General features: G+C 70.2%; 50 protein-coding genes, 1 tRNA gene and 2 pseudogenes (1 of these 53 running past the window's edge). 22 read left to right on the forward strand and 31 right to left on the reverse strand.

The window, feature by feature from the left end; translation table 11 throughout:
• Positions 1–210, reverse strand: a pseudogene (locus tag MFF06_RS02470) (polysaccharide biosynthesis/export family protein); the annotation flags it as partial.
• Between the two features lie 353 nt (positions 211–563).
• Here MFF06_RS02470 and MFF06_RS02475 point away from each other — a divergent pair.
• Complete coding sequence (locus MFF06_RS02475) at positions 564–1,955, forward strand: capsule polysaccharide biogenesis protein (RefSeq protein ID WP_238201428.1); 1,392 nt, start codon at positions 564–566, stop codon at positions 1,953–1,955.
• 110 nt (positions 1,956–2,065) lie between these two features.
• On the opposite strand, the gene MFF06_RS02480 is transcribed toward MFF06_RS02475, so the two are convergent.
• A complete protein-coding gene (locus MFF06_RS02480) occupies positions 2,066–4,051 on the reverse strand; it encodes a capsule polysaccharide biogenesis protein (RefSeq protein ID WP_238201429.1) in 1,986 nt (661 codons plus the stop codon).
• Positions 4,052–4,297: 246 nt separating this feature from the next.
• Between MFF06_RS02480 and MFF06_RS02485 the strand changes: the two genes are divergently transcribed.
• Positions 4,298–5,056: an SDR family NAD(P)-dependent oxidoreductase gene (locus tag MFF06_RS02485; protein WP_238201430.1), complete on the forward strand. Its 759-nt coding sequence runs from the start codon at positions 4,298–4,300 to the stop codon at positions 5,054–5,056.
• Positions 5,053–5,907, forward strand: coding sequence for a formyltransferase family protein (locus tag MFF06_RS02490; protein ID WP_238201431.1), 855 nt, complete (start codon positions 5,053–5,055; stop codon positions 5,905–5,907). Before MFF06_RS02485 ends, MFF06_RS02490 begins: the two co-directional genes overlap by 4 nt.
• A gap of 9 nt (positions 5,908–5,916) precedes the next feature.
• Here MFF06_RS02490 and MFF06_RS02495 read toward each other — a convergent pair whose 3' ends face one another.
• Entirely contained in the window at positions 5,917–6,321 is a 405-nt protein-coding gene (locus MFF06_RS02495) for a flagellar biosynthesis repressor FlbT (RefSeq protein ID WP_238201432.1), read from the reverse strand.
• Positions 6,322–6,554: 233 nt separating this feature from the next.
• Here MFF06_RS02495 and MFF06_RS02500 point away from each other — a divergent pair, with 233 nt between their 5' ends.
• Positions 6,555–7,727, forward strand: a complete 1,173-nt coding sequence (locus MFF06_RS02500; RefSeq protein WP_238201433.1) for a flagellin N-terminal helical domain-containing protein — start codon at positions 6,555–6,557, stop codon at positions 7,725–7,727.
• A gap of 141 nt (positions 7,728–7,868) precedes the next feature.
• Here MFF06_RS02500 and MFF06_RS02505 read toward each other — a convergent pair whose 3' ends face one another.
• The gene (locus MFF06_RS02505; RefSeq protein ID WP_238201434.1) at positions 7,869–9,248 is read right to left on the reverse strand and encodes an amino acid permease; all 1,380 of its coding nucleotides are present in this window, start codon (positions 9,246–9,248) and stop codon (positions 7,869–7,871) included.
• Between the two features lie 312 nt (positions 9,249–9,560).
• On the opposite strand from MFF06_RS02505, the gene rpsO reads away from it, so the two are divergent.
• The 3 genes from rpsO (at position 9,561) to MFF06_RS02520 (ending at position 12,744) form a co-directional block, all read left to right on the forward strand.
• Entirely contained in the window at positions 9,561–9,830 is a 270-nt protein-coding gene (gene rpsO, locus MFF06_RS02510) for a 30S ribosomal protein S15 (protein WP_238201435.1), read from the forward strand.
• 224 nt (positions 9,831–10,054) lie between these two features.
• The gene (gene pnp, locus MFF06_RS02515; protein ID WP_238201436.1) at positions 10,055–12,283 is read left to right on the forward strand and encodes a polyribonucleotide nucleotidyltransferase; all 2,229 of its coding nucleotides are present in this window, start codon (positions 10,055–10,057) and stop codon (positions 12,281–12,283) included.
• Positions 12,284–12,522: 239 nt separating this feature from the next.
• On the forward strand, positions 12,523–12,744 hold the full coding sequence (locus MFF06_RS02520) for a YgaP-like transmembrane domain (RefSeq protein WP_238201437.1): 222 nt from the start codon (positions 12,523–12,525) through the stop codon (positions 12,742–12,744).
• Positions 12,745–12,908: 164 nt separating this feature from the next.
• Here the strand turns inward: MFF06_RS02520 and MFF06_RS02525 are convergent, their stop codons facing one another.
• Complete coding sequence (locus MFF06_RS02525) at positions 12,909–13,172, reverse strand: GlsB/YeaQ/YmgE family stress response membrane protein (protein ID WP_238201438.1); 264 nt, start codon at positions 13,170–13,172, stop codon at positions 12,909–12,911.
• A gap of 229 nt (positions 13,173–13,401) precedes the next feature.
• On the opposite strand from MFF06_RS02525, the gene MFF06_RS02530 reads away from it, so the two are divergent.
• Together MFF06_RS02530 and MFF06_RS02535 are read left to right on the forward strand one after the other, a co-directional pair.
• A complete protein-coding gene (locus MFF06_RS02530; RefSeq protein WP_238201439.1) occupies positions 13,402–13,758 on the forward strand; it encodes a RidA family protein in 357 nt (118 codons plus the stop codon).
• Between the two features lie 2 nt (positions 13,759–13,760).
• Complete coding sequence (locus tag MFF06_RS02535) at positions 13,761–14,888, forward strand: polyamine ABC transporter substrate-binding protein (protein ID WP_238201440.1); 1,128 nt, start codon at positions 13,761–13,763, stop codon at positions 14,886–14,888.
• A gap of 234 nt (positions 14,889–15,122) precedes the next feature.
• On the opposite strand, the gene MFF06_RS02540 is transcribed toward MFF06_RS02535, so the two are convergent.
• Positions 15,123–15,530 (reverse strand): DUF3597 domain-containing protein, encoded by a 408-nt coding sequence (locus MFF06_RS02540; RefSeq protein WP_238201441.1) that lies wholly within the window; start codon positions 15,528–15,530, stop codon positions 15,123–15,125.
• 81 nt (positions 15,531–15,611) lie between these two features.
• Positions 15,612–15,746 carry a hypothetical protein gene (locus MFF06_RS22630; RefSeq protein WP_283207237.1) on the reverse strand — a complete coding sequence of 45 codons (135 nt, stop codon included), beginning with the start codon at positions 15,744–15,746 and terminating at the stop codon, positions 15,612–15,614.
• 536 nt (positions 15,747–16,282) lie between these two features.
• Here MFF06_RS22630 and MFF06_RS02545 point away from each other — a divergent pair.
• Positions 16,283–16,366 (forward strand) — tRNA-Tyr (locus tag MFF06_RS02545).
• Between the two features lie 72 nt (positions 16,367–16,438).
• Here MFF06_RS02545 and ruvC read toward each other — a convergent pair.
• A complete protein-coding gene (gene ruvC, locus MFF06_RS02550; protein ID WP_238201442.1) occupies positions 16,439–17,074 on the reverse strand; it encodes a crossover junction endodeoxyribonuclease RuvC in 636 nt (211 codons plus the stop codon).
• Between the two features lie 100 nt (positions 17,075–17,174).
• A complete protein-coding gene (locus MFF06_RS02555; RefSeq protein ID WP_238201443.1) occupies positions 17,175–17,495 on the reverse strand; it encodes a YnfA family protein in 321 nt (106 codons plus the stop codon).
• 175 nt (positions 17,496–17,670) lie between these two features.
• Between MFF06_RS02555 and MFF06_RS02560 the strand changes: the two genes are divergently transcribed.
• Positions 17,671–18,609, forward strand: coding sequence for a tyrosine recombinase XerC (locus tag MFF06_RS02560; protein WP_238201688.1), 939 nt, complete (start codon positions 17,671–17,673; stop codon positions 18,607–18,609).
• A gap of 123 nt (positions 18,610–18,732) precedes the next feature.
• Here the strand turns inward: MFF06_RS02560 and lpdA are convergent, their stop codons facing one another.
• From lpdA to gloB, 9 genes are all read right to left on the reverse strand, one after another.
• Positions 18,733–20,133, reverse strand: coding sequence for a dihydrolipoyl dehydrogenase (gene lpdA / locus MFF06_RS02565; RefSeq protein WP_238201444.1), 1,401 nt, complete (start codon positions 20,131–20,133; stop codon positions 18,733–18,735).
• Between the two features lie 64 nt (positions 20,134–20,197).
• A complete protein-coding gene (locus MFF06_RS02570; RefSeq protein ID WP_238201445.1) occupies positions 20,198–20,953 on the reverse strand; it encodes an SDR family oxidoreductase in 756 nt (251 codons plus the stop codon).
• A gap of 156 nt (positions 20,954–21,109) precedes the next feature.
• Positions 21,110–22,411: a 2-oxoglutarate dehydrogenase complex dihydrolipoyllysine-residue succinyltransferase gene (odhB, locus tag MFF06_RS02575; RefSeq protein ID WP_238201446.1), complete on the reverse strand. Its 1,302-nt coding sequence runs from the start codon at positions 22,409–22,411 to the stop codon at positions 21,110–21,112.
• Positions 22,412–22,500: 89 nt separating this feature from the next.
• The gene (locus MFF06_RS02580; protein ID WP_238201447.1) at positions 22,501–25,503 is read right to left on the reverse strand and encodes a 2-oxoglutarate dehydrogenase E1 component; all 3,003 of its coding nucleotides are present in this window, start codon (positions 25,501–25,503) and stop codon (positions 22,501–22,503) included.
• 148 nt (positions 25,504–25,651) lie between these two features.
• Positions 25,652–26,536, reverse strand: a complete 885-nt coding sequence (gene sucD / locus MFF06_RS02585) for a succinate--CoA ligase subunit alpha (protein WP_238201448.1) — start codon at positions 26,534–26,536, stop codon at positions 25,652–25,654.
• Between the two features lie 386 nt (positions 26,537–26,922).
• On the reverse strand, positions 26,923–28,116 hold the full coding sequence (gene sucC / locus MFF06_RS02590; protein WP_238201449.1) for an ADP-forming succinate--CoA ligase subunit beta: 1,194 nt from the start codon (positions 28,114–28,116) through the stop codon (positions 26,923–26,925).
• Positions 28,117–28,235: 119 nt separating this feature from the next.
• Positions 28,236–29,198, reverse strand: a complete 963-nt coding sequence (mdh, locus tag MFF06_RS02595; RefSeq protein ID WP_238201450.1) for a malate dehydrogenase — start codon at positions 29,196–29,198, stop codon at positions 28,236–28,238.
• Between the two features lie 475 nt (positions 29,199–29,673).
• Entirely contained in the window at positions 29,674–30,249 is a 576-nt protein-coding gene (locus MFF06_RS02600; RefSeq protein ID WP_306421644.1) for a TetR family transcriptional regulator, read from the reverse strand.
• A gap of 337 nt (positions 30,250–30,586) precedes the next feature.
• Positions 30,587–31,363, reverse strand: a complete 777-nt coding sequence (gloB, locus tag MFF06_RS02605) for a hydroxyacylglutathione hydrolase (protein ID WP_238201452.1) — start codon at positions 31,361–31,363, stop codon at positions 30,587–30,589.
• Between the two features lie 185 nt (positions 31,364–31,548).
• Between gloB and MFF06_RS02610 the strand changes: the two genes are divergently transcribed.
• Together MFF06_RS02610 and MFF06_RS02615 are read left to right on the forward strand one after the other, a co-directional pair.
• Positions 31,549–32,283, forward strand: a complete 735-nt coding sequence (locus MFF06_RS02610) for a class I SAM-dependent methyltransferase (protein WP_238201453.1) — start codon at positions 31,549–31,551, stop codon at positions 32,281–32,283.
• Between the two features lie 122 nt (positions 32,284–32,405).
• A complete protein-coding gene (locus MFF06_RS02615) occupies positions 32,406–33,107 on the forward strand; it encodes a MarC family protein (RefSeq protein WP_238201454.1) in 702 nt (233 codons plus the stop codon).
• Positions 33,108–33,149: 42 nt separating this feature from the next.
• On the opposite strand, the gene MFF06_RS02620 is transcribed toward MFF06_RS02615, so the two are convergent.
• The 4 genes from MFF06_RS02620 to MFF06_RS02635 form a co-directional block, all read right to left on the reverse strand.
• Positions 33,150–34,202, reverse strand: a complete 1,053-nt coding sequence (locus MFF06_RS02620) for a hypothetical protein (protein WP_238201455.1) — start codon at positions 34,200–34,202, stop codon at positions 33,150–33,152.
• A gap of 676 nt (positions 34,203–34,878) precedes the next feature.
• Positions 34,879–35,931 carry a cytochrome-c peroxidase gene (locus MFF06_RS02625; protein ID WP_238201456.1) on the reverse strand — a complete coding sequence of 351 codons (1,053 nt, stop codon included), beginning with the start codon at positions 35,929–35,931 and terminating at the stop codon, positions 34,879–34,881.
• Between the two features lie 161 nt (positions 35,932–36,092).
• Positions 36,093–39,518 (reverse strand): acyl-[ACP]--phospholipid O-acyltransferase, encoded by a 3,426-nt coding sequence (locus MFF06_RS02630; protein ID WP_238201457.1) that lies wholly within the window; start codon positions 39,516–39,518, stop codon positions 36,093–36,095.
• Positions 39,519–39,625: 107 nt separating this feature from the next.
• Entirely contained in the window at positions 39,626–39,841 is a 216-nt protein-coding gene (locus tag MFF06_RS02635; RefSeq protein ID WP_238201458.1) for a hypothetical protein, read from the reverse strand.
• A 231-nt stretch (positions 39,842–40,072) separates the two neighbouring features.
• Between MFF06_RS02635 and MFF06_RS02640 the strand changes: the two genes are divergently transcribed.
• Positions 40,073–40,939, forward strand: a complete 867-nt coding sequence (locus MFF06_RS02640) for an MBL fold metallo-hydrolase (RefSeq protein ID WP_238201459.1) — start codon at positions 40,073–40,075, stop codon at positions 40,937–40,939.
• Between the two features lie 98 nt (positions 40,940–41,037).
• On the opposite strand, the gene MFF06_RS02645 is transcribed toward MFF06_RS02640, so the two are convergent.
• From MFF06_RS02645 to nthA, 3 genes are read right to left on the reverse strand one after another with little or no spacing between them, the layout of a single operon-like run.
• Positions 41,038–41,379, reverse strand: coding sequence for a nitrile hydratase accessory protein (locus tag MFF06_RS02645; RefSeq protein WP_238201460.1), 342 nt, complete (start codon positions 41,377–41,379; stop codon positions 41,038–41,040).
• The gene (nthB, locus tag MFF06_RS02650) at positions 41,376–42,035 is read right to left on the reverse strand and encodes a nitrile hydratase subunit beta (protein WP_238201461.1); all 660 of its coding nucleotides are present in this window, start codon (positions 42,033–42,035) and stop codon (positions 41,376–41,378) included. Before nthB ends, MFF06_RS02645 begins: the two co-directional genes overlap by 4 nt.
• Positions 42,032–42,676 (reverse strand): nitrile hydratase subunit alpha, encoded by a 645-nt coding sequence (gene nthA, locus MFF06_RS02655; protein WP_238201462.1) that lies wholly within the window; start codon positions 42,674–42,676, stop codon positions 42,032–42,034. The genes nthB and nthA overlap by 4 nt, the downstream gene beginning before the upstream one ends.
• A gap of 213 nt (positions 42,677–42,889) precedes the next feature.
• On the opposite strand from nthA, the gene MFF06_RS02660 reads away from it, so the two are divergent.
• The 3 genes from MFF06_RS02660 to MFF06_RS02670 all read left to right on the forward strand — a co-directional run bounded on the left by MFF06_RS02660 (position 42,890) and on the right by MFF06_RS02670 (position 45,879).
• The gene (locus MFF06_RS02660; protein WP_238201463.1) at positions 42,890–43,630 is read left to right on the forward strand and encodes a sigma-70 family RNA polymerase sigma factor; all 741 of its coding nucleotides are present in this window, start codon (positions 42,890–42,892) and stop codon (positions 43,628–43,630) included.
• A gap of 154 nt (positions 43,631–43,784) precedes the next feature.
• Complete coding sequence (locus MFF06_RS02665; RefSeq protein ID WP_238201689.1) at positions 43,785–45,329, forward strand: acetolactate synthase large subunit; 1,545 nt, start codon at positions 43,785–43,787, stop codon at positions 45,327–45,329.
• Positions 45,330–45,732: 403 nt separating this feature from the next.
• Complete coding sequence (locus tag MFF06_RS02670; RefSeq protein ID WP_238201464.1) at positions 45,733–45,879, forward strand: hypothetical protein; 147 nt, start codon at positions 45,733–45,735, stop codon at positions 45,877–45,879.
• Between the two features lie 41 nt (positions 45,880–45,920).
• On the opposite strand, the gene MFF06_RS02675 is transcribed toward MFF06_RS02670, so the two are convergent.
• Together MFF06_RS02675 and MFF06_RS02680 are read right to left on the reverse strand one after the other, a co-directional pair.
• Positions 45,921–46,832, reverse strand: a complete 912-nt coding sequence (locus MFF06_RS02675) for a metallophosphoesterase family protein (protein ID WP_238201465.1) — start codon at positions 46,830–46,832, stop codon at positions 45,921–45,923.
• A 53-nt stretch (positions 46,833–46,885) separates the two neighbouring features.
• Positions 46,886–47,380 (reverse strand): annotated as a pseudogene (locus MFF06_RS02680) (VIT1/CCC1 transporter family protein); the annotation flags it as partial.
• Between the two features lie 388 nt (positions 47,381–47,768).
• On the opposite strand from MFF06_RS02680, the gene MFF06_RS02685 reads away from it, so the two are divergent.
• The 3 genes from MFF06_RS02685 to lpxK are packed head-to-tail and all read left to right on the forward strand — an operon-like array spanning position 47,769 to position 50,844.
• Complete coding sequence (locus MFF06_RS02685; protein ID WP_238201466.1) at positions 47,769–48,563, forward strand: lysophospholipid acyltransferase family protein; 795 nt, start codon at positions 47,769–47,771, stop codon at positions 48,561–48,563.
• Positions 48,560–49,879 carry a 3-deoxy-D-manno-octulosonic acid transferase gene (locus tag MFF06_RS02690; protein ID WP_238201467.1) on the forward strand — a complete coding sequence of 440 codons (1,320 nt, stop codon included), beginning with the start codon at positions 48,560–48,562 and terminating at the stop codon, positions 49,877–49,879. The genes MFF06_RS02685 and MFF06_RS02690 overlap by 4 nt, the downstream gene beginning before the upstream one ends.
• Positions 49,879–50,844 (forward strand): tetraacyldisaccharide 4'-kinase, encoded by a 966-nt coding sequence (gene lpxK / locus MFF06_RS02695; RefSeq protein WP_238201468.1) that lies wholly within the window; start codon positions 49,879–49,881, stop codon positions 50,842–50,844. Before MFF06_RS02690 ends, lpxK begins: the two co-directional genes overlap by 1 nt.
• Positions 50,845–51,182: 338 nt before the next feature.
• Here the strand turns inward: lpxK and gshB are convergent, their stop codons facing one another.
• Entirely contained in the window at positions 51,183–52,139 is a 957-nt protein-coding gene (gene gshB / locus MFF06_RS02700) for a glutathione synthase (RefSeq protein WP_238201469.1), read from the reverse strand.
• 31 nt (positions 52,140–52,170) lie between these two features.
• Positions 52,171–52,455 carry a hypothetical protein gene (locus tag MFF06_RS02705; RefSeq protein WP_306421645.1) on the reverse strand — a complete coding sequence of 95 codons (285 nt, stop codon included), beginning with the start codon at positions 52,453–52,455 and terminating at the stop codon, positions 52,171–52,173.
• 385 nt (positions 52,456–52,840) lie between these two features.
• Here MFF06_RS02705 and MFF06_RS02710 point away from each other — a divergent pair, with 385 nt between their 5' ends.
• Both MFF06_RS02710 and MFF06_RS02715 read left to right on the forward strand, forming a co-directional pair.
• Positions 52,841–53,035 (forward strand): hypothetical protein, encoded by a 195-nt coding sequence (locus MFF06_RS02710; protein ID WP_238201471.1) that lies wholly within the window; start codon positions 52,841–52,843, stop codon positions 53,033–53,035.
• A gap of 110 nt (positions 53,036–53,145) precedes the next feature.
• A complete protein-coding gene (locus tag MFF06_RS02715; protein WP_238201472.1) occupies positions 53,146–53,967 on the forward strand; it encodes a hypothetical protein in 822 nt (273 codons plus the stop codon).
• Between the two features lie 178 nt (positions 53,968–54,145).
• Here the strand turns inward: MFF06_RS02715 and MFF06_RS02720 are convergent, their stop codons facing one another.
• Both MFF06_RS02720 and MFF06_RS02725 read right to left on the reverse strand, forming a co-directional pair.
• Positions 54,146–54,745 (reverse strand): DUF1254 domain-containing protein, encoded by a 600-nt coding sequence (locus tag MFF06_RS02720; RefSeq protein ID WP_238201690.1) that lies wholly within the window; start codon positions 54,743–54,745, stop codon positions 54,146–54,148.
• On the reverse strand, positions 54,733–55,286 hold the 3' portion of the coding sequence (locus MFF06_RS02725) for a DUF1214 domain-containing protein (protein WP_370876581.1). Its footprint extends 142 nt past the window's final position; the window shows 554 of its 696 coding nt (coding positions 143–696); its start codon lies beyond the right edge, outside the window — the gene reads right to left on this strand; its stop codon occupies positions 54,733–54,735. Before MFF06_RS02725 ends, MFF06_RS02720 begins: the two co-directional genes overlap by 13 nt.

Consider the following 55,286-nt stretch of genomic DNA (forward strand, 5'->3'; position numbering starts at 1 on the left):
CAGCGGGCGGCCGCGCAGGGCTTCCACGATCGCCGGGGTGACGTCGATGATCTCGTAGCGGGCCAGCAGCGCCCCGTCGGCCTGCGGCACGGTCGAGCCCGCCTCGATCGCCGAGGCCGTCGGTCCCGCCGCAGGCAGAGCCGTGCAGCCCGACAGCGCCGCAGCGGCGATGCAGGCCGCGGAGGCGGCGAAGGAGCCCAAACGCATCATCACGTGTTCCGATGTACCAAGTCCGGCCGGGGACCCGGGACCCCCATAAACAGTCTCGATAACTGCCATCAGCTTAACGGTGAAATGAGGGCGGTTCGAGGATTTGATCCGCGCGACCCCGCCGTCCCGGTTCGGCCGATCCTGCGACATGATGCTGCCGCGTTTGCGGAGCCAGAAAGCCTGGCATGAAACGCGGCGAGCACCGGCCCGCCGGTACGTCGGCCGCATTCCGGCCTGCGCGATCGGAAAGTGTTGCTTGAATGTCCTTGATCCCGCCCGACGGCCCTGTAGCCTCCGAGTTCGCCCGTGATGCCATCGGCGGCAGGCGGGGGACGAGGCTCACCGGCGGACCCATGACCGGATTTTCGACCGGACCCAGCACCAAATCCACGGGCATCGTAGACCACGCGGCCCCGGCCAAGGCGGGCAAGCCCGCCCACCGGCAACCCGGCCGGCAGGTCTTCCTGTTCCTGCAGGGGCCCATCACGCCCTACTTCGCCCAGACCGCCGACGCCCTGGAGGCGCGGGGCCACCGCTGCCTGCGGGTGAACCTGTGCTTCGGCGACTGGCTGTTCTGGCGCCGGCCCGGCGCGGTGAACTTCCGTGGCCGCCAGCAGGATTGGCCCGCCTTCATCACCGACCTGATCGACCGCGAGGGCGTGACGGACCTGATGCTGCTCGGCGAGCAGCGCTTCTACCACAAGGTGGCGATCGCGGCGGCCAAGGCCCGCGGCCTGAACGTGACCGTGACCGATTTCGGGTATCTCCGGCCGGACTGGATCACCCTGGAGCGGGACGGCATGTCGGGCGACAGCTGCTTCCCCCGCGACCCCGAGGCGGTGATGGCGCTGGCCGCCGACCTGCCCGAGCCGGACCTGACCCCGAAATACACCGACAGCTTCAAGCAGCAGGTCGTCTGGGACGTCGCCTACCACCTGATCAGCAACTGGCTGTGGTTCCTGTACCCGTTCTACCGGTCGCACCAGCTCTACCACACGGCGCTCGTCTATCTCGGCACCGGCCTGCACATCCTGAAGGCGAAGTTCACGACGCCGGGCGTGGATCGCCGCGTCGCCGAGCTGAAGGCCGAGGGCGCGCATTACTACGTCCTGCCCCTGCAGATGGAGAACGACTTCCAGCTCAGGGCCTATTCGCCGTTCTTCGACTTCAAGGCGCCGATCCACACCGTGGTCGCCTCCTTCGCCAAGTACGCGCCGGCGGAGTCGCGCCTGCTGATCAAGGCCCATCCCCTGGATCCGGGCATGCGCAATTGGGCGCGCATCGTCCGCCGCTCGGCGGCCAAGCACGGCGTGTCGGGCCGGGTCGAGTTCGTGGACGGCGGCAACCTCGCCGTGATGCTCGAAGCCTCGAAGGGCTGCATCACCGTCAACAGCACCGTGGGCTTGTGGTCGATGCGCGTGGCGGTGCCCACCATCACCCTCGGGACGGCGGTCTACGACATCGAGGGCCTGACCTTCCAGGGCAAGCTCGACCGGTTCTGGACCGAGGCGAAGCCGCCCCGGCAGGAGCTGTGGCACGCCTTCGTGCGGGCCATCGTCGCCCACATCCAGATCCGCGGTGTCTACTACGCCAAGGAGGGCCTCGCGGCGGCCGTGCAGGCCACCGCCTCCCGCCTCGATCTCACCGAGGGCGCGTGGCTGGAGATGCGCTCCCGCGCCGCCCGCCGGGGCACGCCGCTCCCGGCCGAGATGCCGGAGCACGGCCTGGGCTTCCAGAACGTCTGAATCGGGGTGTCCGGAGGGTGAGCCCTCTGGCGGGTGCGAGGCAGCGCTCCGCGAAGACCCAGGGGCTTTGCCCCTGGACCCCACCAAAGGACTTGTCCTTTGAGATCCCCCTACTTGCGCTGGAACAGGTAGCGGGAGGCGAGCGACCAGATCTGCTTCAGGGCCGCCTCGGCCGTCGGCTCGCGCCGCGCCAGGGAGGCGTCGCCCTCGGACAGGCGGAGCGTGATCACCTCCGGCGGGCAGGGCAAGCCGGAGCGCGGATCGACATAGTGCGGGTAGACGATGAGCGCGGCGGCGGCCAACTCGTCGAGGCTCACGCGGCGGGTGCGGCGCGGGCAGGACGGGCTCTCGGTGAGGCCCCAGCCCGCGTAGAAGGGCAGCCCATGGGTCGTCACGGTCTTGCCCCGCAGCAGGGCCTCGAACCCGATCAGCGACGAGATCGTCTCCACATGGTCGGCGGCGGCCAGCGCGTCGGCGGCGGCGACGTCCCGCAGGACCACGTCGGCCAGCCGCGACAGGACCTCGGGCGGCACCCGGCCCGGCCTCAGGCCCGCCTCCACGTCGGGATGCGGCTTGAAGGCGATCACCGCGTCGGGATGGCGTTCGCGGGCCTTGCGCAGTAGCCCCTCGTTCCCCGCCACCGTGGCGCCGCAGAGCCGGATGGACGCGTCGTTCTCCACTTGGCCCGCCACCAGCACCACCCGGCCCGGACGGGGCATCGGCGGCATCGGCGCAGCGCCGACATTGTACTTGCTCAGGCCCGCCTCGACGATGGCATTGCGCAGGCGCCGGGCCCGCTCCAGCACGTCCTCCGAGAAGCCCCCGGCCTCCAGCATCGTCTCGAGGTCGCTCGGCCCGCTGGCGTCGTAGTAGATGCCCGTGGCGTCCACGACGTGGGAAGCGCCCGGCCGCAGGGCGACGCCCAGCCCGATGGAGCGGATGAACCCGTCCTCCATGCGCAACAGCGGAACGCCCGCCGCGCGGCAGGCCCCGGCGAGGGAGGCCGGCGCCCGGCTCGCCCAGGCGACCACGCGGTCGTAGCGGGCGATCTCGGCGGGCGTCGGCGCGTGCTGCGGCTTGGCGATCACGGGGGCGAGGCCGGGGACCGAGAGGGCCTGGGTCAGCCAACGCCGCTTCCAGGACGAGAACCCGACGCAGAGGGTCTTCAGGGCGTTGGCCCGCTGCTCCTCCACGATCAGCCGGAGGATGGTCGCGGCCTCCTCGAAGCGGCAGGGCTCGTTGCCGTAGGGCTCGCAGTAGCGCGAGCAGATGAGGTAGACCGCCGCGAAGACGTCCGCCGGCGTGCGGGTGCGGGTCCGCCGGATGGGCGTGAGGCGGTCGTCGGTGAAGCCCCAGCCCGCGTAGAAGGGCACGCCGAAGCAGGTGACAGGGCGCCCGGCCAGCGCCGCCTCGAAGCCGAGATGACTCGTCACGGCGAAGACGTGGTCCGCCGCCTCGACCGCCGACCATGCCTCCACCGGCCGGGTCACGGCCTGGGCGCCCGCGGCGCGGATCGCGGCCTCGTCGAGATGGCCCCGCGCCCCCGCCTTCGCCGCCGGATCGAGGATGACGACGCGCTCGGCCTCCGGGTGTTCGGCGGCGGCGACGGCGAGCATGTCGGTGAAGGCCTTGGCGCTGGCGAGGCCGAAGGCGATCGTTGGATCCTTGGGCTCCTGGTCGACGATGACGACGAGGGGGCGCCGCCCCGGGGCGCGCCCGCCCCGTCCGAGAATCTGGCCCAGATCGGCTCGCCGGGGGTCGTTGTCGAGGCTGAGTCGCGCGTCGCGCAGCAGGCGGATGCCGGCGTCGGCACGCGCCAGGATCTCCCCGCTTTCCCAGCCGCCTTCCTGGAGCATCGTCTCCAGTTCGCTGGCGGCGGTGGCGTCGTAGTAGATGCCGAGGCCGTCGACGATCGAGCTCAGGGGGCGCTTGGTGCGCGCTCCGGACAGGCGCAGGAAACCCTCGTCCCACCGGTCGGCATGGCCGACCCGCCTGGACACGGGCTCGCTCGCAAGCCGGCGCGCCGAGCGTCCATCGGGCATCTCGATCTCCGAGAGTGTCCGTGGCCACAGGCGCTTGAGCTTGCCACCGTCCATCCGAGTGTCATCCATCTCCGAAGCTGTTAGAGCGCTTCCGGCCGCCGCGGGAAGCGGCTCCGGGGGACGGCGTGCGAAAAAACGAAAGCTTTTCGCGGCGCGCCGGTTTGCGTCGCGGCCCGGCAACACATTACGAGGCCGGTGAAACCTCTGAGGTGATGCAAACCTCGAAGGCGGGCCCTTTCATATCGCCGGGACAGCGTCAAGCGCGGCGCCGACGAGGGAGCGGCCCGCCGCGGAGACACGATGACGACGATCCTCATCACCGGCGCGTCGAGCGGTATCGGCGCCGCCCTCGCCCGGCACTCTGCCGCCCCAGGCACCCGGCTGCTGCTGCTGGCCCGGAACGCGGAACGCCTGGAGGCGGTCGCGCAGGCGTGCCGGACGAAGGGCGCGGAGGTCGAGAGCATCCAGGCGGATACCCGCGACCGGGCGGCGATCCGCGCGCTGCTGCACGACGCCGACGCCCGAGCGCCCCTGGACCTCGTGGTGGTCAACGCCGCCGTCAACGGCGGCGGCCGGGAAGGCCGGGTGGAGACGCAGGAGACCGCCTTCGAGACCGCCGACATCAACTACACCGGTTCCCTCAACGTGCTGCTGCCCGTGCTCGACCTGATGCTCGCGCGCGGGCGCGGGCAGATCGCGCTGATGTCCTCCCTCGCCGCCTACGCGCCGCTCGCCGACGCGCCGGCCTATAGCGGCGCCAAGGCGGCGCTGGTGGCCCACGGCCTCGCCCTCCGGCAGAAGGTCCATCCCCTCGGCGTGCGGATCAGCGTGGTGACGCCGGGCTACGTGCGCACGCCCATGGGCGGCGAACTGAAGGGCTGGCGCCCCCTGGAGATGAGCGCCGACCGCGCGGCGGCGATCATCGCCCGCGGCCTCGCCCGGGACCGGGACGTTGTGGCCTTCCCCTGGGCGCTGGCCGCCCTCGCCCGCGGCGTGCTGCTGCTGCCCGAATGGGTGCGGCGGCTCAGCCTCTCCGCCTTCAAGTTCAACCAGCGGTGAGCGCCTTGCGGATCGCCCTCCTCGTCCTCGAAGCCTTGCCCAATGCCCGGACCGTGCGGCGGCTCGTGGCCGACCGGGCGGACGAGATCGTCCTCGTCGGCCTCTCCAACGCCGAGCGGCCCGCGACGGGCGGGCTGACGGGGCAGCTGCGCCGCCACCTCGCCCGCTCGGGCACCGGGATCCTGCCCTACCTCGCGGTGAATTTCGGCCTGCCGGACCTGCTGCGCCCGCTGGCCCCGCTCGTGCAGTCGGCCGCCGGCAGTGCCGACGTGCCGGAGGCGACGCCGCTGAAGACCCTGTGCGGGCGCCTCGGCATCCCGGCGGTGTCCATCGACGACGTGAACGGCCCAGATTTTGCCGGGACCCTGCGCGAGGCGGCGCCGGACCTGATCCTCACCTACCATTTCGACCAAATCCTGCGCCCCGAGACCATCGCGCTGGCCCGGCTCGGCGGGGTCAACGGTCATCCCGGCCTGCTGCCCCGGCACCGGGGGCCGGTGCCGACGATCCATGCGCTCGCGGACGGGCCCGGCGCCTTCGGCATGACCCTCCACCGCCTCGCGGCGGCGATCGATGCCGGCAACATCCTCGATCAGGAGGCGGTGCCCCTCCCCGCCGACGTCACCGCGACCCGGGCCGCGATCCACCTCCACCGGCACGGGCGGACGATGCTCGACCGGCTCCTCGATACGGTGGCCGAGACCGGGGCGCTCCCCGAGGGCCGCCCGGCGGCGCCCCTGCCCTACTGCCCCTTCCCCGACCGGACGATGCTCGCCGATCTCAAGCGCCGGGGCCTGCGGCTCACCGATGCGGCGGATCTGAAGGCGGCGGCGCGGCTCTCGCTGAGGTAGGCCGAGACCTCAGGCGGCTCCGGCCTGGACAGGCGCCTGCTCCGCCAGCTCGCGCTCGTGCTGCACCAGCCGCTTGACCTCCTTGAGCGCCTTGTGGGTGTGCGACTCGTCCAATGCGGCAAGGATCGCCGCCACGTAGGGGGCCGCGCTCGGCATCATGGCCGCGATCTCGGCGATCTGTGACAGGAGCAACGCCTGCGTTTCCGCCGACGGCTCGGACAGGTGGATGAGCTGGAGGGTCATCCAGACCTGCTTGCAGGGCGTATCGACCTCGTCCTCGCGAATGATCTCGGTCTCCCGCAACATACGGCACTGGGTTTCGATGGTCAGCTTCGCGGCCTTCCCCCCGTTGCGGATCAGCGTGCCGTTGATGACGAAGAGTTCGCCCGGCTTGAGGGTGATGCTGAGGCTCATGGTCCGTGGCTCCGGCGCGGGGCGTTGGATGCTGCGCGGATGGCCACGCGAGCGTGAGGTGAGACGCTTGCGCAGTATTTGTTAACCACCGGTCAACAAGCTGCGCTCGACTTTGAACTTCCGTCGGATGCAGTTCAATTCCGCAGATCGATTTCACTGTTTAGCAAGGTGAGGTGTGATTTCTGGAGAAACCGCACAAGCGGTGTCCCTCTCCAAAAAATGGATTGTCTACAATGTCCGGCGTCAACCTCACCGCAGCGACCCGTCAGAACCTGCTCTCGCTGCAGGACACGGCTTCGCTCACCGCCACGACGCAGAACCGGCTGTCGACCGGCCTCAAGGTCTCCTCGGCCCTCGACAACCCCATCAACTTCTTCACCTCGCAGTCCCTGAACCAGCGGTCGGGCGACCTCTCCAGCCTGCTCGACGGCATCTCCAACGGCGTCCAGGCCATCCAGGCCGCCAACCAGGGCATCACGTCGATCCAGAAGCTGGTCGATTCCGCGAAGTCGGTCGCCAACCAAGCGCTGTCGACGCAGATCACCACGACTGGCACGGCGACAAACGAGTACGTTCCCGCGTCAGCCGGCGCGGTTGATCTCTATGTCAACGGAACGGCCAAAAACGTCCCGATCGCCGCGAACGACACGATTGATGTCGCCATCGGCAAGCTCAATACGGCTGTCGGTGCCGGTAGCTTCTCCAAGAGCACGGACGGCAAGAAAATCGTAATGAACGCCGCGGCCGACATCGAGTTCAAAACCGCCGGTGATCAGACAAAGCTGGGCTTTGCCGCAGGTACTGGCACTGGCCCGGACTACGGAACTGCCAATACCACTGTCGGGCAGAGTGGCGATCTCGCCGTTAACGGCGTGTCGGCCCGCAAGTCTCTCGCAGACCAATACAATAGCTTGCTCACGCAGATCGATCAGCTGGCCCAGGATGCGAGCTTCAACGGCACGAACCTGATCGCCGGCGCCGGCGACAACAACAACCTGAAGATCAACTTCAACCCGAATGGTAACTCGAACCTGACGGTGACGGCGACCGACACGACGTCGAGCGGCCTCAAGCTCAATGCGATCACCGCCGGCACCACCGGCACGGGCAACTTCCTGCTCAATGCCGATATCAACACCACCCTGAACAGCATCTCGAAGGCGTCCAGCACCCTCCGCTCGGCGGCTTCGACCTTCGGTTCGAACCTCTCGGTGGTGCAGAACCGTCAAGACTTCAGCAAGAACCTGATCAACATCCTCGACACGGGTTCGTCGAACCTGACCTCCGCGGACCTGAACGCCGAGGCGGCCAACTCCCAGGCCCTCTCGACCCGCCAGTCCCTCGGCATCTCCGCCCTCTCGCTGGCCAACCAGGCCCAGCAGGGCATCCTGCAGCTGCTGCGCTAAGCCTCAGCTCCAGCATCGTGAGACGAACGGCCGGGGTGCGAACCCCGGCCGTTCGCGTTTGAGAGCTCCTCACAAAACTCCCGATCACCGGGAGTTCTCCCTCTGGCCTCGGCGGCGCAGCGGGAGTTTTGTGAGAGGCTCTTAGGGGTTTGCCCGCGCGCGCGCGCGACCGTAGCCGGCATAGATCGCCAGCCCCAAGCCCAGCCAGAGGGCGAGGCGGATCCAGGTCTCCGGCGGCAGGGAGGCCATCAGCACGGCGCAGGCCGCCAGCCCGAGGCCGGCGACCACATCCGCCGCCGGCACCCGGAAGGGGCGGGGCAGGTCGGGGCGGCGGCGGCGCAGGATCGGCACGCTGGCGCAGACGAGGCCGAAGGCCAGCAGGGTGCCGATGCTCACCAGTTCGCCCAGCACGTCGATGGGCACCAGCCCCGCCACGGCGGCGGTGCAGAGGCCGATCATCCACTGGCTCGCGGCGGGGACGCGGGTGCGGCGGTCCACCCGCGCGAAGGCCCCCGGCAGCAGCCGGTCGCGGGCCATCGCGTAGAAGATCCGGCCCTGGCCGTAGAGGGCGGTGAGGGTCGAGGTGGTGAGTCCGAGGAGGGCGCCGAGCTTCACGAACAGGGACAGGCCGGGATAGCCGATGACGTCGACCGCCTTGGCGATGGGGTCGGGCACGTCGAGGTCGCGGTAGGCGACAAGCCCCGTCAGGACGGCGGCCACCGCCACGTAGAGCAGGGTGCTGAGGAGGAGGGAGCCGATCAGGCCGGTGGGCGCGTCCGCCTGCGGGTCCCGGCACTCCCCCGCCGCCGTGGAGACGGTCTCGAACCCGATATAGGCGAAGAACACCACCGCCGCGCCGCGCAGGACCCCGCTCGTGCCGAAATGTCCGAACTCGCCCGTGTTCGGCGGCACGAAGGGCTGCCACAGGGCCGGGGAGACGAAGGCCGCGCCGAGGCCGACGAAGGCGAGGATGATCGCGACCTTCAGGGCCACCAGGGCGCCGTTGATCCACGACGCCTCGCGCACCCCGCGCGTGAGCAGCGCGGTGAGCACCAGCACGATGCCGACGGCGGGCAGATCCACCACCCCGCCCTCCCCCGGCCCGGCGCAGAGCGCGGGCGGCAGGTGCAGGCCGACATCCGCCATGAGCGAGCGCGCGTAGCCCGACCAGCCCACGGCCACCGTCGCGGCGGCCAGCGCGAATTCGAGCACGAGATCCCAGCCGATCAGCCATGCGGGCAGGAGGCCGAGGCTGACGCGGGTGTAGGCGTAGGTGGAGCCGGCCTGCGGGATCATCGCCGCCAGCTCCGCGTAGCACAGGCCGACCAGCCCGCTGACGAGGCCGCCGATCACGAAGGACAGGACGAGGGCCGGCCCGGCGTAATGCGCCGCGGCGGTCCCGGTGAGCACGAAGATGCCCGCGCCGATCGTGGCCCCGAGCCCGATGCAGACGAGCCCCGGCGCGGTGAGCGCCCGGGCGAGGGCGGGATCGGGCGCGGCGGGGGAGTCGGTGCTCGGCATGATGCCTCACTGTGCGCGGGGTGGGCGACGGGCAAGTTGCGGGCCGCTTCGGGTCGGGCGATCCCCGCATACCATGGGGGTCGACGCCCCGGCCCGACTGGTGCGGCGAGGCCCCCGTGTCTCCGAAACCCGCCGGGGCTGGCATCCTCCCCCGATTCGTGTATGGATCCCCCCGCCTCGACCCGGTTGCCGGGCGGGGCTTGAACCGCTTGCGGCAGACCGTGCTGGACGACATCCCGGCACAGGCCGTTCCGTGAGCATCGGCGCCCGTCACGGACGCCCCATCGTACTCGAAGACCCGAAAGGCACGCGATGTCGATCACGGCAGAGCGCAAGACCGCGCTCATCAAGACCCACCGCAAGGACCCGAAGGACACCGGCTCCCCCGAGGTGCAGGTGGCCATCCTCTCCGAGCGGATCGCCAACCTGACCGGCCACTTCAAGACCCACAGCAAGGACAACCATTCCCGCCGTGGCCTCCTGAAGCTGGTCTCCCAGCGCCGTTCGCTTCTGGATTACCTGAAGCGCAAGGACGAGGCCCGCTACCGGGCGCTCATCGAGAAGCTCGGCATCCGCCGCTGATCTCAGGCGACGTCACGCGGTTCCGGGCTCCGGGGCCGCGTTCGACTTTCGCCACTCCGACTTTGGCTCGTCCGGGCATGGGGCCCGGGCAGGCCGCAACGGGCCGCCTCGAGGCGTGAGATCGGGGCAGGATCGCCGGGCGCTTTCCCATCGGAAGCACCCCGCCGTCTTGCCCCCGCCGCGCCGGGCTTGAGGCCCGCCGTATGATGGCAAGGATAGACAAGATGTTCGACGTGCAACGCGAAGAGCTGATGTGGGGCGACCGCAAGCTCGTCCTGGAGACGGGCAAGGTGGCCCGGCAGGCGGACGGCGCGGTGGTCGCGACCTACGGCGAGACCTCGGTCCTCGCCTGCGTCGTGGGTGCCAAGGAGCCGAAGGCCGGCATCGACTTCCTCCCCCTCACCGTGAACTACCAAGAGCGCGCCTACGCCGCCGGCCGCATCCCCGGCGGCTACTTCAAGCGCGAGGGCCGCCCCTCCGAGAAGGAGACCCTGGTCTCCCGCCTCATCGACCGGCCGATCCGCCCCCTCTTCGTCGAGGGCTGGCGCAACGACACCCAGGTCACGGTCACCGTGCTGACCCACGACCTCGAGAACGATCCGGACATCGTCGCCATGGTCGCGGCCTCGGCCGCCCTCACCCTCTCCGGCGTGCCCTTCATGGGCCCGATCGGCGCGGCCCGCGTCGGCTACATCAACGGCGGCTACAAGCTGAACCCGCTCGTCACCGAGACCAAGGAAGAGTCCTCCCTCGACCTCGTCGTCGCCGGCACCCAGGACGCCGTGCTGATGGTCGAGTCCGAGGCCAAGGAGCTCTCGGAAGACGTGATGCTCGGCGCCGTGATGTTCGGCCACAAGCACTTCCAGCCGGTGATCGAGGCCATCATCCGCCTCGCCGAGAAGGCCGCCAAGGAGCCGCGCGACTTCCAGGCCCCCGAGAACGCCGACGTCGAGAAGGCGGTCCTGGATGTCTGCGAGGCGGAACTCCGCGCCGCTTACACCAAGACCGTGAAGCAGGAGCGCTACGCTGCCGTCGACGAGGTGAAGGCCAAGGTCATGGCCGCCCTCTGCGCCGAGGGTGCGGAGAAGTTCCCGGCCGAGAAGGTCAAGGCCGCCTTCAAGGAGGCCCAGTCGAAGGTGGTCCGCTGGAACATCCTCGACACCGGCTCGCGCATCGACGGCCGCGACGTGAAGACCGTGCGCCCGATCCTCTCCGAGGTCGGCGTGCTGCCCCGCGCCCACGGCTCCTCGCTATTCACCCGCGGCGAGACCCAGGCCCTCGTGGTCGCGACGCTCGGCACCGGCGAGGACGAGCAGTTCATCGACGCGCTGGAAGGCACCTACAAGGAGCGCTTCCTGCTGCACTACAACTTCCCTCCCTATTCAGTGGGTGAGACGGGCCGCATGGGCTCCCCGGGCCGCCGCGAGATCGGCCACGGCAAGCTGGCGTGGCGGGCGATCCGTCCGGTGCTGCCGCCGGCCCACGAGTTCCCGTACACGATCCGCGTCGTGTCCGAGATCACGGAGTCCAACGGTTCGTCTTCGATGGCCTCGGTCTGCGGCGGCTCGCTGTCGCTGATGGATGCCGGCGTGCCGCTGCGCCGTCCGGTGGCGGGCATCGCCATGGGCCTCATCCTCGAGGGTGAGCGCTTTGCGGTCCTCTCCGACATCCTCGGCGACGAGGACCACCTCGGCGACATGGACTTCAAGGTGGCCGGCACGGACGAGGGCGTGACCTCGCTCCAGATGGACATCAAGATCGCCGGCATCACCGAGGAGATCATGCGGGTCGCCCTCGACCAGGCGCGGGACGGGCGTGCCCACATCCTCGGCGAGATGGCCAAGGCCCTCACCGACGCCCGCCCCGAGCTCGGCGAGTACGCGCCGCGCATCGAGACCATGCAGATCCCGACGGACAAGATCCGCGACGTGATCGGCACCGGCGGCAAGGTGATCCGCGAGATCGTCGAGAAGACCGGCGCCAAGATCAACATCGACGACTCGGGCACGGTGAAGATCGCCTCGGCCGACGGCAAGGCAATCAAGGCCGCCTACAACTGGATCCGCTCCATCGTGGCGGAGCCGGAGGTCGGCGTGATCTACGACGGCACGATCGTGAAGTGCATGGAGTTCGGCGCCTTCGTGAACTTCTTCGGCGCCAAGGACGGTCTCGTCCACATCTCCGAACTCGCCGCGAACCGCGTCGCCAAGGTCACTGACGTGGTGAAGGAAGGCGACAAGGTGAAGGTGAAATTCCTCGGCCAGGACGACCGGGGCAAGATCCGCCTGTCGATGAAGGTCGTCGATCAGCAGACCGGCGAGGACATCTCCGACAAGATCAAGGCGCAGCGCGACGCCGAGCGGGCCGAGCGGGGCGACGAGCCCCGTGAGCCGCGCGAGGGCCGCGAGGGTGGCCGCCACCGCGGCGAGCGCCGCCGCGAGGCGGGCGAGTAATCGCCCTCCCCTCCACGCTTTGACGTGACGCGAGAAGCGCGGTCCCCCCGGGGCCGCGCTTCTTTTTTGTCTTCGTCATTGCGAGCAAAGCGAAGCAATCGAGGGCAGCGGGACGTTTCAGGACGCGGTGACTCCCTGGCTTGCTTCGGCTCGCGCTCGCAATGGTGCGAAGGGCGTGATCGCGGGAACGCCCCCTCGCCCCCGGCGTTCGCCGTGCGATCGGATTTCAAGGAGCCCTCATGGCCAACGACATGATCCACGACATTTTCAGCGGCGAGCCGAACCTGACGACGACGGAGCGGGCGGTCTCGGTGGCGCTGGGGCTCGGCATCGCCGCGGCGGCGGCGCAGCCCCGGCCGAACAAGTGGCTGAGCCTCGCGGCGCTGGTGGTGGGCGTCGGCCTCGCCATGCGCGGCGCCACGGGCCACTGCATGGTCAAGTCGGCCGCCAACTCGCTCTAGGTCCGGGTGTCCGGAGGGCGAGCCCTCTGGCGGGTGCAGGGCGGAGCCCTGCTTTGCCAGGGGCCTTGCCCTTGGACCCCACCAAAGGACTCGGTCCTTTGGGATCCTGGTGTCGCAAAGAAAAAGGGGCGCCGGAGCGCCCCTTTTCCGTCACCTTACGCGACTCAGTAAGTGGTGGTACGGCGGCTGGCGACGAAGCCGTAGATGAAGAGCACGATCACGGCGCCGACGATGGCCCCGATGAACCCTGCTCCCTGATTCGGCCCATACCAGCCGATGGCCTGACCGACGAAGGTGGCCACGAAGGCGCCGACGATGCCGAGGATCGTCGTCAGAATGAAGCCCGCAGGCTCGTTCGGGCCGGGCATAATGAACTTGGCGATGACGCCCGCCAGGAATCCGATGATGATCGTCCAGAGAATGCCCATGTCTCTCCCCGCATGAGGCCGCTGACGCCCTCTGAACGTTTGGGTTTTCGAACGGGTTGCTCCGGCACGACGATCCGGCGCCAATTTTTTTGCCGGTTCCGGTCTGCGACACTGGTGCCGTCCGGCGATCTTTACGGCAAAGGGTGAGGGGCGGCAGATACGCCGCCCGGCGGGCTCGCGCAGGCGAGGCACCCCCGCCGGATCGGACAGGATGAGGCGGAGACGACGAATGGCGATCAAGCGGATCGAGCCGGGGGCGCGGATGTCCCAGGCCGTGGTGAACGGCGACATGGTCTACCTCGCGGGCCAGGTGGCGGAGGCGCCGGTGGGCGCGGGTGTCACCGCCCAGACGCAGAACATCCTCGATCAGATCGACCGGCTGCTGGCCGCCGCCGGCAGCGACAAGGAGCATCTCCTCACCACGACGATCTACCTCGCCGACATCGCCCAGTTCGCCGAGATGAACGCCGCCTGGGACGCCTGGGTCTCGAAGGAGAACCCGCCGACCCGCGCCACCGTCGAGGCCAAGCTCGCGGCGCCGGAATATCTCGTCGAGATCGTCGTGACCGCCGTCAAGGCCGCCTGAGCATGGCGCGCCGTCTCCCGGGTTTCGGGCGGTTCGCCGTCGCCGCGTGCCTCGCCGCCGCGTTCGGCATCGCCCTCTTCGCCGGGCCAGCCCGCACGGCGAACGAGAAGGTCGTGAACATCTACAACTGGTCGGACTATATCGACCCGCAGGTGCTCGATGCCTTCACCCGGGAGACGGGCATCAAGGTCGTCTACGACACCTACGACAACAACGAGATCCTGGAGACGCGCCTGCTCGCCGGGCGCTCGGGCTACGACATCGTCGTGCCCTCCGGTCCCTATCTCCAGCGCCTCATCCGGGCCGGGGCCTTCCGGCCCCTGGACAAGGCGAAGCTGAAGAACCTTCCCAACCTCTGGCCGGACATCATGAACCGGCTCGCCGGTTACGATCCCGGCAACCTCTACGCCATCGACTACATGTGGGGCACCACCGGCATCGGCTACAACGTCGCGCAGGTGAAGGAGAAGCTCGGCCCCAACGCGGTGATCAACTCCTGGGGCACCGTCCTCAACCCCTCCTCGGCGGCCAAGCTGAAGGAGTGCGGGATCATGATGCTCGACAGCCCCGAGGACCTGATCCCGAGCATGCTGCCGTTCTTCGGCGCGAAGGCGGATTCGAAGCGCTGGGACGACATGACCCTCGTCACCGACGCGCTCTACAAGGTCCGCGGCAATGTGCGGAAGTTCCACTCGTCGGAATACATCCAGGCACTCGCCAACGGCGACATCTGCCTCGCCGTGGGCTACTCGGGCGACGTGCTCCAGGCGAAGAAGCGCGCCGACGAGGCGGGCAACCGGGTCGAGATCGCCTACGTCGTGCCCCGTGAGGGCGCGCTGATGTGGTTCGATTCCTTCGCCATTCCGAAGGATGCCCCGCACCCCGAAGAGGCCCTGGCCTTCCTCGACTACATGATGCGGCCGGACGTGGCGGCGGCCAACTCGAACTTCGTGTCGTATGCCAGCGGCAACCTCGCCGCGAAGGCCCTCGTGAAGCCGGAGATCCTCAACAATCCCGGCATCTACCCCGACGAGGCGACGATGCAGCGCCTCTCGGTCAACACGGCCTGGGACGACCGCACCCAACGCTTCGTCACGAGGCTGTGGACCCGGGTACGGACGGGGCGATAGCGTCCCCGCTCCTCCCCGTCATCGCGAGCGTCGGCGAAGCAATCCAGGGTAGCGGGACGCTTGAGCGCGTGGCGCTGCTGGATTGCTCCGCGTTGCTCGCAACGACGGCGAGGGTCTTCCGGCGCCCTGCTCGTGCAGTGACGCACTCACTTCGTTCATGCGTGACTGCACTCGCTCATTGTTTTTGCATCGATTTTTCCAGTCTCGGCTGACGCCTCCGACTGGATCGATGCACTAGTTCTTCAGGTCGTCCGGCACCTTGCCGCCGTTCTCGGCGAGCTTCTGCATCACCTGCTTGTGCAGCCAGATGTTCATGGAGGCCGAATCCTCCTTGTCGCCGGTGTAGTGCAACTCGTCGGCGAGCTGCTTGCGCGCGGTGAGGCTGGAGTCGAGGTCGAGAAGCTTCATCAGATCGACGATGGAGTGCCGCCAGTCGAGCTTCTGCGGGTTCTTCTCCGCCATGCCGGTGAGAACCGCCGCCACATCGACAGGTTCGCCGCCGGAACCGCCCGCGCTGCCGGTGGGGGCCGGCGCGCTCGATCCGCCTCCCGACGTGGTGGAGGGCGAGGAGGGAGCCGCTTCCGCACCGCCTCCGCCGAAGGGGTGAAGGATCTTGCTGACGATGTTGCCGAGAAGGCTCATGGGTCTGCTCCGTGCCGCGTTGCGCCCGAATGAGCGGGCGCGCCTCGACAACATGCCGCAGTGCGCGCCTGTTCCCCTGCGTCAGCGGGCGCCGCGCAGCGCGACCCCAAGCATGCACAGGCCGATCATCAGGCAGACGCCGCTCCAGCGCTCGAACAGGGCGGCGCGGGCCGGGTCGCGCAGCGACAGCACGGCCAGGGCCACTCCACTGAGCAAGCATCCAAGGCAGACGAGGAGGGGCAGAACGAAGGACCCTGTTCTTGAAAGAGACGCTGTATTGATAGACCTGTCCAAGCGGATGGCGAAGTGGCCGTTCGTCGAAGTACCCGCGTTTTACCACTTAATCTCGGAAAAGCGCGTTTTGTGTCATACAAGACGGAGGGCGTCGACATGCCTCGACCGATAAGGCTCGAACAGACCGGAGAGATATGTTTGAAATCAAATATCGGCTCTCATTTGATTTGATGCAATATAAGTCGAAGCGGTTGAGCACAATGAATGCAGATTTCCGCCGGAGTTTCTATTTTTCCTTTGTCGTTTTCTCTCGGATCTGTGCCCGTTTTTTGCATCGATGGCGGCGATGCTTCGATCCGGCGTGGCATGGCGGCCGGGGGCACGGCGGCCCCGGTTCGAGCAGTTTTTTGTGTCCCCCTCGCCTTCCCCGGCGGCGGAGCCGTCCGGCGGCGTTGACAGGAGCGAACCCCCCCACCATAAGGGCGGCGCGGAACGCCCGGCGCGGCGTTTTCAGCCTTGGGGGAATGTCCCGAGCGGCAAAGGGGGCGGACTGTAAATCCGCTGCGTAAGCTTCGTAGGTTCGAGTCCTACTTCCCCCACCAAGTGCTTCCCACACCTCGACGACAGGGCCACCGTGGATCCCCTTCGGGTCCACAGGACGCGGGCCTGCGGCCTCAGCGCCCCTTCGGCGGCGCCTTGGCGAGGGCCGCCTCGATCCGCGCGGCGGCGGCGGCCGAGTAGCCCTGCCCTTCGAGCCCCTGCCCGGCCAGGGCGACGCCCACGAGGCTGCGGCGTTCCCTGCCCGGCTGAAGGGTCGCCTTCAGGGCGTGGGCGCCCCGGTGGCTCGCATGGGTCACCGCGATGGCCAGCGCGTCGGCGGCGTCGGCCACGCGGAACTCCGCCTTCGGCAGCAGGAAGCGCACCATGGCCTGGATCTGCGCCTTCTCCGCATGACCCGACCCCGCCACGGTCTTCTTGATGAGGTTGGCCGCGTATTCGAACACCGGCACCTCCGCGAGCGCCGGCACGAGCAGGGCCACGGCGCGGGCATGGCCGAGCTTCAGCGTCGCCTGGGCGTCCTTGTTGACGAAGGTCTCCTCCACGGCGACCTCGTCCGGCTTCAGCGCCTCGCAGATGCGGCCGAGGCCGTCGAACAGCTCCCGCAGCCTCAGGGCCAGGGGCAGGTCGCCGTTCGAGGTGACGATGCCGCAATCGTGGTAGGTCAGGGCGGTGCCCCGCGCGGTGATGAGCCCCCAGCCGGTGCGGCGGAGGCCGGGATCGATGCCGAGGATGCGGACGGGCTCGCTCACGAAATCCCTTCGACGGGGTGGGAGGGGGGCGTCCGACGGAAGGCCCCGCGCCGCCCCGGTCTAGCGCGGTCCGTCGCCCCCACCAAACCCGCCGCGCTCCCTATCGTCCCCGCCCCGCGAGGATGATGGCGGCGCCGACGAGGCAGATCGCCCCGCCGAGCCAGTCCCGCCCGTCCGGGCGCTGGCCCTCCACCAGCCACAGCCACACGAGCGAGGCGCCGATATAGACGCCGCCATAGGCCGCGTAGGCGCGCCCGGCGGCCGGGCTGTCGATCAGCGTGAGAAGGGTGGCGAAGACCGCGAGGGAGGCGAGGCTGGGCAGGGCCCACCAGGGCGACCAGCCGAGGCGCAGCCAGCCCCACACCGCGAAGCACCCGGCGATTTCCGCCAGCGCCGCCGCCGGATAGATCAGGATCGCCATCGGTCGGTTCCCTCCGTCCCCGTGTCCGGAATCAATCGCTCCCCGCCATAAGCGGAGCTTTAAGCCGATCCGGGTCTGATGGCCTCACCCGTTCGGTCGCCGCGGCCCGACGCGCCGTCAGGAGAGTGCCATGACGTCCTCAGCCGATTCCGGCGGCGAGGCCACCGCCCTCGCGATGCCCGCCGACCACGCCCTCCGGGCGGTGATCGCGGATTGGCTGCGCGCCCTGGCGCAGGAACGGCGCATGGCCGCCAACACGGTGGAGGCGTATTCCCGGGATTTGCGCCAGTTCCTCGTCCACCTCGCCGGGCGCCGGGGGACGCCCACGCTGCCCATGCTCACCGGCCTCTCCGTGCGGGACCTCCGGGCCTTCATGGCGAGCCGCCGGGCGGAGGAGGTCTCCGGCCGCTCGCTCATGCGGATGCTCGCGGGCCTGCGCTCCTTCGGGCGCCATCTGGAGCGGGAGGGGCACGGCACGGTCTCGGCCCTCTCCGCCGTGCGCTCGCCGAAGGTGCCCCGCCGCCTGCCTCGCCCGCTGCCGGTGACGGCCGCCGTCGCCCTAACCGACGCCGACACCCGGGCGGGCGAGGAGCGCGATCCGTGGATCCTCGCCCGCGACGCCGCCGTGCTCGCCCTCCTCTACGGGGCGGGCCTGCGCATCTCCGAGGCGCTCGGCCTGAAGCGGATCGACGCGCCGGTGCCGGGGATCGATCAGGTCACGGTGCTCGGCAAGGGAGGCAAGGAGCGCATGGTGCCGATCCTGCCCGTCGTCGCGGAGGCCGTGGCCGCCTATCTCGCCGCCTGCCCCCTCCCCCTGCCGCCGGAGGGGCCGCTCTTCGTCGGCGCCCGGGGCGGGCCGCTCTCGCCGCGGATCATCCAGTACGCCGTGGCGCGGCTGCGCGGCTCGCTCGGCCTGCCCGACACGGCGACGCCCCACGCGCTCCGCCACTCCTTCGCGACGCATCTCCTCGCCCGCCAGGGGGAGCTGCGCGCGATCCAGGAACTGCTCGGCCACGCCTCGCTGTCCACGACGCAGATCTACACGCAGATCGATGCGGCCCGGCTGATGAGCGCCTACCAGGCGGCGCATCCACGGGCGGGGATCAGGGCATAGGCCGATTCCCCTCCCCCCTTGCGGGGAGGGGTTAGGGGCGGGGGTGGTTCAGGAGACACCGCCGCGCCTCGTCCGGCAGCACCTCCTCCCCACGAGGGGGAGGAGAGCAGGTCGCGTTTCCGCTCACACGTGGATGGCGCGCTTGCTCACCGCGAGCGCGGCTTCCTTCACCGCCTCGGTGAGGGTCGGGTGGGCGTGGCAGGTGCGGGCGATGTCCTCGGAGGAGGCGCCGAACTCCATCGCCACCGCCACCTCGGCGATCAGGTTGCCGGCGTCCGCGCCGACGATGTGGACGCCGAGCACCCGGTCGGTCTGCGCGTCGGCCAGCACCTTCACGAAGCCGTCCGTGGTGCCGTTCGCCTTGGCGCGGCCGTTCGCCGTGAAGGGGAACTTGCCCGCGTTGTAGGCGATGCCGGCCTTCGTCAGCTCCTCCTCCGTGCGGCCCACCGAGGCCACCTCGGGGAAGGTGTAGACGACGTTCGGGATGACCTCGTAGTTCACGTGGCCCGATTGCCCGGCCAGGATCTCGGCCACCGCGACGCCCTCGTCCTCGGCCTTGTGGGCGAGCATCGGCCCGGCGATCACGTCGCCGATGGCGTAGATGCCGGTGACGTTCGTGGCGAAGTGCGAATCGACCAGGATGCGGCCCTTGTCGTCCTTCTGGACGCCGGCGTTCTCAAGGCCCAGCCCCTCCGTGTAGGGCACGCGGCCGATGCAGACGAGCACGACGTCGGCCTGCAACGCCTGCGCCTCGCCGCCGGCGGCCGGCTCCACGGTGACGCTCGCGCCCTTCTTGCCGACCTCGACGCCGGTGACCTTCGTGGAGAGCTTGAACTCCATCCCCTGCTTGCCGAGGATGCGCTGGAACTGCTTGCCGACCTCGCCGTCCATGCCCGGCAGGATCCGGTCGAGATACTCGACCACCGTCACCTCGGCGCCGAGGCGGCGCCAGACGGAGCCCAACTCCAGGCCGATCACGCCCGCGCCGATGACGAGGAGCTTCTTCGGCACCCGGTCGAGCTCCAGCGCCCCGGTGGAGGAGACGACGACCTTCTCGTCCACCGTGATGCCCGGCAGGTTCGCCACGTCCGAGCCGGTGGCGATGACGATGGCCTTCGTCTCCAGCATGTGGTTGCCGCCGTCCTCCGACAGCACCTCGACCCGGCCCGCCCCGGCGATCCGGCCGGTGCCGTGGAAGGTCTCGACCTTGTTCTTCTTCAGCAGGAACTCGACGCCCTTGGTGTTGCCCGCCACGCCCTCGGACTTGAAGCTCATCATCTTCTTCAGGTCGAGCTTCGGCGTGCCGACGTCGATGCCGAGGTCGGCGAAGTGCTTGTTCGCCTCCTCGAAGGCCTCGGAGGCGTGCAGCAGGGCCTTCGAGGGGATGCAGCCGACGTTGAGGCAGGTGCCGCCATGGGTCGCCCGCTTCTCGACCACGGCGGTGCGCAGGCCGAGCTGCGCCGCGCGGATCGCGCAGACATAGCCGCCGGGGCCGGTGCCGATGACGACGAGATCGTAGGACATGTCGGTTCGTTTCCTTCGGTCCGGCCGCGCGGCCGGTGCTGTGTGCGCGAACGGGTGGCGGCGGTCAGCGACCGCCGGAGACGAGGAGGTTGGCCCCCGTCATGTAGGCGGCCTCGTCGGAGAGCAGCCACACGATCGGCGCGGCCACCTCCTCGGCCGTGCCGGCCCGGCCCATGGGCTGATCCGGCCCGAGGCGCGCGACCCGGTCCGGCTGCCCGCCGCTGGCGTGGATCTCCGTATCGATGATCCCCGGTGACACGGCGTTGACACGGATGCCCTCGGCTGCGACCTCGCGGGCGAGGCCGGTGGTGAAGGTGTCGATGGCGCCCTTGGAGGCGGCGTAGTCCACGTACTGGCCGGGGCCGCCGAGGCGGGCCGCGACGGAGGACAGGTTGACGATGCCGCCGCCCTGCCCGCCGTGCTTGGTGGACATCCGCCGCACCGCCTCGCGGGCGCAGAGGAAGCTGCCGACGACGTTCGTCGTCATCATCCGCGTGAGCCGTTCGGCGCTCATGTCGGAGACGCGGGCGGCGACATCGACCACGCCGGCGTTGTTGATCAGCGCCGTGACGGGCCCGAGCCGGTCGGCGGCCTCGAACAGGGCGAGCACGTCGGCCTCGACGCCGACGTCGCCCTTCACGGCCACGGCTTTTCCGCCCTTGGCGATGATGGCCTCCACCACCGCCTGCGCCGCCGCCGCATCGGCAACGTAGCTCAGGCAGACGGCGTAGCCGCGCTCCGCCAGCAGCAGGCAGACCGCCCGGCCGATGCCGCGGCCGCCGCCGGTGACGACGGCGACGGGGGTGGTTGTTCCGCTCACGTCTCCGCTCCTTGGTTGCCGGGTCGCTCCGCGTTTCGCCCTGCCTCCGTCATTGCGGGCGGACGCGAAGCCGTCCTGCAGCGCCCCATTCGGCACGGCCCCGCGCCCCTGGATTGCTTCGCGATGCTCGCAATGACGGGGAGGTCTTCAAACGCCTTACAGATCCAGAACGAGCCGCGCCGGATCCTCCAGCGCCTCCTTCACCCGCACGAGGAAGGTCACCGCCTCCTTCCCGTCCACGATCCGGTGATCGTAGGACAGGGCGAGGTACATCATCGGCCGCGCCTCGATCTTGCCGTTGCGGACCACCGGGCGCTCCTCGATCCGGTGCATCCCGAGGATGCCGGACTGGGGCGCGTTGAGGATCGGCGTCGACATCAGCGAGCCGTAGATGCCGCCGTTGGTGATGGTGAAGGTGCCGCCCTGCATCTCCTCGATGGAGAGCTTGCCGTCGCGGGCTTTCTTGCCGAACCCGGCGATCTTCTTCTCGATCCCGGCGATGGACAGGTCGTCGGCGTCGCGGACCACCGGCACGACGAGGCCCTTGTCGGTCCCGACGGCGATGCCGATGTGGTAGTAGTTCTTGTAGACGAGGTCCTGCCCGTCGATCTCGGCGTTCACCGCCGGCACGTCCTTGAGGGCGCCGATCACCGCCTTGGTGAAGAAGCCCATGAAGCCGAGCTTCGTGCCGTGCTTCTTCTCGAAGATGTCCTTGTACTGGCTGCGCATCGCCATCACGGCGGACATATCGACGTCGTTGAACGTCGTCAGCATCGCCGCCGTGTCCTGCGCGTCCTTGAGGCGGCGCGCGATGGTCTGGCGGAGCTTCGTCATGCGGACGCGCTCCTCGCGGGAGGCGTCGTCGGGCGCCGAGGGCGCGCGCGGCAGGGTCGGACGGGCTTCCTTCGCCGGGGCCGACGAGGGGCCCTTGGCGATGGCGCCGAGCATGTCGCCCTTGGTGACGCGGCCGTCCTTGCCGGAGCCGTTCACGCCCGACGGATCGACGCCGGATTCGCGGGCGAGCTTGGCCACCGCCGGGCCGTTATCGCCCACCGGACGGGTCTGGGCCGGAGCGCCCTCCCCGTGGTTGCCGTAGCCGGCGTTGCCCTCGGGCGCCTTGCCGGCGGCCGCCTTCGGAGCCTCGCTGCGGCTCTCGGCCTTGGTCTCGGCGGCCTGCTTCGGCGCCTCCTTTGCGGCGGGCTTCTTGGCGCCCGCGCCCGAACCCTCGACGATCGAGCCGAGGATGGCGCCGGGCTCCACGGTCTCGCCGTCCTTGACGAGGATCTCGCCGAGTTCGCCCGCCGCCGGGGCGTTGACCTCCAGCGTGACCTTGTCGGTCTCGAGTTCCACCAAGGGCTCGTCGGCGGCCACCGTGTCGCCGGGCTTCTTGAACCAGCGGCCGATCGTGGCCTCGCTCACGGATTCCCCGAGCGTCGGGACGAGGATGTCGGTTGCCATGGTCTCGCTCTGTCAGGTCGGCGGGTCCACGGGGGACCCAGGAACGATGCGGCGACCGCGAGGGGCGGTCGCCGGAGATACGGAAGAGGTCAGACCGCCAAGGCCTCGTTGAGGAACGCCTGGAGCTGCGCCTGGTGCTTCGACATCAGGCCCACGGCCGTCGAGGCCGAGGCCGGGCGGCCCACGTAGCGGGCGCGGGACACCGAGGCGTTGGCCTGGCCCAGCACCCATTCGAGGTAAGGCTCCACGAAGGACCACGCGCCCATGTTCTTGGGCTCCTCCTGGCACCACACCACGTCGGCGTTGCGGAAGCGGGCCATCTCGGTGGCGAGCGCCTTGAGCGGGAACGGGTAGAGCTGCTCCACGCGCATCAGGTAGATGTCGGTGATGCCGCGCTTCTCGCGCTCCTCCAAGAGGTCGTAGTAGACCTTGCCCGAGCACAGGACGACCCGGCGGATCTTGTCGTCGCGGACCAGCTTGTACTCGCTGCCCTCGCTCTCGGCCTCGTCCCAGAGCACGCGGTGGAAGGTCGAGCCCTCGGCGAGTTCGCCGAGCGTCGAGACCGCCCGCTTGTGGCGCAGCAGGGACTTCGGCGTCATCAGGATCAGCGGCTTGCGGAAGTCACGCTTCAGCTGGCGGCGCAGGATGTGGAAGTAGTTCGCCGGCGTCGTGCAGTTGGCGACCTGGATGTTGTCCTCGGCGCAGGCCTGGAGATAGCGCTCCAGGCGGGCGGAGGAGTGCTCCGGCCCCTGGCCCTCGTAGCCGTGCGGCAGCAGCAGCACGAGGCCGGACATGCGCAGCCACTTGCGCTCGCCGCTCGCGATGAACTGGTCGAACACCACCTGCGCGCCGTTGGCGAAGTCGCCGAACTGCGCCTCCCACAGCACCAGGGCGTTGGGCTCGGCCAGGGAGTAGCCGTACTCGAAGCCCAGCACCGCCTCCTCCGAGAGCATCGAGTTGATGATCTCGATCGAGGCCTGCCCGTCGCGGATGGCGTTGAGCGGCGTGAAGCGCTGCTCGTTCTCCTGATCGATCACCACCGCGTGGCGCTGGGAGAAGGTGCCGCGCTCCACGTCCTGGCCCGAGAGGCGGACCCGGTTGCCGTCGAGCAGGGTCGCACCGAAGGCCAGCGCCTCGGCGGTCGCCCAATCGATGCCGGCGCCGGTCTCCACCGCCTTGGCGCGGTTGTCCATGAAGCGCTGGATCGTGCGGTGCAGGTGGAAGCCGGGGGGCGCCTGGGTGATCTTGCGGGCGATCTCCTGCAACTGGTCGGCGGGCACGGCGGTGCGGCCCCGGCGCGGGTCGTCCACGTCCTCGTGGACCGCCTTCACGCCGGACCAGCGGCCGTCGAGCCAGTCGGCCTTGTTGGCCTTGTAGTTGGTCGCGATCTCGAACTCGCTGTCGAGCATCCCGCGGAACTCGGCCTTGCGGGCGTCGAGCGTCTCCTGGGAGAGCGTGCCGTTGTCCACGAGCTTGCGGCCGTAGGTCTCCAGCACGGTCGGATGCTTGCGGATCCGCTGGTACATCTTCGGCTGGGTGAAGGCCGGCTCGTCGCCCTCGTTATGGCCGAAGCGGCGGTAGCACAGCATGTCGATGACGACGGGCTTGCCGAACTTCTGCCGGTACTCCACCGCGATCTTGGCGGCGAAGGTCACGGCCTCGGGATCGTCGCCGTTGCAGTGGAAGATCGGCGCCTCGACCATCTTCGCCACGTCGGACGGGTAGGGCGAGGAGCGCGAGAAGCGCGGATCGGTGGTGAAGCCGATCTGGTTGTTGATGATGAAGTGCACGGAGCCACCGGTGCGGTGGCCCTTCAGGCCCGAGAGGCCGAAACACTCGGCCACCACGCCCTGGCCGGCGAAGGCGGCGTCGCCGTGGATCAGCAGCGGAAGGACCGTGCGGCGCTCGACGTTCGGCTTGGCCCACTGGTCCTGCTTGGCGCGGACCTTCCCCAGCACCACCGGATCGACAATCTCGAGGTGGGACGGGTTGGCCGTGAGCGAGAGGTGGACGTTGTTGCCGTCGAAGGCGCGGTCGGAGGAGGCGCCGAGGTGGTACTTCACGTCGCCCGAGCCCTCGACCTCCGCCGGGGAGGCCGAACCGCCCTTGAACTCGTGGAACACCGCCCGGAAGGGCTTGGCCATCACCGTGGTGAGGGTGTTCAGGCGGCCACGGTGGGCCATGCCGAACACGATCTCGCGCACGCCGAGCGCGCCGCCGCGCTTGATGATCTGCTCGAGGGCCGGGATCATCGCCTCGCTGCCGTCGAGGCCGAAGCGCTTGGTGCCCGTGTACTTGAGATCGAGGAACTTCTCGAACCCTTCCGCCTCGATCAGCTTGTTGAGGATCGCCCGGCGGCCCTCGGGGGTGAAGGAAATCTCCTTGTCCTTGCCCTCGATGCGCTCCTGGATCCACGCCTTCTCGGCCGGATCGGAGATGTGCATGAACTCGACGCCGAGCGTCTGGCAGTAGGTCCGCTCCAGGATGTCCACGATCTCGCGGATGGTCCCGAATTGCAGGCCGAGCACGTTGTCGAGGAAGATCGGACGGTCGTAATCGGCTTCGGTGAAGCCGTAATGCTGCGGGTGCAGCTCCTCGTGGTCGCCGCGCGGGGCGAGACCCAGCGGGTCGAGCTTGGCGTGGAGGTGGCCGCGCATCCGGTAGGAGCGGATCAGCATGATCGCCCGCACGGAATCCTTCGTCGCCTGCTCCACGGAGACGCCCGTGGTGGCCAGCACGCCGCCGGGGACGGCATCGACCGGCTTGCCCGGCAGGGCCTCGCCCTTCTTCTCCTTGGCGACGATCTTGTCGCCGATGGCCTTCTCCAGGGCGGACCAGTTGCCGTCCATGGCCGAGACCAGTTCGCCGTTCAGCGGCACCGGCCAGTGCGGCTTCTCCCAGGAGGCGCCGGCGGCGTTCTTCTCGACGAGGGTCTCGTCTTCGCCCAGCGCCTTGAAGAAGCTCTGCCACTCGGCGTCGACGGAGTGGGGATTGCGCGCGTAGGCGGCCTGTAATTCCTCGATGTAGGCGGCGTTCGCGCCGTAGAGGAACGAGGTTTCGAGGAGCGCTTCGTTCACGTCCTGGCGTGCCATGGTGCGTCCATCCTGTCGCTCGCGGCGGGGCCCGGGGCCACCCGCCCTGCGGCACCGGTCGGGACCGGTGTCAGAAAGCGGCGAGGGGCGCGCTCGCGCCCCTCGCCCGGTTCGTCGTTCCGGGCGGCCCAGTCGCCGCCGGGGCCGGTCAGCCCTTCAGCACCTCGACCAGGGTCGAGCCGAGGCGGGCCGGCGACGGGGAGACGCGGATGCCCGCCGCCTCCATCGCCGCGATCTTGTCCTCGGCGCCGCCCTTGCCGCCCGAGATGATGGCGCCGGCATGGCCCATGCGGCGGCCGGGGGGCGCCGTGCGGCCGGCGATGAAGCCGACCATCGGCTTCTTGCGGCCGCGCTTGGCCTCGTCCTTGAGGAACTGCGCCGCCTCTTCCTCGGCGGAGCCGCCGATTTCGCCGATCATGACGATCGACTCGGTCTTGTCGTCGGCCAGGAACAGCTCCAGCACGTCGATGAACTCGGTGCCCTTCACCGGGTCGCCGCCGATGCCCACCGCCGTCGTCTGGCCGAGGCCCGCCGAGGAGGTCTGGAACACCGCCTCGTAGGTCAACGTGCCGGAGCGCGAGACGATGCCGACCGAACCGCGCCGGAAGATGTTGGCCGGCATGATGCCGATCTTCGACTCGCCCGCGGTCACGATGCCGGGGCAGTTCGGGCCGACGAGGCGGGACTTGGAGCCCTCCAGGGCGCGCTTGACGCGCACCATGTCGAGGACCGGGATGCCCTCCGTGATGCAGACGATCAGCGGGATCTCGGCTGCGATGGCCTCGCAGATCGCGTCCGCCGCGCCGGGCGGCGGCACGTAGACGACGGAGGCGTCGGCGCCCGTCGCCTCGCGCGCCTCCAGCACGGTGTCGAACACCGGCAGGCCGAGATGCGTGGAACCGCCCTTCCCGGGCGAGGTGCCGCCGACCATCTTGGTCCCGTAGGCGATGGCCTGCTCGGAGTGGAAGGTCCCGTTCTTGCCGGTGAAGCCCTGGCAGATGACCTTGGTGTTGGCGTCGATCATGATGGACATTTAGGCCTGCGCTCCAGAGTTGGCGCCGTTCACGCCATTCAAGCGACGTATGATTTTTGTGCCGACTATTTGAACTATAATTGTGCTAACAATAGCGGATGGGATTACCGCCATATTTCCGAAGAACAGAGGTCTAATGTTTGCATCATTATCGTATATTGTATCGCCCACAATGACCGGTTCCACGTTCATCGCGATTGTGCATTCGATGCCAATCGAGACGGGAAGCAGAGCAATAAGTGCCTTTGCCACGCGTCCCGTGATCATGCCCGCACTGGGACCGAAAAACCGATCTGTACCCCATATGGCCAGAAGCGACGGGATGGTCAGAATGACTGTACAGATCAGTATAGGTAGTGCGAACATCGAAAACACCGCAATGATCCTCAACCCTTCACAGCGGCGACAATCTTCTGCGCGGCGTCATCCAGGTCGTCGGCCGGGATCACGTTGAGGCCGGAGGCGCGGATGATCTCCTTGCCCTGCTCGACGTTGGTGCCTTCGAGGCGCACCACCAGCGGAACCTGCAGGCCCACTGCCTTCACCGCCGCGATCACGCCGTTGGCGATCACGTCGCACTTCATGATCCCGCCGAAGATGTTGACGAGGATACCCTTCACCTGCGGATCGGCGGTGATGATCTTGAACGCCGCCGTCACCTTCTCCTCGGAGGCGCCGCCGCCCACGTCGAGGAAGTTCGCCGGGCTCTCGCCGTAGAGCTTGATGATGTCGAGGGTGGCCATCGCCAGACCCGCGCCGTTGACCATGCAGCCGATCGTGCCGTCGAGCGCGATGTAGGCGAGGTCGTACTTCGACGCCTCGATCTCCTTGGCGTCCTCCTCGGTCTCGTCGCGCAGGGCGACGATGTCCGGGTGGCGGTAGAGGGCGTTCGAATCGAAGGAAATCTTGGCGTCGAGGCACTTGAGGTGGCCGTCGCCCGTCAGCACCAGCGGGTTGATCTCCAGCATGCTCATGTCCTTCGAGACGAAGGCCTTGTAGAGCTTCTCGGTGAGATCGGCGGCCTCCTTGGCCTGGGCGCCGGAGAGGCCGAGCGCCTTGGCCACCGCGCGGCCGTGGTGGGGCATCACGCCGGTGGCCGGATCGACGGCGATGGTGTGGATCTTCTCGGGCGTGTCATGGGCGACCGCCTCGATGTCCATGCCGCCCTCGGTGGAGACCACGAAGGCGACGCCGCCGGTCTCGCGGTCCACCAGCATCGACAGGTAGAACTCGGCCGCAATCTGCGCGCCTTCCTCGATGTAGAGGCGGTTCACCTGCTTGCCGGCCGGGCCGGTCTGGATGGTGACGAGGGTCTGGCCGAGCATCTCGCCCGCGTACTGCTTCACCTCGTCGATCGACTTGGTGACCCGCACGCCGCCCTTGGCGCCTTCGGGGGCGCCGACGAAGGTGCCCTTGCCGCGACCGCCCGCATGGATCTGGCTCTTCACGACCCAGACCGGGCCGCCGAGTTCCTTGGCCGCGGCCTCGGCCTCGGAGGCGTTGAAGATCGCGACGCCGCGGGAGACGGGCAGGCCGAACTCCCGCAGGACCGCCTTGGCCTGGTATTCGTGAATGTTCATCGGGGACCTCTTTCGGAGGGGCGAATTAGGAATGGCGAATGACAAACAGTTTTCGGGCAGAGCGAGGGAGGCGGTGCGCCCCCTCTTCGCGACACCCTATTCGCTGTTCGCCCGGCGGCTCACGCCAGTGAGGCGTCGACGCCCTTGCACGCCTCGATGAGGCCCTTCACCGAGTTGACGGACTTCTCGAACATCGCCTTCTCGTCGCCGTTGAACTCGACCTCGAGGACCTTCTCGACACCGTTCGCGCCGATCACCACCGGCACGCCGATGAACAGGCCGTCGATGCCGTACTGGCCGTCGAGGTGGGCGGCGCAGGGCAGCACGCGGCGCTTGTCGCGCAGGTAGCTCTCGGCCATGGCGATAGCGGAGGAGGCCGGCGCGTAGAAGGCCGAGCCGGTCTTGAGCAGGTTGACGATCTCGCCGCCGCCCTTGCGGGTGCGCTCGACCATGGCGTCGAGCTTCTCCTGGGTCGACCAGCCGAGCTTGATCATGTCGGGGAGCGGCACGCCCGCGATGGTGGAGTAGCGCACCAGCGGCACCATGTCGTCGCCGTGGCCGCCGAGCACGAAGGCGGTGACGTCCTCCACCGAGACCTTGAACTCCTCGGCCAGGAAGTGGCGGAAGCGGGCCGAGTCGAGCACGCCGGCCATGCCGACGATCTTGTTCTTCGGCAGGCCGGAGAACTTCTGCAGCGCCCACACCATGGCGTCGAGGGGGTTGGTGATGCAGATCACGAAGGCGTCCGGCGCGTGCGCCTTGATGCCCTCGCCCACCGACTGCATGACCTTGAGGTTGATGCCGATGAGGTCGTCGCGGCTCATGCCGGGCTTGCGCGGCACGCCGGCGGTGACGATCACCACGTCGGCCCCGGCAATGGCGGAGTAGTCGCTGGCGCCGGCGAGCTTGGCGTCGAAGCCCTCCACCGGGGCGGCCTCGGCGATGTCCAGCGCCTTGCCCTGCGGCACGCCGTCGACGATGTCGAACAGCACGATGTCGCCCAGTTCCTTGAGACCCGCCAGGAGGGCCAGGGTTCCGCCGATCTGACCGGCGCCGATAAGGGCGATCTTGCTGCGTGCCATGTCGCGTCTGCTCCTCAGGTGACTGGGCCGGACCCGGCGGGAGCGCGACCGCCGGGACGATCCGGGCCGCCGTTCCACCATCCGAAAATCTGCGCGGCTGTGTGGCGGAAAAGCACCGCCGCTTCAACCCGAAGGGAATTGGCCAAAGGTGCCGTTTCCCCGCCGTGGCGCGGGGATTGCACTGGGTGCCCGCGGCGAAAGTGCTGTGCAGCTAAGGTTTTAGGTGCGGTGCAATGTGGGCCGTGGCCCGGAATGACAGATCCGTGAAGCTGTCATTTTTCTCCGCGAGTGGGCGCCGGGACTCGTGAAGCGTCTTGCCGAGGCGGCGAATCCCGTCCCGTCATACGGACGCGGCGAAGCGATCCGGGACAGGCGCCTCGGGGCGAGGCGCTCAACCGGATTCGCTTCGCCGCGTGCGACGACGGTGTGGGGTGGCTCGCGCATCCCCGGCGAAGGGGCGCCGAGCCCCTTCCGTTCAGAGCACGCCGGAGCGCAGCACCCGCTGGATGGCGTGGATGACCGCGCCGAACCGGGCCTCGATCAGGTCGTGGGGCACGTCGGCATCGTGCTGGATCGCGAGCGGATGCGTGAAGCGATAGCTCGCATCGAAGATGTAAGCGATCGCCCGCTCCCGGTCCCGGGCCGAGAAGATGCCGGAGGTGATTCCCTCCTCCACCACGCGCTCCACGAGGCTGCGCAGCCGCACCCGGTGGCGCCGGGCGATGGGGCGGGCGGCGACGGTGGCGTCGAGGTGGACGGAGAAGAGGTTGGGCTCGTTGGTCAGCGCGTCGCGCTGCAGGGCGGCGAGCGCCACAAGCAGGCGCTCGATCTTGTCGTCGGCCGGATCGGGGGCGTCGGCGATGCCCGCAAGACGGGTCTCCACGTCCCGCAGCCAGCGACCCGCCACCGCGTCCAGCAGGGCGTCCTTCGAGGGGAAATAGCGGTAGACGTTGGCGTGGGTCATGCCGGCTTCCGCGGCCACGGCCACGACGGTCACGCGCTTCGGCCCGAGCCGGGCGAGGTGCTCCGTGGCGATGCCGAGGAGGCGGATGTCGGCGGAGACCGGTGCGCGGGATTTGCCCGTGGCACCCGCCTCGGCGCCGTCGCGCGCGGACGCGCCGTCGAGTCCGGTCACGGTGGCCTTGAGATCGCCCTCGTCGTCCTTGGACGAGTCGACCCCCGGCCTGAGGAAAGGCAGCGGCAGGCGGGAAGAGGACAGGTGGTAGGGCGAGGCGGACCCCCATCGTTCCATTTGAAGCGTCCCGTCGCTTCAGGTTGACGTCTTGGCTTCCCCCGGGAGCCGGCGCGGGAACGGCTTCGTGGCCGCTTTATGGTCGTATGTTCAGTTTGATTTGAGAACGCAACAAAATTCTCTCACCAACACCCCCTCAAAAGCGATCCTTCCACGCCCTTAATGAAATGAACACCTGCTCGGGCGAGGCGCCGGGCGATAGGTCGACCGACTGCGCCAATACTGGGTCGTGACTACGCAGGAAGGGATTCGTCGCTCTCTCCCGGTCAAGGGTCGAAGGAATAAGGAAGCGTCCCTGTTGCCGGGCTCCTTCTGCTTCCGCGACACGGTCACGCAGCGCCGCGTTGTCGGGATCGGCGGCGAGGGCGAAGCGGCCGTTGGAGAGGACGTAGTCGTGGCCGCTGAATACCTGCGTCCCGCCGGGCAGGGCGGCGAAGCGTTCGAGGGAGCGCCACAGCACCTCCGGCGGGCCTTCGAGCACCCGGCCGCAGCCCAGGGTGAAGAGCGTGTCGCCGGCGCAGACGATCCCGGCCGCCTCGAACCAATACGTGACGTGGTCGTCGCAATGGCCCGGCGTCTCCCAGACGGCGGCGGAGAGGTTGCCCACGGTCACGGTGTCCCCCTCGCCCACCGCGACATCGACCTGCGGGACGGCCCCGCCGGCCTTGCGCGGCGCCGTGACCTTCGCGCCCGTGGCGGCCTTCACCTCGGGAATGCCGTCGATGTGGTCGCCGTGGCGGTGGGTGACGAGGATGTCCGTGAGGCGCCAGCCGGTCCGCTCCAGCGCCCGCAGCACGGGCGCGGCCTCGGGCACGTCGATCGCGGCGCAGGCGCCCGTCGACGGATCGCGCAGGAGGACGCCGATGTTGTCCTTCCGGCAGAGGAAGGTTTCGACCTGTACGTCCACCGTCATCGCGCTCCGCCCATCCCGTCGCGTCCGGCCCGGGAGCCGGGACGCGCGCTCTCTACCATGGCCGTTCCTTGAACAGGGATCGGGACGGCCGGGTTCCGGCGCGCCTTGCCCTCGACGGGCGACGACACCATTGATGACGGGCCGGCCGTGCGCCCGGCCGTTCCGATCCACCGCGTTTCCCGCCCATGCGCCTCGACGTCAACGGCCTGCGGGCCTTCTACGCTTCGCCCCTCGGCGCCACCACGCGTCGCGTCGTGGGCCGGTCGGTCCACGGGTTCCTCGGCTCGGTCTCGGGCCTGCGCGTTCTCGGGATCGGCTACGCCACCCCCTACCTCGCCCCCGTCCACTGCATCGCGGAGCGGACCCTCGCCTTCATGCCCGCCTCCCAGGGCGTCGTGAACTGGCCGGGGACCGGACGCTCCTGCACGGCGCTGACCGACCCGACGATGATGCCCCTGCCGGAGGCGGCCATCGACCGGGTGATCCTCGTCCACGCCCTCGAATCGGTGGAGAGCCCGACGGAGCTGCTGCAGGAGGTCTGGCGCACCCTCACGCCCGGCGGCCGGATGGTGCTCGTGGTGCCCAACCGCCGGGGCATCTGGGCCCGGCGCGAGGCGACGCCCTTCGGCCACGGCCAGCCCTACAGCCGCTCCCAGCTCGGGCGATTGATGCGGGACACCTTGTTCTCGCCGGAGGGCTGGGCCGAGACCCTCTACATGCCGCCGACGCGCTCGCGCCTGATGCTGCGCACCGGACCGATCTGGGAGACCTTCGGCACGGGCCTCGCCATGCCCTTCGCCGGCCTGCACGTCATCGACGCCACCAAGCAGCTCTACCGGCCGATCCCCGTCGCGCAGGTGCGCCGGGCCAAGCGCCTCGCCCCGGCGAGGGTCCTCGTCCCGGCCCCCGTGCCGGGGTAAGGGATTTCCAAAGGACGGGTCCTTCGGCGGGGTCCAGGGACAAAGCCCCCGGTTGACGCAGGGCTCCGCCCTGCACCCGCCGGAGGGCTTGCCCGCCGGACACAGACGACCAGGGCTACGCCGTGAATATCGAGCCGACCGTCCAGCAATTCCTGCTGGCGTTCTCCGGGCTGATCGCCATCGTCAACCCGATCGGCGGATCGCTGATCTTCGCGCAGGTGGCGTCGGCCTACAGCCATGCCGAGCGGGTGGAATTGTCCCGCCGGATCGGCGTCTACGCGGCGTTCATCATGCTCGGCGCCCTCTGGGCCGGGACGCCGATCCTCAACTTCTTCGGCGTCAGCCTCGGCTCGCTGCGGATCGCGGGCGGCCTCGTCGTGATGTCCTCGGCCTGGACGCAGCTCAACCGGCCGGAGGCGCGGGAGGCGCGCAAGCAGGCGGAGGCCTCGGGATCCTCGGGCGGCCGGCCGGTGGAGCGGCGGGCCGACCCGATCCAGGGCACCCTCTCGGAGGTCGCCTTCTTCCCCCTCACCCTGCCCTTCACCACGGGGCCCGGCACCATCGCCGTGGCGATCACCCTCGGCGCCAACCGGCCCGAGCCCTTCGCCGACCGGCTCGGCTTCTACGCGGGTGTCTCGGTGGCCGCCCTCTGCGTCGCGGCGACCGTGGCCGTGGTCTACGCCTCGGCGGACCGGGTCGTCGCCCTGATCGGTCCCGCCCGGGCCCGGGTGCTCGGGCGCCTCTTCGCCTTCCTCCTCCTCTGCGTCGGGACGCAGATCCTTGTCACGGGCCTGCGGGACACCTTCCCGTCGATCGCCCGCTGATTGCCTCCCCCGGCCCTTTGGAGGCCGGAGGGGGGCGAGCCCTCAGATCACCGGGATCGTGCCGCCGCCGCCGAACAGGGCCGCGTGGCCGAGGTAGTAGAGGGCCAGGAAGGCCGCCAGCGAGGCCGCGTACCACGCCGGGGCGAGGACCACGTCCCGGGTGCGCACGGCGGCCCGGGCATCGTCGGCGGCGATCCCGAGGAGGACCACGATGATGCCGGAATGGCCGATCGCGTCGATCTTGCCGAACTCGAACACCGCCGAGACGAAGATGGCGGCCAGGATGATGGCGGACATCCGCCGGACCAGGGGCGTCCAGAGCAGGGCGAAGGCCAGGGTGAACTCGATGACGCCCGCCGCCTGCATGAAGAGCTCGGGGCTCGCGCCCATCGTCATCTGCGGCTTGGCGGCGATCAGCGGATCGGTCCACTGCGGATAGGCCCACTTCTCGATGGACGCCCACATCAGCGTGATGGCGGCGGTCCAGCGGACGAGGTCGAGGGGGCGGATGTTGAAGGGCTGAACGTCGAGGCCCCGCAGGATCAGGTAAGTGGCCACGCCGAGGAACACCGGATAGTCCGCGAGGTGGAACAGGCCGTACTGCGCCGTGGCGTAGGAGAACAGGAAGACGATCCCCAGCCCCGTCAGGGGCATGGTGCGGCGCCAGATCAGGCAGGCCGCGAGACCGAGCTGGAGCCACGGGATCCACGCCACGTCGGTCTTCAGTTCCGGCGTCAGGATGATGCCGCCGAGGCCCCACAGCGACACGAAGAAGAAGCCCACCGTCGCCCGCACCAGGAGTTCGGTGTCGGTGCGAATCCGCGAGGTCACGCGGTCGAGCGAATTGAGCAGCGCCTGCCCGAGGGGCGTCCCTTCCGCGAGGCAGCCGAACATCAGGCAGCCGAGCGCCAGGGCCACGAGCCACTCGAAGTCGAAGCAAAGAATGGTTTCAAGTCCCCTCGGCTGGCCCGCCACGTCGTAGGCGCAGAACCATTTGACGTGCGCGTTCGCCTCGGCCGTCAAGGCTAGGCTGATTGGAGTCGCGAGCGCGAGCGCCGGAAGAAACCTGCCATCCTTCTTCCCAAGAAGTCTCATGAAACCCTCGCCCCGGCGTCGGCGCTTCGATAAAAATCAATTTAGAGCAAATCCGCCCCCTTGCGATAAGCTTTTGTTAACAGGTCCAGACAAATGGTTAACGCTGTGGATTTCTGTTGTGGAACGCTTCGTTAGCGACACCGGGGGGAATGGGCCGCGCGGGGGGGCGGCGCCGGGAATCGGAACGGTCCGGGAAGCTTGCGGTTAAGGTCCGCGGGGTAGAATTCTCCGTGGGCCGGCAATCGGTGCCCGTCCGGACTGGAGGTCAGCGATGGTATGTGTGGCGAGCGCCGTAAGTCTCTGCCTCGGCGTCTGTCTCGCAGGCCGCGCACCCTCGGCGGGCTTGCGGTCCCAGGCCTTCGAAACCTCGGGCGGTGTCTTCTTCGTATCGGGCCTGGTCCTGCTCGGTTCCGGCCTGCCGCTGTTTCACTAGGGTAGTATTTGCGGCCGGTGTTTCGGCGCCAAAACGACATTGCCCGGCCTGGGCTGTGGACAAGTGTCAAGCCCCATCGATCTGGAATGACTGGATACCTGTTAGGGCCGCGTCTGGCGGCATCCTGAGTGGGGTGGCCCGGCGGGCGGAGATGTCGTCAGCCCGTCCCCTTGCGACAGGCGCCGTCGCCGTCTTCCTCCGCTCGCGGGCGACGTCCCCCGTCTCGACCGTCCCCACGCCCTCTCAGGGCTTGGGTGCATCCACGGGAAGAGGCGCCGTCAGCGCGTTCGATTCGCCCTCCCCCGTCAGCGTCGCGAGGAAGGCCAGCAAGTCGGACTTCTCCTCGGCGGCGAGGTGCAGGACCTTGATCTCCCGCGCACGGCTCGGGCGGTCGATGCCGCCCCGGTCGTAGAGGTTTATGACCGCCGCGAGGTCCGGAAGGGCGCCGTCGTGCATGTACGGTCCGCGCAGCTCCACGTCCCGCAGCGTCGGCGTCTTGAAGGCGTAGCGCAACGCGACCGACTTCGGCATCAGGCGGCCGCGCCCGATGTCGTTGCCCTCGGCGGTGCCGATGTCGTGGAACGAGTTGTCGGTGAAGGACCAGCCGGAATGGCACTGCGCGCAGCCGGCCTTCCCGTTGAACAGGTCGAAGCCGCGCTTGGCGGTTTCGGGGATGGCGGCTTCGTCGCCCGCGATCCAGCGGTCGAAGGGCGCCCGCTTGGCGACGATCGTGCGCTGGAAGGTGGCGAGCGCCTGGTCCAACCGCTCGGCGCTGACCGCCGGGTCGCCGAAGGCCGCCGCGAAGGCCGCGCTGTAGCTCTCGTCCGCCTTCAGGCGCGCCACCGCATCCACGAGCTTGAGATTCATGTTCCCCGCCGCTGCGATCGGCGTGCGCGCCACCGTCTCGAGGTCGCGGAACTTGCCGTCCCAGCCGAGGGGGCCGTCCTGCCACGCGACGTTGAGGATCGTCGGCGTGCGCAGATCCATGTTGCTGCCCGCCAGGGTGGCGGCGCGGGCGCGGCCGTCGGCCCAGCCGAGGCCGGGCTGGTGGCAGGTCAGGCAGGCCCGGTCCCTGGCGCCCGACAGGATGGGATCGACGAATAGCCGCCGTCCGAGTTCGGCCTTGGCCTGCGAGTAGGGGTTGGTCTCGGGGAAGGGGATCGCGTCGGGCACCCGATAACCCGCCCGCCACTCGGCGCGCCGAGGATCGGCCACCGTTCCGGCCGGACCGGACACGGTGATCACAGTGATGAGCGCCGTCGCTGCGGCGCCGATATTCCGCATGATCGACAACATCGCTGCCCTCACTAGCGCAAGGTCAGTTGAAAATTGGTGAATCTGGTCGACCAGCAGCCAAACAACCTCAGAGATGCAACGTTGATCGTCTGACGGCCAAGTTCACCTTCGCCTTCGAACAGACTTGTGCCCGGCGGCCGCGGCGGCCGACCGGGGGCGGGTCAGGCGGCCTCGGTGGAGGTTGCGCGCTCCCGGGCGAGCTTGGACACCGCCATGAGGTCGATCTTGCCCGCGCCGAGCAGGGGAAGCGCCTCCATCACCACCACCTCGGCGGGGATCGCCACGTCCGAGGCTCCCTTACCCTTGGCAAAGGTCTGGTAGGCGGCGCGGGTCGCCTCCTTGGCCTCGGTGAACAGCACGAGGCGCTCGCCCTTGCGGGGATCGGGCACGGCGGCCACCGCGCTCGGCCGGTCCGGCCACAGCTCCGTGGCCAGGGCCTCCACCGAGGCCAGGGAAACCATCTCCCCCGCGATCTTGGCGAAGCGCTTGGCCCGCCCCTTGATCGTCACGAAGCCCGCGCCGTCGATGGCGACGATGTCGCCCGTGTCGTGCCAGCCCTCCGGCGGCGGCTCGATCTGCCCCGGCTTGTCGGCCCGGATGTAGCCGAGCATCACGTTCGGGCCGCGCACCGAGAGGCGCCCGCCCTCCTCGATTCCGGGCACGGGGTCGAGCCGGGTCTCGATGCCGGGCAGGATCCGCCCGACCGTGCCGAAGCGGTTGAACATCGGCGTGTTGAGGGCCACCACCGGCCCGCACTCGGTGACGCCGTAGCCCTCCAGGATGCGCAGGCCGAACTTCTCCAGCCACGTCCGGCGGGTCGCCTCCTTCACCGCCTCGGCCCCGGCCACCACGTAGCGCAGCGAGCGCAGGTCGTAGGCGTGGGCCGCCCGCGCATAGCCGGCCAGGAACGTGTCCGTGCCGAACAGGACGGTGCTGTTGGTGCCGTACACGAGTTCCGGGACGATCCGGTAATGCAGCGGGGACGGGTAGAGGTAGACCGGCACACCCGAGACCAGGGGCAGCACCAGGGCGGCGGTGAGCCCGAAGGCGTGGAACACCGGCAGGACGTTGAACACCTTGTCCATCGGCCCGAAATCGATCCGCGCCGCCACCTGCGCCACGTTGGCGAGCATGCAGCGGTTGGCGAGCACCACGCCCTTCGGCGTGCCCTCGCTGCCCGAGGTGAACAGCACCGCCGCCGGGTCCTCGCCCCGCCGGGGGACCAGGGGCTTGCGGCCGTGGAGGAGGCCGCGGACCTTGTCCCCGAGCCCGATCTCGGCCCGCACGTCCTCCAGGTAGACGAGGCGCACCTTGGCGCTCATCGCCTCGGCCAGGGCACCGAGCCGCCCCTTCTCGATGAAGGCGCGGGAGGTCAGCACGGTGGTCACCTCCGCCGTGGCGCAGGCCGACAGGACGTTGGCCGCCCCGGCCGAGAAGTTGATCATCGCCGGCACGCGCCCCGCCGAGGCGAGGGCGAAGACGGTCACGGCGGTGCCGTTGGCGTTCGGCAGCATCACGCCGATATGCCCGCCCACGGGGGCGAGGGGCATCAGCTTCCGCCCGAGGACGTTGGCCGCCGTCACGAGGCGCCCGTAGGTGAGGCGGCCTGTGACGGGGTCCTCCAGCGCGTTGCGGCGCCAGCCGTGGCGGTCCCCCGCCTCGATCAGCGCGGCCATGATCCCGCGGTCGATGTCGGCGGTGCGGAACAGCAGTTCGGACATCGCGTCGTAGAGCTCCGCGCCCGCCGCCTGGCGCCTCGCCTTGCCCCTGAGCGCGGGGTCCACGTTAAGCCGGAGCGGTGGCATGACGGTGACGGTCACCTTCGGCCACCAGCGCCGCCGGACCTGCCGCCGGGAGAGGCGGGAGAAGGTCGTCTGCTCCAGCCCGTCGATCTTCACGGGTACCACCATCACACCGGACTTGTCGGCGATCAGCCCGGCCCCGTCATAGACCTTCATCAGGCTGCCGGTGACGGTGAGCCGACCCTCGGGGAAGATGATCAGCGTCTCGCCGGAGCGCACGGCGTTGATGAGGGAGCGGGTGGCGAGCGGCCGGGTCGGGTCCAGCGGCATGGCCCGCGTCATCCTCAGGAAGGGCTTCACCCACCAGCGCGCGGCGATGCCGCTGTCGATGGCGAAGACCGGTTCCTGGTCGAGGAGCGACAGGGCGAGAGGCGCATCGAGGAAGGAGACGTGGTTGAGGGCCACGATGCAGTTCGGGCCCGCCTTCTCGATGTTGTCGAGGCCGCGCACCTCCAGCCGGTAGAAGGCGCGGAACAGGATCGAGAGAGCGTCCCGGAAGGGGCTCGTCGGCAGCGTCGCCAGGACGATGGCCCCGACGAGGAGGTTCAGCCCCGCCACCAGGGCGAGCAGCGCCGGGATCGACAGGCCCGCCGCCTGCATGGCGGCGAGCGCCAGGGTGCCGCCGACCATGAAGGCGGCGGTGATGACGTTGACCGCGCCGATGATCCGCGCCCGCATCGCCTTGTCGGTCCAGGCCTGCACGGCGGCGAAGGACGGGACGATGTAGAGACCCCCCGCCATGGCGAGGCCGAGGAAGTCGATCACCGTGCGCAGGCCGCCCTCGCCCTCCAGGAAGCCCCAGGGGCCGACCGCCTCGGCGGGGGGTGGGGGCAGGTGGGCCACGGTCCAGGCGAGGTCGAAGCCGAATAGGGCCATCAGCCCGGCGCCGACGGGGGTCGGCAGCAGCACGATCCGGCCGCTCGCGAGCCACGAGGCGAGGCCGGAGCCCAGCGCGATGCCGATGGAGAAGGTGGCGAGCAGGAGGGTGATGACCGTCTCGCTGCCGTTAAACGCCTCCCGCACCAGCACCGGCAGGAGCGACAGGACCACCACGCCGACCAGCCAGAACCAGCTCACGATCAGCGAGCCGCGCCAGAGCCGGGTATCGACCCAGAGGTCGCGGAGCAGGCTCGCCGTGGAGCGCAGGACGTTGGGATCGACCCTCAGGTCCGGCGCGCCCTCCCCCGTTTCGGGGATCATCCGGGCGGAGAGCCAGCACAGGATGGCGAAGGCCATCACCAGCACGCCGAAGACCAGCCCCGACCCGCCCATGGCCGAGGCGGTGCCGGCGGCGATGGTGCCGAGCAGGATCGCGAGGAAGGTCGCGGCCTCGACGAGCGCGTTGCCGGCGGGCAACTCCTCCCGGTGCAGGTGATCGGGCAGAATGCCGTACTTGATCGGACCGAACAGGGCGGCGATCGTCCCGAACAGGCCGAGCGCGACGAACAGCACCGGCACCGAATGGAGCAGGAAGCCGAAGACGGCGCAGCCCGCCGCGAAGATCTCCGCGAACTTGAGCCGCCGCGCCATCAGCGCCTTGTCGTAGCGGTCGGCCCACTGGCCGCCGAGGCCCGACAGGATGAAGAACGGGCCGATGAAGACCGCGCTCGCCAGGGTGACGAGGACGCCGCCGTGCCCCTCATGGGCCGCCCCCTCCCCGCCCGCGATGCCGAACAGGATGAGGAAAGCCAGCGCGTTCTTGAGGAAGTTATCGTTGAAGGCCGAAAAGAACTGGCACCAGAACAGTGGCGCGAACCGCCTTGCGGTCATCAGCGAACGAAACATGGCGGGCTCCCGGCTCCGGCCATGACTGGCCCAAGCGCGGCGCCGAGGTCAAATCCGGCCCTTTGCCGTCGATGCGCCCCGCCTTCCCCGCAGGGACGGGCCGGGGGTCAGCGCCGGTCGATCATGGCCCGGATCGCCGTCCCGCAATCGTAGGACCGCATCACGTGCTGGGTCAGCACCAGGGCCAGCAGCCCGAGGATCCCCGCCGCCACGCAGGGCAGCGCGAGCAGGAGGGTCAAAACCGAGCCGACCGCCGCGCGCTCGCCCAGGGAAGCCCTCGGCCAGGGATCGACCGGCAGCCTGATGGAACGACCTGTCGGCATGGGAGCACTCCCCTGCGCTGGCGCCACGCGGCGCCCGCTCGAATCGGGCCGCGTCCGGCAGTCTCAGTATTGGCCCGCAACGGGGGCCGGGGTCGAGCCCGATTTTCGCGCTGGGATGTCGCAACCGCCTCCGCCGCGCCGCCGCCGGTGGAAATCCCCGCCGGGAAAGCCAGTTTCCGCGCTGGCCCTCAGCGGAGGGCCAGCGGCCGCTTCGCCCCAGGACCCGATACGATGCCCGGTTACCTGCCCTTCGCGGGCGCCCTGCAGCTTCCCGCCTACACCTGCGACAACTGCGGGTTCTGGCAGCGCCATTTCGAACCCCCGCCCTCCTGCCCGATGTGTCTCGACGCGCGCCACGTCGTCCCGCAGGACGGGTGGCGTTTTCGCGATACGAAGGAGGCCCAGGACGCCTTCCCCTGCCACTGGCAGGAGCTGGAGCCGGGCGTCTGGCGGTTCTGGAACGAGCCCGTTTCCGGGATCGGCCCCTCCGCCTACCTGGTCCAGACCGAGGCCGGGAACATGGGCTTCGAAGGCTGCCCGGTCTTCAGCGAGGCCGCCCTCGACCAGATCGCTCGCCTCGGGGGCATGAAGGTGCTCTCGGCCTCGCACCCGCATTCCTACGGCGCGCTGGTGCAGCTGCAGGACCGGTTCGACCCGGAACTCTGCCTGCCCGCCGCCGACTTCACCTGGAGCGCGGCGTTGCAGGTGAGCTGGCCCTACGACGACTTCCTCGAACCCCTTCCCGGCCTCGAACTGCACCGCACGGCCGGGCATTTCGACGGCCATGCGGTGCTGTTCGACCGCGCGCGGAAGATCTGCTTCTGCGGCGACGCCCTGAAGTTCGAACTCGATCCCCAGGATTTCCGCCGGGCGCGGACGATCTCCGCGCACAAGGCCTTCGTGCGCGGGGTACCGCTGACGGTGAACGAGTTGCGCCGCTACCGCGACGTGTTCGAGCGCCTCGACTTCACCCAGACCTGGACCCCCTTCGAGCCCGCCGCCAATTGCGGCCGGACCGAGGTGCTGGCGCTGATCGACCAGATGCTCGCCACCCGCCCCCATGCGGCGCCGGTGCCATTGGAGGAGTTGGGGAGGTAACACACCTTCCCCGCCCTTCGCCTCGTCATTGCGAGCAAAGCAAAGCAATCAAGGGAGCCGCACCATCTGCAAGCGGCCCGCTTCCCTGGATTGCTTCGCTACGCTCGCAAAGACGGGTGTGCGTGGTGCCCCGGATCGTTCTCCAACCGGATCGGCTGCCCGTGCGGCGTGGCATGGGCGGCGCGGAGCCATGCGGCGGTGCGGGCCTCGACGCTGCCGGCATCGGCCACCCCGCGTTGCGCGAGCAGGCGCTCGAGGGTCGAGAGCCAGCGCCCGTAATCGGCCGCCTGCTCGCCCTCCTCCGGGCGGATGGTCTCGCCGAGGGCCTGCGCCCACTCGCCCCAGGTGAACAGCCCCGCCTCCTGCAAAGAGACGACGAGGGCGAAGACCTGCGCCTCCCACGGGGCGGCGAAGGGGCCTTGCGGCTGCGGCGCGCTCATGCGGGATCGAGGTAGGGCTCGAAGGCGGCGATGGTGACGCGCCCGCCGGGATCGGCGTCGGCGCCCCACAGCTCCGCCGCCTCGAAGGCGACGGTGTAGAGCCAAGCCGGGTTCTCGCCCGCCTTCGCGGCATTGGTATCGGGGAAGACGAAGGCGCCGTGCACCGCCTCGACCCGGCCCCGGCGGCCCCGCGCGTAGCGCGGCAGGCGCGTGTGCCCCACCGGGTTCATCACCCTCGCGACGACCGGATCGCCCACCGCGAAGCGAGCGGGCGCCTCGGGCGCCCGGTCGCTCGGGAAGCCGGCCCGGAAACGCGGTGCGAGGCTGTCGGCGGCGAGGACGCGGGCGACCGGTGCGGCCGGTGTCGAGGCGCGGCCCGCCGCGATCTCGTCCCGCGTCGCGAGGCCGTTCGCCAGGATCTGCTTCTCCAGGGCCTCCAGCCAGATCTTGTAGTAGCTGGAGGACAGATATTCCGCGGGCGGCAGGGATTCCCGGGCGGCGCGGCTGCCGTCGAGGTTCCAGGCGCCGGTGAAGCCCATCGCCATGGCCAGCGCGAAGACACGTTTCTCCCACTCGCCGTGGAAGACGGGCTCGTCCGGCTCGGGCACCACGGGGCCGAAGCCGTGGCCGCCGCCGAGGTCCTGCCCGCCGTTCACGGCCGGATCTCCCCGGAGCCGGGGGACAGCGGCAGCCCGGTGCCGATCATCGCGTCGCGGGTGACGAGGGCGGCCAGCGCCTCTTCCGACAGGCCCTCCGTCCCGGCGGGCCGCAGGGGCAGCACCATGAAGCGGGTCTCGGCGGTCGAATCCCAGACGGTGATCCGCGTGGTCTCCGGCAGGCTGACGCCGAACTCGGCGAGCACGCCGCGGGGGTCGCTCACCGCCCGCGCCCGGTAGGGTGGCGCCTTGTACCAGACCGGCGGCAGGCCGAGCACCGGCCAGGGGTAGCAGGAGCAGAGGGTGCACACGACCATGTTGTGCGTGTCCGGCGTATTCTCGACCACCACCATGTGCTCGCCCCCTCGGCCGCCGATGCCGAGTTCGCCGATAGCCGGGGTCGCCTCCGCCAGGAGCCGGGCCCGGTAGGCCGGGTCCACCCAGGCGCGGGCGACGACGCGGGCGCCGAGATGCGGGCCGACCTTGGTCTCGTACATCTCGATCAGGGCATCCAAGGCCGCCGGCTCGACATACCCCTTCTCCACGAGGAGCGATTCCAGCGCCCGCACCCGCGCCTCGACGGGCGAGAGGTCGCTTCCGTGATCGTGATCGTGATCGTGGTCCGGATGGTGGTGGGTCATGGCCATTCCTCGCATTCAGAATGCACGTCCGAAGGCGCGGAGGCCACCCCCGGCCCGGCTGCCGAGCGATGCGGGCTGCGGATCGTCACAAACCGGGGCAGAATGTTCGGGACGATTCGGCAAACTTGGCCGTGACAGTTTAGCGATGGTTCAGGAGGCCGGTGCTAGCCGACTTTAGAGATATTCCAGGATGTAGTATCCAAGAGGCAGCCCATGCAGCCAAGCCAGCCGGTCCGGCCGGACGAGACGACCGACGCGCCCGCTCCGGCGCCCTCCCCCACCAGCGAGATCGGCCGGCACCTGAGCCTGCCCCTGCGCGACTACTTCGCCCTGGCGGCGGAGGAGGCGCTGCCGGAGCGGCTTTCGGGTCTCGTGGAACGCCTCGATCGGCTGCTCGCGCAGGTGCCACCCCCCGGCGAGGGCGCCGCCCCCGCCTCGGTGCTGTTCGATTTCCGTTCGGACATCATCAAGACGCTGCCGGCCCTGCGGACCTTCGCCTTGTCCCTGTGCGGAGACGTGACCCGCGCCGACGACCTCGTGCAGGAGGCGTTCGCGCGGGCTTGGGCCAACCAGCACCGCTTCCAGCCGGGCACCAACTTCACCGCGTGGCTCTTCACGATCCTGCGCAACCTCTTCTACTCCGACATGCGCAAGGCCAAGCGCGAGGTGGAGGATGCCGACGGCGCCCATGCCGAGCGGCTGGTCGCCCTCTCCGACCAGGAGGATTCGAGCACCTTGCTCGCCGTGCGCCGCCGCCTCGGCCGCCTTCCCGCCGCCCAGCGCGAGGCCCTGCTCCTCGTCGGCGCCGAGGGCTTCACCTACGAGGAGGCGGCGGACCGGATCGGCTGCCAGGTGGGCACCGTGAAGAGCCGGGTCAGCCGCGCGCGGGCGACGCTGCTCGCGGAACTCGGCCTCGCTGCCCAGGAACCGGGGGCACGGCCGGCCATCGGGTGAGCCCGCCAAGGATGCCTCCCGCGAACGCCTCCTGCGAACGCCTCCTGCGAACGCCCCTTGCGCCCGCGCCCTCCCGCGCCACGATAAGGGCTCGGGGGCGCGGTGCGGGAGAACGGGCGTGGCGGAAACGACTGGTGAGGCGACGGCCGGGCCGATGAACGGCGCGGAGAGCTTGGTGCGCACCCTCGTCGCCGGGGGCGTCGAGGTCTGCTTCACCAATCCCGGCACCTCGGAGATGCACTTCGTGGCCGCCCTCGACAGGGTCGAGGGGATGCGTTGCGTGCTCTGCCTGTTCGAGGGCGGAGCCACCGGCGCGGCGGACGGCTATGCGCGCATGGCCGACAAGCCGGCCTCGACGCTGCTTCACCTCGGCCCCGGCCTCGCGAACGGTCTGGCCAACCTGCACAACGCGCGGCGCGCCCGCACACCGCTGGTCAACATCGTCGGCGAGCACGCCACCTACCACCGGGAGTATGACGCGCCGCTCACCTCGGACATCGAGACCCTGGCCCGGCCGATGTCGGCCTGGGTCCGCACGGGGATGAGCGCGGCGGAGATCGGCCGCGACGGGGCCGACGCCATTGCCGCCGCCCGCACCGCGCCGGGCCGGATCGCGACCCTGATCCTGCCCGCCAACACCGCCTGGGAGGCCGGCGAGGGCGTCGCCCCGGTTCCGCCGATCCCCGAGCGGGAGCGCGCCGGGGACGAGGCCGTCGCGGCGGCCGCGCGGGCGCTCGCGAGCGGCGAGCCGGTGTTGCTGCATCTCGGCGATCAGGCGGTGCGCGGGCCGGGGCGGGTGATCGCCGACCGGATCGCAGCCAAGACCGGCGCGAAGCTCCTGGCCATGACCTCGAATTCCCGCATCGACCGGGGGGCCGGGACGGTCCCGATCGAGCGCCTCCCCTACCCGATCGACGAGGCGATCGCCGCGCTGAAGGGATTCCGCCACATCGTCCTGATCGGCGCGACGCAGCCCGTCGGCTTCTTCGCCTACCCCGGCAAGCCGAGCCTCCTCGCACCGGAGGGCTGCGAGACCCTGACGCTGGCCACCCCGGCGCAGGACCAGCTCGACGCCCTGGAGCGGCTCGCCGAGGCGGTGAACGCGCCCCCGGCGCGGGCCCCCGAGACCGGGCCGCTGGCGGAGATCCCGACCTCCGGTCCCCTCGATCAGGACACGATCGGCGCGGTGATCGGCGCGCTGATCCCCGAGGGCGCGGTGATCTGCGACGAATCCCTCACCACCGGCCGCAACTTCTTCGCCCTGACCAAGGCATCGGCCCCCCACACTTGGCTCCAGCTCACCGGCGGGTCCATCGGCCTGGGGATCCCGATGTCCACCGGCGCGGCGGTGGCGAGCCCCGGCCGCAAGGTCATCAACCTCCAGGCGGACGGGAGCGGCCTCTACACCGTCCAGGCCCTGTGGACGCAGGCGCGGGAACGCCTCGACGTGGTGACCATCGTCTGGTCGAACCGGGCCTACGCGATCCTGCGCGGCGAACTCGCCAATGTGGGCGCCCGCAATCCCGGCCCGAAGGCCATCGGGATGCTGAGCCTCGACGATCCGGCGATGGACTGGGTGTCGCTCGCCAGAGGGTTCGGCGTCGACGGTCGCCGGGTCGAGACGCTTCCCGCCTTCACCGACGCCCTCCGGCACGGAGTGGCGACGCCGGGGCCGTTCCTGATCGAGGTGGTGTTGTGAGCGCCGGTGCCTGACGGAGGGGATCCCCTGCCGGGCCGTCATGCGAGCGATCGCGAAGCAATGACGGTGCGGGTTTCCCGCACCGTGGCGACCGGAAGATTCGGGTTAAACCCAATATCGAGCCGGCGAATTGATGCTCTAAGGCAATAATTCAAAATCCATCCATCCTGCCGCGATTTTAAGCAGCGGTGGATTGCGTGCTCTCTCAACAATTTCCCGCAGCGCAGCGGAGAAAGTTGCGTACTTTGACGCAGGCGTGGCTTGCCAGACCTCGCGTGATCCATGACCTTCCGGCCCAACGCGCGTTCGACCACCCGAGGCCCCGGCCCGTGCCGCGGCCTCCCTTCGATGAGTCTGAGACGAACACCCTGCGACAGCTCCCTCCAGCAAGAGGCAGGATCCCATGCAAGACATCATCCGCGTCAGGCCGACCCACGACGGCACCTACACCGTCTATCGCGGCACCCGCGCCCTCGCCAGCGGACTGACCCGCGAGCAGGCGGAGCGCTATGGGGCGAGCCTGCCCCAGGCCGCCCTCCCCGAGGGCTGAACGGGTCCCGCGACCCCGCGTGATCCGCCCCGCGGGGCGGATCACGGCTCCAACGCGAAGGGGCCGAGATCGGCGATGGCGCCGTCGGCCCCGAGCCCCCGGCGGCGGGCCGTGATCGCGAAGCCCGCCCCGCCCCTCGCGATCTCGAAGAGCAGGTAGCTCGCCCGGCGGTTCGGCAGGCCGCCATGGCCCTCCGGCAGGGCCGACGCCGAGGGGACACCGACGACGGGAATCCGCCCGCCCCCCGGTCCGGCGAGGCGGGCGAGGTTGAGGACGTGGTTGTGCCCGTGGAGGATCAGATCCGCGCCCACCCGGCCGATCATCGCCGCGAAGGCCCCCGCATCCTTGAGTTCCCGCCCCGGGCTCGCGCCCCCCGGATGGGGCGGATGGTGGATCATCACCACGCGGCAGGGCCGCCCCGGCTCCGTCGCCAGCGTCCGCAGCAGCGTCTCGGCGGCGGCGAGCTGCGCCGTTCCCAGGCGCCCGCTCGCCACGAAGGGCTTCGTCGGGATGGCGCTCGACAGGCCGACGAGGGCGACCTCCCCCCGCCGCCGCAGGTAGGGGAAGCGCCCGGCCGATCCGGTATCGTCCGTCGTGTAGGGGCCGCAGGCGTCGAGCAGGCCCTCGAGCGATCCGCGCACGTAGGCATCGTGGTTGCCGGGCACGAAGCTCACCGCCTCGGGCGTCCCCAGGGCGTCGAGGAAGGAGCGCGCCGTGGCCCACTCGCTCGGCAGGCCGATGTTGCACAGGTCCCCGGTGCAGGCGATGTGCGCCGCCCCCTGCCCCCGCAAATCGGCGACCAGGGCGGAGAGCACCGCCATGTCGTGGCTGCGGGAGCGGCCCCGGCGCCAGTTGGCATAGCCCGTGGCCCGCTTGCCGAAGAGCTGGCTGAGGCGGGGCCGACCGAGCGGCCCCACATGCGGGTCGCTGAGATGGGCGAGGCGAAAGGTCAATTCGGGTTCACCGCTCCGGCGCGCCCTTCGCATCGCGGCGCGGCGCGCGCCCGTCAAGCGCTGCCGATCAGGATGCCTGTGACGAGGACCAGCACGCCGCCCAGCATCACCTGCAGCGCCGCCCGCCAGAAGGGCGTCGCCATGTAGCGGGTGCGGATGCCGGCGATGAGCGCCAGCTCCACCACCACGACGAGGATGGCGAGCGTCGTGGCCAGCAGGAACGGATCCGGCCAGCCGGCGGGCAGGGTGTCGGGGATCGCGTAGGGCAACGTGTGGCCGAGCCCGCCCACCGCCGTCATCACTCCGCAGACGAGGCCCCGCACCATCGGGCTGCCGCGCCCGGTGACGCTGCCGTCGTCCGACAGGGCCTCCGTGAAGCCCATGCTGATGCCCGCCCCCACCGAGGCGGCGAGCCCGACGAGGAAGGTCGCGTGGTTGTGGCCGGTGGCGAAGGCGGCGGCGAAGATCGGCGCCAGGGTCGAGACCGAGCCGTCGATCAGCCCGGCCAAGCCCGGCTGCACGTAGCGCAACACGAAATCCCGCCGCGCCTCGGCGAGCGCCATCTCCGCCTGATCCAGAACCGCCGACATTCGCGCCTCCTGTTTGGAACGATTCCAACTTAGACTTTGGAATTGATCTAAACAAGTGATTCGTGAGGCCGGGAGGGCGATTTCGAAGCCGCCGCCGACTGGAGGGCGCGCCCGGCGACATCGCATCCGGCCCCTGCTTTCATCGCGGACCTGGCGGGACATCTGCAGACGTGGCGTGTCCCTGGAGCGCTTCGCTGTCGCTCGCGAGGACGGCGGTGCGTCGTTCTCCGGTGAGCCCGGGTGCCGGGATACAGCCCCGGCCCGCGCGATGAGCGATCTGCGCCCGACGCGCTTGTCCGCCTCCGCCCCAAGGCGTTAGACCGCCGCTCGCAAGCGACGGACAGCGATGAGTGTTCTGAAGCGTTTCCTGCGACGGCCGGTCGTGAAACAGGCCCTGGGCCGCCTCGCGGCGGGCTATCTGCGCCTCGTGCGAGCGACGAACCGGTTCACGATCGAGGTGGGCGACGGCGTCTCGGCCGGGGCCTCCGATCCCTGGCGCTGGCTGGACGGACACCTCCCGGCGATCACCGGCATGTGGCACGGCCAGCATATCCAGATGCCGATGATGGCCCGCCCCACCGACCGGGTGGCGACGATCATCTCCCGGAACCCGGATGGCGACATCAACACCATCGCCCTGGAGCGCCTGGGCGTGCGGGTGATGCGGGCGTCGGGCGCCCGGGGCCGCCGCCGGGCGGCGGATGCCCGCGCCAAGGGCGGCGCCGAGGGCCTGCGGGCGATGTTGAGGGCGCTCAAGGCGGGCGAGACGGTGGCCTTCAGCGCGGACGTGCCGAAGGTGACGCGTCGCTGCGATGCCGGCATCCTCACGCTGGCGCGGTTCTCCGGCCGACCGATCCTGCCCGCGGCCGTGGTGACGAGCCGCCACCTGCGGTTCAACTCGTGGGACCGGGCCTGCCTCGCCCTGCCCTTCGGCCGGGGCGCCATCGTGCTGGGCCGACCCATCCTCGTCCCCCGCGACTGCGAGGGCGAGGCGTTCGAGGCGCTGCGCCGCCTCCTGGAAGCGGAGATGGACCGGGTCCATGCCCGTGCCTACACCCTCGTCGGGCGCCCGGACCGGGCCGCCTACTACAGCCGGGGCGTGGCCGCGCCGCCCCCCGCCATCGTGGAGGGCACGGCGTGAGGCGCCCTCCCCTGACCGTCGCCCTCCACGCCTACCGGACGGGCCTGCGGATCGGTGAGCCCGCCGTGGCCGGTCTCCTCGCGTGGCGGGCCTATCGCGGCAAGGAGGACCCGCGCCGGGTCGCCGAGCGCCGGGGCATCCCCGGCCGGGCGCGCCCGGTCGGCCCCCTGGTGTGGATGCACGGGGCGAGCGTCGGCGAGGTCCTCTCCCTCGTGGCCCTGGTGGAGGGCATGATCGCCCGGGGCTACTCGGTGCTGGTGACGACGGGCACCCGCAGCGCCGCCGACCTGATCGGCGCTCGCCTGCCCCCGGGCGCCGTGCATCAGTACGTCCCCCTCGACGCGCCCCGCTGGATCGAGCGCTTCCTCGAGCATTGGCAGCCGGACATCGCCCTGGTGGCCGAATCGGAGATCTGGCCCAACACGATCCTGACGCTCGACAGGCTCGACATCCCCCTGATCCTCGTGAACGCGCGGATGTCGGACCGGTCCTTCCGCGGCTGGGAGCGGGCGCGGGGCACGGCGGCGGCGCTCCTGTCGCGCTTCGCCGTCTGCCTTGCCCAAACCGAGGAGGACGGCGCCCGCTTCGCCAAGCTCGGGGCGCCCCGGGTCTCCGTGACCGGCAATCTCAAATACGACGCGCCGGTGCCGCCGGCCGACCCGCAGCAGCTGAACTACCTCGGCGGGATGATGGCCGACCGTCCCGTCTGGGTGGCGGCGAGCACCCATCCCGGGGAGGACGCCGCCGTCGCCCATGCCCACGCCTCCCTGAAGGCGCGGTTTCCGAATCTTCTCACCGTGATCGCCCCCCGGCATCCCCGGCGCGGCGGCGAGGCGATGGCGTGCGCCGAGGCGGTGGGCCTGCGCTGCGCCCGCCGCTCCGCGGGGGCCCGCCCCCTGCCGAACGTCGACGTCTACGTCGCCGACACGATCGGCGAACTCGGCCTGTTCTACCGGCTCAGCCCCCTCGTCTTCCTCGGGGGCTCCCTCGTTCCCCGGGGCGGCCAGAACCCGATCGAGCCCGTCCGCCTCGACTCCGCGATCCTGCACGGTCCCCATACGGGCAACTTCACGCAGGTCTACGCCGCCCTCGACCGGGCCGGCGGGGCCTCGGTGGTCGCCAATGGCGGCGAACTGACCGATCTCGTCGGCCAGCTCCTCGCCGACCGGCGCCAACTGGCCCGGATGGCGCGGATCGGCCAGGAGGCCCTGGCGCCCTTCGAGGGGGCGGTGGGCCGAACCCTCGCGGTCCTCGATCCCTTCGTCGCGCAGATGAAGCTCCTCGGACTCAACGCCGCCACCCGCGGCCGGGCCTGATGCGGGAGCCGGCCTTCTGGTCCGCCGGGCCGGAGCACCCCGCCGCCCGCGCGCTCGCGCCCGTCGCCGGCTTCTACGGCGCCCTGACCGCCCGGCGGATGGATCGGCCCGGCCTCGCCGCGCCCTGTCCCGTGATCTGCCTCGGCAACTTCACCCTCGGCGGCGCGGGCAAGACCCCGGCCGCGCGGGCTGTCGCCGCGCTCCTCCGGGAGGGGGGCCTGCGCCCGGCGTTCCTGAGCCGGGGTTACGGGGGACGGCTCCGGGGGCCGGTGCGGGTCGAGCCCGGTCGGCACGGGGCCGACGCGGTCGGCGACGAGCCCTTGCTGCTCGCCCGCGACGGGCCGGTCGTCGTCTCCCGCGACAGGCCCGCCGGCGCGGCCCTCTGCCGGGAGGCGGGCGCCGATGTGATCGTCATGGACGACGGGTTGCAGAATCCGAGCCTCGCCAAGAACCTCGCCCTCGCCGTGGTGGATGGGGGAGCGGGCCACGGCAACGGGCGCGTCGTCCCGGCCGGGCCCCTGCGGGCGCCCGCGCACCGGCAATGGCCGCACGTGGCGGGGGTGATCCTGATCGGTGAGGGCGAACCGGGCGAACGGGTGGCGGCGGAGGCCGCCGGGCGGGGGCTGCCCGTCCACCGCGGTCGCCTCGTGCCGGACGGTGGCGGATTCGCCGGGCGGCGGGTCCTCGCCTTCGCCGGGATCGGCCGTCCCGGCAAGTTCTTCGACACCCTGCGCGAGACCGGCGCCCGACTCGCGGGCACCCGCGCCTTCCCCGACCATCACCCCTTCCGGGAGGCCGACCTCGCCGCGCTCCGGCGCGAGGCCGACCGCCTCGGCGCCACGCTGGTCACGACGGAGAAGGACGCGGTCCGCCTGCCGCCGGGGTTCGCGGTCGCCCTGCCGGTGCGCCTCGTCCTCGCGCGGCCGGAGGCGCTGGCCGCGCAGGTGCGCGGCGTGCTGGGCTGAACGGCCGAGTGGAAGACCGACATCGCTCCCACTGACGTCCTCATCCCGAGTGTCTGGCCGTCGTGGTCCTGGCGTCCCATGAAGCCCTCCGCGTCTTTGCGAGCGGAGCGAAGCAATCCAGGGATGCGCCACGTTGAGAATCGGCCCGTCGCCCTGGATTGCTTCGCTGTGCTCGCAATGACGGAGGGGGTGAAGACCTTTCCGGCCGGACACTGAGGTGCGCCGAAGGCGTCTCGGAGGAGGGCTCCTACAGGGCCTCCGCTGCGCTCCGGCGCCTCAGGATGAGGGCGGGCGTGGGAATAGCCGGCTTTTCGGAGAGGCTCCGAGGATGGCGACTCTCAGCCCGGCCGCCTGGCGGCGATCTTGGCCTCGATGGCGTCCCAGACGGCGACGGCGAGGTTGGGGCCGCCGAGGCGCTCGATGGCGCGGATGCCGGTGGGCGAGGTGACGTTGATCTCGGTGAGATGTCCGTCGATCACGTCGATGCCGACGAGGATCAGTCCCCGCCGGGCCAGCTCCGGCCCGATCGTCGCGCAGATCTCGCGTTCGCGCTCGGTGAGTTCGGAGGCCGAGGCCGCGCCGCCGCGCACCATGTTCGAGCGGATGTCGTTCGCCGCCGGGACGCGGTTCACCGCGCCCATCGGCACGCCGTCCACGAGGATGATGCGCTTGTCGCCCTCGGTCACCCGCTCGAGGTAGCGCTGGACCACCCAGGCTTCCTTGAAGGTCGTGGCGAAGAGGTCGACCATCGAACCGAAATTCGGGTCCTTCTCCGTGACCTTGAACACCGCCGCGCCGCCATGGCCGTGCAGCGGCTTCATCGCCACGGTCCCGTGCTCCAGGCGGAACGCCTCGATCTCCGCCTTGTCGCGGCTGATCAACGTCGGCGGCATCAGCTCGGGGAAGTCGAGGACGAACAGCTTCTCGGGGGCGTTGCGCACCTGCACGGGATCGTTGACCACGAGCGTCTGCGGGTGGATCCGCTCCAGCATGTGCGTGGCCGTGATGTAGGCCATGTCGAAGGGCGGATCCTGGCGCATCAGCACGGCGTCGCAGGCGCCGAGGTCGATCCGCTCCGGCGCCCCGAGGGTGAAGTGGTCGCCCTGCACGTCCCGCACGGTGAGCGCCTCGGCCCGGGCCGTCACACGGCGGCCCTGCATCGAGAGCCGGTCGGGCGTGTAGTGCCACAGCCGATGACCCCGCCGCTGCGCCTCCAGAAGGAGGGCGAAGGTGGTGTCGCCCGCGATCCGGATGGTCTGGATCGGGTCCATCTGGACAGCGACGGTGAGGCTCATGGCGGCGGTCCCGGGATGAGGAGGTGCGCCCTCAGTTGTTCGGGAGGGACTTGCCGCCGGTGCGCCGGTCGTAGTCGCCGATCGCCGCGCGGCATTTCTGCGACAAGTTCGCGCGATTGCGCGTCATGCAGCGGTCCGCCTCGGGGCTGTTCGGGTCCACGCCGATGCAGAGGCGGAAGTAGTCGTCGGCGCAGCCGAGTTGAAGGCCCTGGTCCTCGCGCTGGGCGAAGGCAGGTCCGGCCGTCAGCGACAGGAGCGTCAGCGCGGCGAGCAGGGCCCGCGGCGAACGAAGGGTTTGGTCCGAAGCCAGTCGCATCCAGCCTTCCTCAGCAATCAGCGTGGGGATGGCGGCCCATCCCACGCCGCCGGGCATATCGGTCCGTGCCGGTGCGTGGCAAGCGTCACGGTCGCGCATGTGATCGGCGTTGCAAAAAGCCCGCAGGCGCCTCTGCCGGCGGCCGGACGGAAAATGGCCCCGCCCGATTTCGGGCAGGGCCAAGTCTATAGGGAGGAAACGCCCGCCATGGGCCCAAGGCGCCAAGCAAGGCCCGCGCCAACTCCGGCGCCGCCCGACGATCCGGGGCAATGATCTGTTAACCATGCCGTGCTGATCTCCCGGTCAGCACAGCCGCCTTTCCCCCTTGCCGACGCCCTTGCCTGGGCCTGGGCAAACCGCCCGGACCGCCGACAGGAGCCCGAACATGCACCGCGACCCCCACACCGAACGCCGAAAGATCCATCCCTCCCAGGCCGACATGCCGGCGCGGCCGTCGGGCGTGGTCGTCGCCCTGCCGACGCACGCCGCCCGTCCCGCCCGCCGGGCTCCGGCCACCGGCGAGTCGCGCGGTGAGATCGTGCTGTTCCTGGGCGTGCGCTACGAGCGCCTCGCCTCCTGATCGCGCCCGGCGGCGCCGCCCGTCGCCCGCGGTCGAGGGGGCGTGCCACCGCCCTCTGCCTTCCTCCCGCCGCGCAGCCCGCCCGCGCGAGCCGGCCGTCCGGATATGCCATGCCCCGCGTTCCCAGCCGCTTCGCGCCGGTTCGTCGGCGGTCCCGTCCGTTGCTCCTGGCCGCCGCCGCGAGCGTCATCCTCGGCGCCTGTGCGCAGCAAGGGGATTTCGGGCGGCCCAAGGCCGGGGCCTGGAACAGTCTCATCGACGCCACCGGCGCCGTCGTCGCCCGCGAACGCGGCGAGCCCTCAGCGGATGCGCCCTTCACCGACGACGAGCAGGACCTGCGCAGCCGGGCGTGGCGCTTCCTGATGCCGGCCGACACCCGCGAGGCCTTCCTCGACATCCTGGCCAACCTCACCCGCGCCCGGGTGCTTCCCCCCTCCTGGCGCAGCGAGGACCCGGCCCGCTATCACGACGCGCTCCTCGACGAGGGCTTCCGCTCCCCGGTGTCGCGCTACCGCCGCCTGACGGACGACGCGGTGGCCGATGCCCGCTTGGTCCCGCCCTTCACGGCCCTTGCGGCGCGGGTCGCCGACGCCGATGCCCGACGCCTGCGCAGCCTGCCCTTCGCCCGCACGCTCAAGGACGACGACATCCGCGAGGCCGCCATGCGCGTGGCCGAGAACCGCTGCCTCGTGGCCTGGGTCCGGCTGGAGGCGGGACGCCGCCTGGAGGGCTACCGCTACGCCCTGGAGCACCTGTTCGCGGAGGCGCCCGATCCGGCCGCGGCGGAGGCGGAGCGGGCGCTGGCGATGCTCGCCGGGCGCCGCCCCCTCTTCGACCCGCTGCTGCCCCCCGATGCGGCGACGCGCTGCGGCTTCGTCCCCGCGCCCGCTCCCGTGGCCGTGGTGAAGACGCCCCTGGTGACGAAGGATTAGAGCGTTTTCGGGTTGATCCGGATCGACTGCTGGCCGTCTTTGCGAGCGAAGCAATCCAGGGATCCGCCAAGTGCGGTCAGGTCCCGCTGCCCTGGGTCGCGCCCGCTGCGCTCGCCCAAGACGAAAGCGCGCCTCGTGCCATCCGATCCGGGTTCGACGGGACACGCCGGAGCGGTCGCTACTTCCGTCCGGTTTCGTCGGCGGGTGCGTCGGTGGTGCAGGAGATCGCCCGCACCGCCTCGTTGGCACCGGGGCGCTGGCTCGGCAGCCCCGCGATGACGCGGGCGACAACGAAGCCCCGGACGTCCGGAGCCACGATGCGCACGTCCCGGCTCGGCTCGTTCTCGTCGTCGTCGGCCAGCGCTTGGTCGAACTGGGCGCGGGTCATGATCACGAGGTCGAGCGCCCCGCGCACCGCCGCCTGATCGGTGACGGCGTAGAAGGCGCCGTGGCGCCCGTGCGCGGCGAGCGACAGCGGGAGCGCGCTCGTCCGGGACGAGACGCGCATCGGCCCGTCGGACAGGTCGTAGGCGCAGACGCCGACGGCGACCGCCGGATCGGGGATCGGCAGCCACGCCTCCGGCGGGGACGGCACCTCGCCCGTGGAGAGGGTGTAGATCGGCTGCGGATGATCGAGGCTCTCGCTGGCCTGGGTCCGCGAGACGGCGTCGGCCTCCGCGAGGCGTGGGATCGCCATGACCGCAGCGATATGGACGATCCCGGCCAGGACGAGCCCCGTGAGGGTGGCGTAGAGCAGGCGCAGGCTCACGGCGCGCAGTCCCGGCGGGTGATCGTCGGGACGGAGCCCCGGTCGATGGAGGCGATGCTCGCGGCGGCGGGGGTGTCGTAGAGCCGAAGCGCAAGGCGCATCGGCCCCTGCGCCCGGGGCGCCGGCAGCCAGTTGCCGGGCTCGGCCGTGGGAGCGAGGACGATCTCGAACCGCCCGTCGGGGCGGCGCAGGATCTCGGTGGAGGTGAAACCTTCCCGCATCAGGGGGCGGTCCGGATCGCGCGCGCCCCGCCCCGCGACGGTGAGCGTCCAGGCGCGGGCCGGGGGTACCGCCCCGGCGACGGCATAGGTGCAGGTGGCGTCCAGGGTGCGGCCCGCATCGTCCTCGGCGGCGGTGAGGAGCAGGCCCTCGCCCACCGCGAGGGGGATCTCGCCCCGACGCGCGTTGACGGCGCGGGTGTAGGGGTCGGCGTTGGTCGCCCCCGCACGCGGCCATGCAATCCAGGCGCCGATGCGCACGCCGCCGAAGGGGTAGCCGCCCCGGGTCGCCCAGTCGGCGCTCACGAGGCCGAGGCCGCCGCCGAGGGCCA

Source organism: Methylobacterium aerolatum (assembly GCF_022179085.1).
In the GTDB taxonomy this organism is placed as follows: Bacteria; Pseudomonadota; Alphaproteobacteria; order Rhizobiales; family Beijerinckiaceae; genus Methylobacterium; species Methylobacterium aerolatum.

What these genes read in the sequence shown, in the direction of transcription:
- MFF06_RS02475 (WP_238201428.1), top strand. Translation starts at nt 564, where the DNA reads ATGACCGGATTTTCGACCGGACCCAGCACCAAATCCACGGGCATCGTA.
- MFF06_RS02480 (WP_238201429.1), bottom strand. Translation starts at nt 4,051, where the DNA reads ATGGACGGTGGCAAGCTCAAGCGCCTGTGGCCACGGACACTCTCGGAG.
- MFF06_RS02485 (WP_238201430.1), top strand. Translation starts at nt 4,298, where the DNA reads ATGACGACGATCCTCATCACCGGCGCGTCGAGCGGTATCGGCGCCGCC.
- MFF06_RS02495 (WP_238201432.1), bottom strand. Translation starts at nt 6,321, where the DNA reads ATGAGCCTCAGCATCACCCTCAAGCCGGGCGAACTCTTCGTCATCAAC.
- MFF06_RS02500 (WP_238201433.1), top strand. Translation starts at nt 6,555, where the DNA reads ATGTCCGGCGTCAACCTCACCGCAGCGACCCGTCAGAACCTGCTCTCG.
- MFF06_RS02505 (WP_238201434.1), bottom strand. Translation starts at nt 9,248, where the DNA reads ATGCCGAGCACCGACTCCCCCGCCGCGCCCGATCCCGCCCTCGCCCGG.
- rpsO (WP_238201435.1), top strand. Translation starts at nt 9,561, where the DNA reads ATGTCGATCACGGCAGAGCGCAAGACCGCGCTCATCAAGACCCACCGC.
- pnp (WP_238201436.1), top strand. Translation starts at nt 10,055, where the DNA reads ATGTTCGACGTGCAACGCGAAGAGCTGATGTGGGGCGACCGCAAGCTC.
- MFF06_RS02520 (WP_238201437.1), top strand. Translation starts at nt 12,523, where the DNA reads ATGGCCAACGACATGATCCACGACATTTTCAGCGGCGAGCCGAACCTG.
- MFF06_RS02525 (WP_238201438.1), bottom strand. Translation starts at nt 13,172, where the DNA reads ATGGGCATTCTCTGGACGATCATCATCGGATTCCTGGCGGGCGTCATC.
- MFF06_RS02530 (WP_238201439.1), top strand. Translation starts at nt 13,402, where the DNA reads ATGGCGATCAAGCGGATCGAGCCGGGGGCGCGGATGTCCCAGGCCGTG.
- MFF06_RS02535 (WP_238201440.1), top strand. Translation starts at nt 13,761, where the DNA reads ATGGCGCGCCGTCTCCCGGGTTTCGGGCGGTTCGCCGTCGCCGCGTGC.
- MFF06_RS02540 (WP_238201441.1), bottom strand. Translation starts at nt 15,530, where the DNA reads ATGAGCCTTCTCGGCAACATCGTCAGCAAGATCCTTCACCCCTTCGGC.
- MFF06_RS02555 (WP_238201443.1), bottom strand. Translation starts at nt 17,495, where the DNA reads ATGGCGATCCTGATCTATCCGGCGGCGGCGCTGGCGGAAATCGCCGGG.
- MFF06_RS02560 (WP_238201688.1), top strand. Translation starts at nt 17,671, where the DNA reads ATGCCCGCCGACCACGCCCTCCGGGCGGTGATCGCGGATTGGCTGCGC.
- lpdA (WP_238201444.1), bottom strand. Translation starts at nt 20,133, where the DNA reads ATGTCCTACGATCTCGTCGTCATCGGCACCGGCCCCGGCGGCTATGTC.
- odhB (WP_238201446.1), bottom strand. Translation starts at nt 22,411, where the DNA reads ATGGCAACCGACATCCTCGTCCCGACGCTCGGGGAATCCGTGAGCGAG.
- MFF06_RS02580 (WP_238201447.1), bottom strand. Translation starts at nt 25,503, where the DNA reads ATGGCACGCCAGGACGTGAACGAAGCGCTCCTCGAAACCTCGTTCCTC.
- sucD (WP_238201448.1), bottom strand. Translation starts at nt 26,536, where the DNA reads ATGTCCATCATGATCGACGCCAACACCAAGGTCATCTGCCAGGGCTTC.
- sucC (WP_238201449.1), bottom strand. Translation starts at nt 28,116, where the DNA reads ATGAACATTCACGAATACCAGGCCAAGGCGGTCCTGCGGGAGTTCGGC.
- mdh (WP_238201450.1), bottom strand. Translation starts at nt 29,198, where the DNA reads ATGGCACGCAGCAAGATCGCCCTTATCGGCGCCGGTCAGATCGGCGGA.
- gloB (WP_238201452.1), bottom strand. Translation starts at nt 31,363, where the DNA reads ATGACGGTGGACGTACAGGTCGAAACCTTCCTCTGCCGGAAGGACAAC.
- MFF06_RS02610 (WP_238201453.1), top strand. Translation starts at nt 31,549, where the DNA reads ATGCGCCTCGACGTCAACGGCCTGCGGGCCTTCTACGCTTCGCCCCTC.
- MFF06_RS02620 (WP_238201455.1), bottom strand. Translation starts at nt 34,202, where the DNA reads ATGAGACTTCTTGGGAAGAAGGATGGCAGGTTTCTTCCGGCGCTCGCG.
- MFF06_RS02625 (WP_238201456.1), bottom strand. Translation starts at nt 35,931, where the DNA reads ATGTTGTCGATCATGCGGAATATCGGCGCCGCAGCGACGGCGCTCATC.
- MFF06_RS02630 (WP_238201457.1), bottom strand. Translation starts at nt 39,518, where the DNA reads ATGTTTCGTTCGCTGATGACCGCAAGGCGGTTCGCGCCACTGTTCTGG.
- MFF06_RS02635 (WP_238201458.1), bottom strand. Translation starts at nt 39,841, where the DNA reads ATGCCGACAGGTCGTTCCATCAGGCTGCCGGTCGATCCCTGGCCGAGG.
- MFF06_RS02640 (WP_238201459.1), top strand. Translation starts at nt 40,073, where the DNA reads ATGCCCGGTTACCTGCCCTTCGCGGGCGCCCTGCAGCTTCCCGCCTAC.
- MFF06_RS02645 (WP_238201460.1), bottom strand. Translation starts at nt 41,379, where the DNA reads ATGAGCGCGCCGCAGCCGCAAGGCCCCTTCGCCGCCCCGTGGGAGGCG.
- nthA (WP_238201462.1), bottom strand. Translation starts at nt 42,676, where the DNA reads ATGACCCACCACCATCCGGACCACGATCACGATCACGATCACGGAAGC.
- MFF06_RS02660 (WP_238201463.1), top strand. Translation starts at nt 42,890, where the DNA reads ATGCAGCCAAGCCAGCCGGTCCGGCCGGACGAGACGACCGACGCGCCC.
- MFF06_RS02665 (WP_238201689.1), top strand. Translation starts at nt 43,785, where the DNA reads ATGAACGGCGCGGAGAGCTTGGTGCGCACCCTCGTCGCCGGGGGCGTC.
- MFF06_RS02670 (WP_238201464.1), top strand. Translation starts at nt 45,733, where the DNA reads ATGCAAGACATCATCCGCGTCAGGCCGACCCACGACGGCACCTACACC.
- MFF06_RS02685 (WP_238201466.1), top strand. Translation starts at nt 47,769, where the DNA reads ATGAGTGTTCTGAAGCGTTTCCTGCGACGGCCGGTCGTGAAACAGGCC.
- lpxK (WP_238201468.1), top strand. Translation starts at nt 49,879, where the DNA reads ATGCGGGAGCCGGCCTTCTGGTCCGCCGGGCCGGAGCACCCCGCCGCC.
- gshB (WP_238201469.1), bottom strand. Translation starts at nt 52,139, where the DNA reads ATGAGCCTCACCGTCGCTGTCCAGATGGACCCGATCCAGACCATCCGG.
- MFF06_RS02705 (WP_306421645.1), bottom strand. Translation starts at nt 52,455, where the DNA reads ATGCGACTGGCTTCGGACCAAACCCTTCGTTCGCCGCGGGCCCTGCTC.
- MFF06_RS02710 (WP_238201471.1), top strand. Translation starts at nt 52,841, where the DNA reads ATGCACCGCGACCCCCACACCGAACGCCGAAAGATCCATCCCTCCCAG.
- MFF06_RS02715 (WP_238201472.1), top strand. Translation starts at nt 53,146, where the DNA reads ATGCCCCGCGTTCCCAGCCGCTTCGCGCCGGTTCGTCGGCGGTCCCGT.